Here is a 49,320-nt window from a genome sequence, read left to right on the forward strand (position 1 = left end):
GCAGGCCGGACTCCTTGGACAGGGCGTGATCGATCTCGGCCTGGGTCTTGCCGTGGGCGATGAGGTGACCCGCGATGCCGGGGTCGAGATCACCCGGGCGCGTCCCCATGACCAGCCCTTCGAGGGGCGTGAGCCCCATCGACGTGTCGACCGACCGGCCGCCGTCGACCGCGGTCGCGCTCGCGCCGTTGCCGAGGTGCAGCACCACGGTCTTGAGGTCGGCCTCCGGGCGCTCCATCAGCTCCGCGACCCGCCGGGCCACGTACGCGTGCGACGTGCCGTGGAACCCGTACCGCCGGACGCGACGCTCCTCGCGCCACTCCCGCGGCACGGCGTAGGTCGACGCGGCCTCGGGCATGCTCTGGTGGAAGGCCGTATCGAAGACCGCCACCAGGGGGATGTCGGGAAAGATCCTGGTCGTGGCCGCGATCCCCTGCAGGTTGCCGGGGTTGTGCAGCGGGGCCAGCGGCACGAGTCGCTCCACGGCCGTGATCACCGAGTCGTCGATGACGACCGGGTCGGCGAAGTCCTGGCCGCCGTGCACCACGCGGTGGCCGACGGCGATGAGGTCGACCTCGGCCAGGTCCGGGCCGTGCTCGGCGAACGCCTCCTCGAGGAGTTCGATGGCCCGCACGTGATCGGGCACCTCGAGCTCGCGGACGTGCTTGTGCCCGCCCACCTCGTGCTTGATCGAGCCCTGCGGCAGGCCGATGCGGTCGACCAGCCCCTTGGCGTGGGACTCACCCGTGTCGGGGTCGACGAGCTGGTACTTGAGCGAGGAGGAACCCGCGTTGACGACGAGAACTGCGCGCATGCCTTACCCCTTGGCCTGGATGCCGGTGATGGCGACGGTGTTGATGATGTCTCGCACGGTAGCGCCGCGCGAGAGGTCGTTGACGGGCGCGTTGAGACCCTGCAGGACGGGCCCGATCGCCACGGCGGACGCGCTGCGCTGGACGGCCTTGTACGTGTTGTTCCCGGTGTTGAGGTCGGGGAACACGAGCACGGTCGCGCGACCGGCCACCGGGGAGTCCTTGAGCTTGGTGGCCGCCACGTCGGGGTCGACCGCCGCGTCGTACTGGATCGGTCCCTCGACGAGGAGTTCGGGGGCGCGTTCGTGCACGAGGGCCGTGGCCTCACGGACCTTCTCGACGTCGGCGCCGGAGCCCGAGCCGCCCGTGGAGTAGGACAGCATCGCCACCCGTGGCTCGACGCCGAACTGCGCGGCGGTCTTGGCCGAGGAGATCGCGATGTCGGTGAGCTGCTCGACGTTCGGGTCGGGGTTGATGGCGCAGTCGCCGTAGGCGAGGACCTTGTCGGCCAGGCACATGAAGAACACGCTGCTGACCACGGAGACGCCGGGAGAGGTGCGGATGATCTCCAGCGCCGGGCGGATCGTGTGGGCCGTGGTGGTGATCGATCCGGACACCATGCCGTCGGCCTCGCCGGCCTTGACCATGAGTGTGCCGAAGTAGGCGGGGTCGACCACGACGTCGTGGGCCCGGTCGAGGGTGACTCCCTTGTGGGCGCGCATCTCGGCGTAGGTGTGGGCGAACTGTTCGCGCAGCTCGCTGGTGTAGGGGTCGATGACGCGGGCGTTGCTCAGGTCGAGGCCGAGCACGATCGCGCGGTCGCGGATCTGGGCCTCGTCGCCGAGCAGCGTGAGCCTCGCCACGCGCCGCGCGAGGAGGGTGTCGGCGGCGCGCAGGATGCGGTCCTCGCCCCCTTCGGGCAGGACGATGTGCGCGTCGGCGGCGCGGGCCCGGGCCGTGAGCTGGTGCTCGAACATCAACGGCGTGACGACCCGCGGTGCCGAGGAGGGCTCGTCCTCCGGCCCGGCCGCGGGCAGCAGCGCGTCGACGTCGACGTGATCGTGCACGAGCGCGCGGGCGTGCTCGATCTTGCGGGTCGTGTGCGGCGTGATCCGCCCGGCGACCTCGTGCATGGCCATCGCGGTCTGCATCGTGTCGTCCTCGCACGTGAGCACGGGCAGCTCGACCTCCAGGCCCTCGACCAGGCGCGAGACCTGGCGAGACAAGGGGAATCCGCCGTTGAGCACGACACCGGCGAGCGCGGGGAACGTGGAGGACTTGTGCGCGAGCAGCGCCGCGATGAGCACCTCTTCGCGGTCGCCGGGACAGATGAGGACCTTGCCCTCGGTCAACCGGTCGAGCACGTGCGGCATCGTCATGCCGGCGACGACGAGGCCGGCGGTCTCGCGGTCGAGCAGGCTGTCCTCACCGGCGAGCAGGGTCGCGTCGATGGCGGTCATGAGGTCGCGCAGGGTGGGCGCGCCGAGCAGTGTGTCGTCGGGCATGGCGAACACCCGCGGGGTGCAGGTGTCGAGGTCGAGCTCGGCGAGCCGGGACTCGATCGCCTCGCGCACGACGTCGACCTGGCCGTCGGGGACGCGGTTGGTGACCACGGCGGCGACGTCGGCGTGCCGGCTGCGGGCCTCCTGGACGCTCACGACGGCCGCGGTGGCGGTGGCGTCGGCGCCGCGGTCGATGGCGGGGACGACCAGCACCATCCGCGAACCCAGGTGGGCGGCGAGGGCGGCGTTGGTGGAGAACTCCGCGGGAGCGGGGACGCCGGTGAAGTCCGATCCGACGATGAGCACCATGTCGTGGATCGCGGCGAAGGCGTGGTAGCGCTCGACGGCCGTGCTGATGGCGGCCTCGGTGTCGCGGTGGATCTCCTCGTAGGTGACGCCGACGGCCTCCTCCAGGGGCGTCTGGGAGGTGGAGAACGGGTGGAGGAGCTCGAGGATGCGGTCGGAGGAGCGGTCCTGGACGACGGGGCGGAAGACGCCGACCCGGCCGCCGCGGGCGCAGAGTTCGGCAAGGAGCCCGACCGCCAACGCGGTCTTTCCTGATCGGGATTCGACGGACGCGAGGTACAGGCTGCGAGTCACGTTTTTCACGATAACCTCCCGAGAAATAGCCGGTGACACGCCCGGTGATTCGCGAGGTGCCTCCTGTCCCTTCGGCCGCCACGGCCGACTCAGAAGTCGGACATTTCGACCGATGGGTGCCCGACGACATCAACGAGCCGGGAGAATTCGTGCGACGCCCCTTCAGAAAAGACCCGGTCATCCAGACCGCGACGACCCCGATCGAGCACGACGAGGTCTTCATCCTTCGCAAGGTCGTCAAGACCCTGGCGGGGGCGGAGGGCTACCAGGCCGCCGCACACGCCGGCATCAACCGGGTGTGCGACACCGTCGGGTGGGACCTGTCCAGCGTGTGGCGGGTCGACGAGGAGGCCGGCGGGCTCGTCCTCGACGTGTCCTGCGGACGCAACCCCGAGCTGACCGCGAGGTCGGCCGGAGTCGTCATCCCCGCGGTGCGGGCGGGCTCGGCAAGGCCTGGCAGACCGGTGAGCTCGTCCTCGAGGAGGGCGAACTGCGCGATCTCCAGGCGATGCTCGGCCCGGATGCGCCGGTCCTGTCGACCACGCTGGCCATCCCGATCTTCTCGGGGCGTCGCGTCGAGGGGGTCCTGAGCTTCGCGTCCCTCGAGCCGTGGCCGCGCACCGAGCGCCGCATGGAACTCATGCGCTGCGTCGGCGACCTGGTGTCGCAGGCCCTGGACCGGATCCAGGCGGCCGAGTCCTCCGCCGAACGCGCTCGTGACGCGACCGCGATCAACGCGGTGCTGCGCGAGGTCACCGAGGCGGAGTCCGAAGAGGCCGCGGTGAAGATCGCGCTCGACACCATCCGGCGCGAATTCGGTTGGGCCTACGGCTCCTTCTGGGCCGTCGACCCGGAGGCGCAGGTCCTGCGCTTCTCCACCGAGTCCGGTGACGCCGGCTCGGAGTTCCGGGACGTGACGCGCGCGGCGACCTTCGCCGAGGGCGTGGGCCTGGCCGGGCGCACCTGGCAGAAGCGGGATCTCGTGTTCGAGGCCGATCTCGGCACGGTCACCGACTGCGTGCGCGCACCGGCCGCCCAGCGCGCCGGGGTGAAGTCGGGCGTGTGCGTGCCGATCACGATCGGCTCCCAGGTGGTCGGCACCATGGACTTCTTCGCCACCCGCGAGATCGTGCTGACCGACGCGCGCCGCGACGCCCTGCGCAACACGGCGTTCCTCGTCTCGCACAGTCTCGAGCGCAGCCGTGCCACCGCGCGGATCGCGCACGCCGGCCGCGAACTCATCACCTCGATCTCCGAGGTCGGCAAGAACGTCGATTCCGCGCGGGACGTCGCCGCCGAGGCGAATCGCATCACGGCCGAGGCGGGCCGGATCGTCGCCGGGCTGGACAACAGCTCCATCGAGATCGGCGCCGTCGTCAAGACCATCACGACCATCGCCGAGCAGACCAACCTCCTCGCCCTCAACGCCACGATCGAGGCGGCCTGTGCCGGCGACGCGGGCAAGGGCTTCGCCGTGGTCGCCGGAGAGGTCAAAGACCTGGCGCGCGAGACCGCGTCGGCCACGGAGGAGGTCGGCACGAAGGTCGCGAAGATCCAGTCGGATTCGACGGCGGTGCGCGGTGCGCTCGACGAGGTCTCACAGACGGTGCGCCAGATCAACGACGCTCAGGAAGTCATCGCGAGCGTCCTGCGAGAGCAGGTGGAGGTCACGCGCAGCGTCCTCGGCGGCTGAGTGTCGGGATGTCGGCGGCGACGCACACATCGCAGCGAGAGTGGCGACACCCGCCGAATCTCCTACGCCTCCTCCGGTCTCGTGCCGCCTCCGATCGGAGGCGGCCTCGAGCTCGCTGTCCTGGGCGGCTCCCGTCGAGCGATCTCCCAGGTGGGGTCGCTACCCTGCCGACTCGTGCCGGGGGCGCGCGTGAGTACCAGGGGGGACGATGAGACGGATGCCGGTGGCCGTGACGGCTGCCCTCGCGCTGAGCCTGCTGGGTGCGTGCGCCACCACGCCCCCGCTGACGCCGGAGGAACATCGGACCATGCACCCCACGCCGTCCACCCCACCCGCCACACCCGTGCCGGAGCAGCACGTGCGTGATCAGGCGTACGTCGCCGGCGGCGACGACGCACACACGCTGGACCTCACGGTGCCGGGCGGTCACCGCGGTCCGCGTCCGGTGGTCGTGTTCATCCACGGCGGCGGCTGGGAGGGCGGCTCCCGAGCGCTGTTCGAGAGCACCGAGGGGCAGAACGTCGCGGCCCTGCGCGACGCCCTGCACCGGCGCGGCTGGGCGACCGCGAGCATCGACTACCGCCTGTCCGGGGACGCGCGGATGCCCGCGCAACTGCACGACGTCAAAGCCGCTGTGCGGTGGGTGTACTCCCACGCCGGGCGCTACGGACTCGATCGGGAGCGCATCGCCGTGGCCGGGGAGTCCGCCGGCGGGCACCTGGCGCAACTGCTCGGGACGACCCGGGGGCGGGCCGCGCACGAGGGGCGCCTGGGGCCGCTGCAGGGTGCCTCCAGTCACGTCGTCGCCGTCGTGAGCTACTACGGCGTCTCCGATCTGGCGGCGGTCGTCCCCGATCGGGTCCGGGCCGGGTGTGGTCGTGGGTCCGCCGGGCGGAGTTCACCGGAGGGGAAGCTCATCGGCGCCGACCCCGGTGCCGAGGCGGGCGCGAAGGCCGCGGCGGCGGCGAGTCCGATCACGTACGTGTCGCCCGAGTCGGCGCCGACCCTGTTCATCCACGGGCGTCAGGACTGCGTCGTCCCGCACGCCCAGTCCGAGCGTGCGGCCGAGGCGCTGCGCCGAGCCGGTGTCGCGACCGACCTCGTCCTCACCGACGGCGGGCACGCCGAATCCCGGTACTACGCAACGGAGGACATGCAGCGCAAGGCCGTCGACTTCCTCGCGACCTACCTGGATCCGCCTGCCGACGGCGGATGAACGCAGCGGTGGATCCGGGACCCGACCGGGCGGGGGAGCCCTCGGGGAGGTCCTCCTGGAGGAGGACCCGAAACCCTCCTGCAGGGTGACGCGCCGAGGGGAGGCCGGCGGGCACCGTGGTCGGTGAGAGCGCGGACCCGCGCTCGACGCGACCGTCCGAGGAGTCGACATGTTGAGCCAGGCCGTCTGGTCCGTGATCGCCGGTCTCGCCCTGTCGGGTGTGGCCTTCGTGCCCGTGCTGGTGTGGCAGTACCGCCGCTACGGTGCGCCGTCGCCCATGCGCTTGTTCGGCCTGGTCATGGCCGCGGTGTACGGGTCGGCGATCATCGCCTACACGCTGTTCCCGCTGCCCGGGCCGGGGAGCTGACCCCGGGGTTCTGCACCGCTCGCGGTCGCCCTCTCGAACTCGATCCGACCGCCTACTTCCGCGCGATGCCGCGTGAGCTCGCCGGGCTGTCGCCGATCGCGATGGCGAAGAGCTGGGTGGTCATGCAGATGGTCCTCAACGTCGCGCTCTTCGTGCCGCTCGGGGTGCTCGGGCGGCGGCTGGGGCACTGGTCGGCCGGTCGGACCGTCCTCACCGGGGCCGGGGTGTCGCTGCTGGTGGAGGCCACGCAGTACACCGGCAACTGGGGGCTCATGGCGTGCTCCTACCGGTTCGCCGACGTCAACGACCTCATCACCAACACCACCGGCACCGCGATCGGCGTGGCCGTGGCCGGGTTCGTCCCGCGGTTGTTCGCCGACCCCGACGCCCTCGTGCGGCAGCGGGAGTCCGCCCGCCCCGTCACCCGGGTGCGCCGGTGGACCGCGATGCTGCTGGACGCCTGGATCCTCGCCTGCGCCGTCGCGCTCACCTGGGTGGGGGTGTTCATCGCGTTCGGGCTGGCCGTGGGGCCGCGCCTGGAGGAGCGGGGGATGAGCGACCTCGCGCTCGAGCTGATGCGGTGGGCGGCGGTGGCCGTCACGGTCGCCCTCGCCGTGCTGCCCACCCTGCGCGGATCGCGGGCCTCCCTCGGGCAGCGGATCGTCTACCTGCGACCCGTGCCGGTCCGGCGGGACCGCCCGTTCCCGCTGGTCACGCCCGGTCTGCTGCGCGGGGTCGCCGCGGTGGGCATCTTCGCCGGACCCTTCCCCGTGGCGGCACTCGCCGTGCTGTGGCTCGTCGCCGACGTGCTGTGGGTGCTGCGCGACCCGCGAGGTCTGAGCGGGGTGGTCTCCGGGCACGACGTCGCCGATGCGCGGGCCGTGGACCGGGCGGGTTCGCACGCGGGCTCGGGAGCGACGGTGCGCGAACCCGTCGGCTGAACCGCGCGGCCGACACGGGCGGTCGTGGACGGCGAGGGGTGAACCCCGCAGCCTCGGCGGCTGCGGGGTTCACCCTCATCGGGCCGTGCCCGGTCCGTTCTTCCGGTGCGGCGTCACTTCACCGGCGCGCGCTCGTCGACGACCGTGAAGCGGACCGTCTCGGTGTAGACCCGGCCGTGGCGGTCGGTGCCCTTCACGGTGGCGGTGTGGGTGCCGTTCGACAGGTTCTTCGGCAGCGTGGCGCGCCACACCGAAGAGCTGTTCTGGGGCACGTTGCCGCCGGCCGACAGCAGGTTGGCGTTGGCGACCTGGACGTCGGCGAACTCCCACCCGGTGTTGGTCTTCTCGCCCTTGCCCGGCTGCGCGAGCTCCGCCACCTGGTAGGCGCGGCCGTCGACGGACATCTCGACCGTGGCGTCGCGTGAGCCGAGCAGGAAGTTGGCCGAGATCCAGGTGCCGCCCTCGAGGTCCTCATCCGTGATGACGTTGAGGTTGCCCATGGTGGGGCGTGCACCCTTGTCGGCGGCCTTGTCCGCGCGCCACGCGAGAGCCTTGGGGGCCCAGTCACGCCACGTCGGGGAGTTCACGCCGAGGGAGAGCCGGTACTTCCAGGGCTCCTGGCGCACCTTGTAGCTCTCGACGAACCGGTTGCCCTTGAGCGACAGCGTCAGGGTGCCGGGACGGTTGCCACCGATGCCGACGGCGTAGGGCAGTCCGGACTCGTCGAGGTTGCCGGAGTACCAGTCGCCGGAGACGGCGCCCGCGACGATCTGGTGGAACGGCAGCTCGGCGATGCCCTTGGCCGCCCATTCCTCACGCTTGGTGCCCGGGAGCAGGTTCTCGATGGTGTGGGTGTGGCCACCGATCATGACGGTGTTCTCGGCGGTCCGACCGGTCGACTTCAGCACCGCGAACAGGTCGGCGGCGTTGTCGGTGCCCACGCCGCGGTAGTGCATGATCGGCGCGTGCGCGTTGATGACGACGAGCTTGTTCGCCGGCACGCTCGCGAGGTCCTTCTTCAGCCAGTCGAGCTGCTCCTGCGTGAGGGACTCCTTGTAGCCGCCGTTGTCCCACTTGCCGCCGGGCTTGGTGCCGTTGTAGCGGATGTTGTCGAGGGCGACCATGTGGGTGTTGCCGACGTCCCAGGAGAAGTAGGCCGGGCCGAACTGCGCGCGGTGGGTGTCGAGGCTGCCCTCGTCGTCCTTCGCGTCGAAGTCCATGTCGTGGTTGCCCGGCAGGGCGCGGACGGGACCCTGGAATTGGCGGTAGATGTCCTTCGTCGGGTCGTTCATGGCGAGGTCGTCGCCCACGTTGTCGCCGAGGAGCAGCACGCCGCAGCCGCCGAGGTCGGTGCGCTTGACGAGGTCGCGCACCGCACCCTGCTTGGCGTAGGCGACCTCCTTGAGGTTGTAGCCCTGTGTGTCGGAGGCGACCGCGCAGTTCTGCGAGGTCTTCGCGGTGGCCTTCGACTTCACCATCGGGAAGTTGACGGCCTTGGGCAGGGCGCCCGTGGCGGGTACGCCACCGAACCGGAGCTTGGGCGAGCCGGTCGGGAAGTGGTTGTAGGAGAACTGGGCGATGTTGTCCTCGTTCACCGGCACGGCGTAGCCCGAGGGCTGCGTGACGAAGACCGTCATGCGGTCGAACGCGGGGAGCGAGTACTCGCCGTCGGCGTTCGTGGTGACGACGTCGCGGCCGTTGGAGACGGTCACGCCGGCGATGCCCTTCTCGCCGCGGTCCTTGACGGAGTCCTTGTCCTTGTCGACGAACACCGATCCGGTGAGGACCTTCTCGTCCGCGGCCTTGCCGCGGACGACCTGCACGTGACCGGTGTAGTCGTCACGGACGACCTGGGCCTTGCGCTCGGGGTTGACGGGCGGGGTGGAAGCGGCCTGCGAGACGGTCACGGGCGCGAGGGCCAGACCGACGAGCGGGAGGATCGCCGTGGCGACGCGGCGGGATGCCTTGTTCATGAGGTGCTCCTGGGTGAGAGACGGAGGGCTGGACGGGCCCGCCGTCACGCTGTCGCGCCGGGGTGAACGCGACTCTGCCGTCGTCTGTTGGCCCGATGTACGCCACCTGACCGGACCCTGAGTAAATCCCTTGGTGCGCAACGAATTTCGGGTGACGTTCACCTGGTGTGCGCCGCCAGAGAACGTCGATCTGTTGTCGGGGTCGTCGGTCGCGCTGCGGGAGGGGTGAGGTGCGGGTGCAGGCATCGGGGTGCGGGCGGGCCGGACCCCGGCGTCCGGCGCGCCCAGCGTCGCGATCGTCGGCGTGGTCCAGGACGTAGCGCAGTTTCGACGTACTCGCGGAGGGGGTCGGGGGCAACAGTGCAGGTCAGCGGGGTGGGGTGTGGCGGGACCCCCTCCAGATGACGTCGAAACTGTGCTACGTCTCGGGTGGCATGGGCGGCGTGCCCGCTACCGAGATGGGCGCTTCGTCCTGCGTGACGCGCCGGGGTGGGGGCGGGAGGCGTCGGCCTGGTACGTCCTCGCGTTCCAGGTCGGGATTGCGGCGGGCGCGGGCCTCGGAGGTCTCGTCATCGCGCTCCGGGCGGCCCCGGGATGCTCCCACCCACGTCGTGCGTCGCGGTGGTCGCCGCGGCGGTCGTGGCGTGGGTGGCGGTGCGCGACCCTCATCGGACTGCTCGCCGGGCATGAGCGTCGTCAGGCCCGAGCCTCATCAGAAGGGTGGGGGTCCTGGGTCGGTGTCGGTCCAGGGGTCGCGTCGTGGTTCGGTGGTTCGACGCAGTCGTGTTCGTCGTGGTCGGTGGATGTGGATGGGGTCGTCGGTGAGGTCTCCGACCAGGACGGTGTCGATCGTGGTGGTGCGTCGGCAGTCGGGGCAGCGGGTGATGCGATGCACCACGCGCTCCGGCTGGGCGGGCCTCGATCCGAACGCAGTGAGCGCTCCTGGCGCGGGGTCGGCGGCGGGGTGGCCGGCAGTGCTGAGGGCCTCCAGGATCTGGTCGGGTGTGGGTGGGTCGGGGTCGCGGTAGTCCCAGGGTGTGGTGCGGTAGCGGCGTCCGGTGGGGGTGGTCCAGATGATCGTCCCGTCGGGTGCGGGTTCTCGATGGGAGTGCCAGGTGCGGTGGGTCTTGTGGTTGTGCCCGCCACGATGCTTGGCCGACACGTTCGACTCGCTGGTGGGGCCGCCGTCGGCGTAGTCGATGTCGTGGTCCATGTCGCACGCCCCGGCCGGACGGGTGCTGCCTGGCACTCGGGAGACCCGGTCGCGGGCCACGATCCGTTCGCGCAGGTCCCCGGTCACCGCGTATCCGGTGCTGGAGAGGTCGACCAGGTGCCCGCTCATCGGGTCGGTGACCAGTCGCCGCCAGGTCGATCCGGCCGCGAACGCCACATCGCGCACGATCTCCGCGCAGATCCACTCCTGTCGGCCCGCGATCGGCACCATTCCCGGATCTGCGCTCGCACCCATCAGGGAGGCCGCCGAGATCACCACATCGACCCGCGCCGCGGGCAACGCTCCGGCGAACCTCGAATACGCGGACAGGCCGGCGACGTCCAGGATGGCCGAGTCGGTGGGTAGTTCGCCCCACTGCAGCAGGTCCAGGGTGATGTCGGAGCGCAGTTGGGCCAGCGTGCGCGGATCCCCCTCGCCCCGCAGCCGGCGCGCGATCCGGTCGACGCGTTCATGGGCGCTGGCCACGCGCAGCACATGGCCTGACGCAGACAGGGTGGCCTCGCCCTCGGGCAGCACGTCGATGCGGGTGCACCGCTGCCGCATCCGCTGGGCGTGACGCTCGGAGGCGTCCACGTGCCTGGCCACGAACCGCCGCAACCGGGCGCCGAACACCTCGTGCGGCACCAAGAGTCCGCCCACTCCGTCGACCGACCGCGCCGGATAGGGCGCCACGACCCGCGTCACCAGGTCTTCGATGTGCTCGGCCGGGACTTGGGCAGCGGAGTCCATGACTCGTCGCGCGCGTTCCCAGGACAACTCGCCCCGGCCCAGCGCCGCCCTGATCGGTCCCGTCCGCGAGGCATCACCACAGGCCAGGTCCAGCCGGGCCCGGCATTCATGAACCCGCAACCCCGTCGCCAGTGCCACCTCATCGACCACACACGCATCGGCCTCGGCGACCTCCAGAGTGCGCCGCCCCGCCGGGACATCCGGTGCCAGCGCCGCGAGGGCCTCCCGCCGCCGGCCGCGCGCCATGACCTCCATGAGGACCACCGACCGCGCCACCAACGCCGCCCGCTCACGCTCGATCCGCTCCAACTCGGACAGCAACTCATCCCCGGACATGCCCGCGAACACCGCCGCCTCGACACGCTCGCCCTCGCCGTCTGAGCGCGTGAGGGGGCCGCCGGCCCGACATATTCGGTCGCTGTCGACACAACCCTCACCCCCCGATCACCCGTCTGATTCCGTCTCCTCACCCTATCGCGTTGACCGATGAAAAGGAATGCTCAAACGGGAAACAATCGAATAGGTGTACGAGTTATCCACAGCGCTGTGGATACTCCCGCGTTGTCCACATCGTCGCCAGAGCAAGCCGGGCCTACAGGAACGGGCACCGCCTGATGATCTCCGCCGCCGCATCCCCCGGGGTGGCCGTGTCGGTGTTCACCACCATGTCCCAGTCGCCGCCCTGGCCCAGGCGGTGATGCCCTCGCGCATTGCCCGACTTGCGGCCCGACATCCGCTCCCGCTCCCGTCGTTCCAGCACCTCCAACGGCGCCGTGACGTAGACCCAGCAGCTCGCCGATGCCCGGAGATCACGCCGCCAGGTAGGCATGGTGGAGGCCTCGATCGGCATTTCGTCGAGGATGACGTCGTTGCCCGTCGCGAGGAGCCCGTTGACGGCGGCCCGCATGCCGGCGAGCAGCCTCCCCCAGCGTCTCCATAGCGGATGCGGGCCAGCGGAGCGCCGTCGTCGTCGGCGGAGTCGTCGTACCAGAATCCCGGCCCCGGACCTCGCGGATGGTCCTTCCAGTGGTGGGGGAACATCGAGAAGAATGATCCACCCCGACATGCAGAAGGGGTTCGCCCAGCCGGGTCTGCAGCTCCTGCGCCACAGACGTCTTGCCTGCGCTGGAGTCTCCCGCCAACACCACTGCTCTCCCGATCACGCGCCGAGTGTCCCAGCTTCAGGAGTCCGGTCGCCGGTCGACGCGCGGTCCTCCGGTGACCTCCCTGGCCAGGGGAGCCGGTGACGCCCGTCCTCACCCACGGCCCGTTTCGATCATGCCCACGGCGTCGACGTGCTCGCCCCCCCCGCTGTCCCGGCGCGTGAGAGGGGTTGCCGGCGCCACACGTTCCGTCGCGGTGGACACCGCACGTCCCCCCGATCGCCCGCCGTCCACAGCACCCGGTCGAGCCGGCTCCAGGAGCAGACACCGTGCGTGGTCAGACACACGACTCAGCCCCTCCTACCCTGGGGGTCATGTCGCTGACCTCCCCGCCCAAAGCCGTGCCCGGAGACCGGGTGGCCGTGATCTCGCCGTCGTTCGCGGCGCCTGGATTCGCGCCGGAGGTGCACGAGCAGGCGATGCGTCGCCTCGCGGAGGTCACCGGTCTCGTCCCGGTCGAGTACCCCACGACCCGGCAGCTCGGGTCGTCGGCGCAGGCTCGGGCCGACGACATCATGGCCGCGTTCGCCGACCCCTCGATCCGGGCGGTGCTGGCGACCGTCGGCGGTGAGGACCAGATCACCGTCGTGGGCCGCCTCGACCCTGACGTCGTGCGCGCCGACCCCAAGCCCTTCTGCGGCTACAGCGACAACACCAACCTGCTGAATTGGCTCTGGGCGCACGGGATCCAGGGCTTCTACGGCGGGTCGACCCAGGTCCACCTCGGGCCGGGGCCGGAGGTCGACGCCGTCCATGCGGCCTCCCTGCGCGCCGCGTTACTCACCGGTGAGCGGCTGCGGATCACCGATCCGGGGGTCTCGGAGGACGTCGGCAAGGACTGGACCGACCCGGCGGCCCTCACGCAGTTCGGCGATCGCGAACCGACCGAGCCGTGGAGTTGGGCGGGGCCGGCGCGATCCGTGACCGGCCGCACCTGGGGCGGGTGCATCGAGGTCCTGCAGTGGATCCTCACGGCGGGGCGATTCCCTGACGACGCCGGCATCCTGGGCGGCGGGATTCTCTTGCTCGAGACGTCGGAGGAAGTCATCGACGCACGCGAGTTCTCGTGGATCCTGCGGTCGATGGGGGAGCGCGGCCTCCTCGCCGCGGTCGACGCGGTGCTCGTGGCGCGTCCGCCGGTCGCGACGATGGAGCACGCCCCGCCGGCGCGGGACCGAGCCGCCCATCGGGAACGGCAGCGCGACACCGCGATCGAGATGATCGCCCGCTACAACCCCGACGCCGTCGTGGTCGTGGGAGTTCCGTTCGGGCACACCAGGCCTCAATGGATCCTGCCCTACGGCGGAGTCATGACCGTGGACGGCGCCGCCCGGGAGGTCTGGGCGGAGTACGCCTGAGGCGCCCCTGATCCGGTCGTCAGCCGGCGGCACAGGCCTCCGCCGTCTCCTCCAACCCGGGCAGCCCGACGACGCCCGCATCCACCCACGTACCGTTTCGGTCATGCCGCCGACTCCCTCGTCGTCCACCTCGCCGCAGGCGCCCGAGGCGCCGCTCGACGTCAAGCTCGACCTGGCCCTGCAAGGTGGGGGTCGCACGGCGCGTTCACCTGGGGTGTTCTCGATCGTCTGCTCGACGACGACCACATCACGATCAGCGCCGTGAGCGGGACGAGCGCGGGTGCGCTCAACGCCGTCGCTCTCGCCTCCGGTCTCGCGGACGGCGGTCGGGTGGGTGCCCAGCAACGCCTCGCGCGGGTGTGGACGGAGGTCGGCCGGATCGGCACATGGATCTCCTCGCCGCTGGAGGCAGTTCTCGCCGACACGCCGCTGCAACCCTGGGTACAGATGTCCCAGGCCTGGGCCCGCATGTGGACCGGTCCCGTCGGCGGGGCCTGGCAGCAAGCCGTCCGGATGTGGGGCGCAGCGTGGTCGGCCGGGTTCTCCCCTACGACATCAACCCCTGGGGCGTCCATCCGCTGCGGCGGATCATCCAGCGCGAGATCGACTTCGACGCGATGCGCCGCGGTGAGGTGGAGGTGTACGTCTCTGCGACGGCCGTCCGCAGCGGGCGGCTGCGGGTGTTCGACGGGTCCCGGATCGACGTGGACGTCGTCCTCGCCTCCGCCTGCCTGCCCACGTTGTTCCAGGCCGTGACGATCGACGGCGAGGAGTACTGGGACGGCGGGTACGCCGGCAACCCCTCCCTCCTGCCGCTGGTCGACCACGCCGAGGCCCGCGACCTGCTCGTCGTCCAGATCAACCCGGTCGGCCGTGACGAGGCGCCCACCACGGCCCCCGACATCCTCGACCGGATGAACGAGATCACCTTCAACGCCTCGCTGGTCAAGGAGCTGCGCATCCTCGGTCTCCTGCAGATCGTCGCGCCGGAGGCCGACCGGGCCTGCGAACAGCACCCGTTCCTCGCGCGCGTCCGGGATCTGCGCGCGCACCGCATCGACGGTGGTGACGAGCTGGCCCGGTTCAGCGCGTCCTCCAAGACCGAGGCGCCGGCCGCGCTGATCAGGAGCTTGCACGACCTGGGATGGCAGCAGGCCGACGCCTGGTTGGTCGAGCACCGCGCCGACCTCGGCCGCCGTCAGACCCTCGACCTCGCTTCGCTGGCGATCGCGTGAGTCGCGCCCGCCGCGCTCAGGACTTTCGGTACAGCTTCTTGGTCTGGTAGGCGGGTTCGCTCGTGACCTGCACACCGAGGTTGCGGAAGATCCCCTCGTCGACGGGCCCGAGGATGACGGTCGAGTGCACGTCGCACCCGCGCAGCTTGGGGAGTTCGGCGAGCGCGCGACGTGCGTTGTCGTCGTGCTGGGCGCCGACGGCCAGGGCGATGAGCACCTCGTCGGTGTGCAGGCGCGGGTTGCGGCCCCCGAGGTGGCGGGTCTTGACCTCCTGGATCGGCACGACGGTCTCGCGCGCCAGCAGCTTGACGCCGTCGTCGATCCCGGCGAGGGCCTTGAGCGCGTCGAGCAGGATCGCCGAGCAGCAGCCCAGCAGCGAGGTGGTCTTGCCGGTGATGATGCGGCCGTCGGGCAGTTCGATGGCGGCGGCCGGCCCCTTGGTGCGCTTGGCGACCTTGAGCGCGGGCTCGACGACGGGGCGGTCGGTGGCCTGGATGCCCATCCGGCCCATGAGCAGGGCGATCTTCTCCGACTGCTCGGGCTCGATCTCCTCGCGCCGTTCGTGCGCCAGGGCCTTGTAGTAGCGGCGGAGGATCTCCTGCCGGCTCGCCGCCACGCACGCGTCGTCGTCGCTGATGCAGTGCCCCACCATGTTGACGCCCATGTCGGTGGGGGAGGCGTACGGCGAGGTCTCCATGATCTGCTCGAACAGCAGGTTGAGGACGGGAAAGACCTCGACGTCGCGGTTGTAGTTGACGCAGCTCTCGCCGTAGGTGCGCAGGTGGAACGGGTCGATGAGGTTGACGTCGTCGAGGTCGACCGTGGCGGCCTCGTAGGCGACGTTGACGGGGTGGTCCAGCGGCAGGTTCCAGATGGGGAAGGTCTCGAACTTGGCGTAACCGGAGGAGATCCCGCGCTGATGGTCGTGGTAGAGCTGCGACAGGCAGGTGGCCATCTTGCCGCTGCCCGGGCCGGGCGCGGTGACGACGACGAGGTCGCGGGAGGTCTCGATGTACTCGTTGCGGCCGTACCCCTCGGGGCTGACGATGTGCGCGACGTCGTTGGGGTAGCCCTTGATCGGAAAGTGCCGGTAGACCTTGACGCCCTGCCGCTCGAGCTTGCGCTTGAAGGCGCGTGCGGCCTTGTTGTCGTCGGTGACGTGCGAGATGACCACGCTGCCGACGAACAGTCCACGGCTACGGAACTCGTCGATGAGGCGTAGGACGTCGGCGTCGTAGCCGATGCCGAGGTCGCCGCGCATCTTGTTGTCGGCGAGGTCCTGGGCGCTGATGACGATGACCATCTCGACCTCGTCGGCGAGCCGGCGCAACATGACCAGCTTGTCGTCGGGCGCGAAACCCGGCAGGACGCGGGAGGCGTGCAGGTCGTCGAAGAGCTTGCCGCCGAACTCCAGATAGAGCTTGCCGCCGAACTGCTTGCGCCGGGCGTCGATGTGCTCCGCCTGCATCTGCAGGTACTTCTCGCGGTCGAACCCGATCTCCATCTCGCCCCTTTCGACCGTCGGAGCCTACCGGGCGCCTCCGAGCGCCCCGCGCACCGCTCCGGTCACGTGCGGACGAGGACGACGAGGGCGCCGATGCCGGCGACGACCGCGGCGATGACGCAGGCCGCGACCACCGACTGCTGGTAGATCGGCAACAAGGCCGGCGCGAAAGCGGATCCGAGGAACTGGGCGGACAGCGCGAGGGCGGTGGCGGTGTTGCGGTTGGCGGGTGCTGCGCAGCGCGAGCGTGTTGGTCATGACCCGGGCCCCGGTGCCGGCGATCCCGGCGGCGACGACGCACGCGACGAGGGCGGCGACCACGGGCGGCCAGGCGGCGGCGCCGACGGCGAGCGCGAGGGTGGCGGTCGCACCGAAGCCCATCCGGCGCATCCCGAGGCGATCGGCGAGGGCGCCCACCAGCCGCCCGGAGGCGAGCCCGGCGACACCGAACGTGGCGACGACCAGCCCGCGGGCCGCGGGGGACAGGCCGAATCGGTCGCTGGCCTCGAGCGCGGCCACCAACATGATGACGGTGGAGGCGAACTGCACGGTGAACCCGACCAGGCACGCCTGCCCGAGCCCGCGGTTGAGCAGGGGCCGCCACGGCGGGCGGGCGGCGTCGGTCCGGGTGTGGGCGGGTGCGCGGGGGGTGACGATCGCGAGAGCTCCGGCCGCCACGGCGACGACGACGAAGGCGAGCCGGTAGTCGACGGCGGCCGCCAGCCCACCGACGAAGGGCGCGAAAGCCATCCCCGCGGCCTGCATGCTCGCGTACGTCCCGAGACTGCGGCCGATCCGCGAGGCCGGCACGCGGTCGGCGATCATCGTGATGAGCAGCGGCGTCGTGAAGGCGTTGGCCATGCCCTGCAGCACGCGTCCGGCGAAGAACACTCCGAACACCGGAGCCACGACGCACACGAGCGCGGCCGCCGCGTAGACGACGTACGCGCGCCGCACCGTGCGCTCCGCACCCCACCGGGCGGCGAGCAACCCCGCCAGCGGCATGAGGGCGGCGAACGGGAACAGGTAGGCGCTCACCGCCGAACCCGCCGCCGTGACAGTCGTGTCCAGCCCACCGGCGAGCTCCGGCAGCATCGTGTTGAGGATCGCCCCACCGAACGGGCCGAGGAATCCGCCGGCGTACAACGGCCACAGCGAGCGCTCCTGGTCGCGGGGGACGTCGCCGGTTCGGTCGGACACCGGCACAGAGTACGCGTGCGCCGGTCGTGAGCATCGGCGATGATCGAGCGCGGATCGCGACACCGGGCCACGCGGATCACGGCCCCGACCCGAGGAGAGCCCACCGATGACCGAGTTGTCACTGCGAACCACGTTGGAGCCGTTCGGTCCTGCGTGCGCGATCATCCTCACCGACGACCAGGTGCGCGAGCTCGGCGGCGGCAAGCGGGCGGCGGTGCGCGTGAGCATCGACGGGCGCACGACGGCCCTGCGTCTCGCCGTGATGGGCGGCGTCAACTGCATCGGCCTCAGCAAGGCCGCACGTGCCGAGCTCGGGGTCGAGATCGGGCAGCAGGTCGACGCCGTGGTGGCGCGCGACGAGACGCCGCGAGAGGTCGAGATCCCCACCGAACTCGCCGACGCCCTGAGCCGGGACGCCGACGCCGGCCGGGGGTTCGAGGCGCTCGCCTACACCCACCGCAAGTCCTTCGCGACGTGGGTGGGCGAGGCCAAGAAGGCCGAGACGCGGCTGCGGCGGGCCGCCGAGGCGATCACGATGATCCACGAGGGCCGCATGCGCTGATCCCGGTGGTTTCACCGCTCGGGGGAGTTCCTGGGCGAGGGACTCGCTGCCGCGGCGCCGCTCAGCCCTTCTCGAGGGTGGCGACGACGGTGATCGTGCCGGGGTCGACCTCGGTGTACCCCGCGTCGCGGACGGCCAGGCGCCGATGCTCGGTCCAGGCCACCGCCGGGTCCTGCAGGCTCGCGAGGAGATCCCTCCAGCACCGCTCGTCCGCGACCTCGGCCACGGCGGGGCAGTCGGCCTCGAACCACCGGCGCAGCAGGTCGGGGTCGGTCTCGGCGGCCAACGCGGCGGCGATCATGCCCGCGTGTCCGGTCTGGGCCATGAGCTTGCCCGCCGTCATCTCGAGCGAGGCCGGGACGACGCAGCGCAGGTGAGGGCCCTCGTGCGGCGTGGTGGCCGGGTCGGCTGCCGGGGCGGGGGTGTCGTCGTCGGGGTCGACGGGCGGGATCTCCGTGCCGCCCACCTGCATCACCGACACCCGCTTGTCGAGGTCGCCGACTCGCCCTGGAACGAGGACGCGGATCTGCGTGTCGCCCTGCTCGAACGACAGTCCGGGCAGGTCGGCGCTCGCCTCCCATCGGGCTCCGCGGGCGCGGCGGGTGACCTTGCGGATGTGGCCTCGGCAGTACGCGTCGACCTCCGCATGCCAGGGCCCGCCAGGAGCGCTGCGCTCGTCGAGGCAGAGCAACGCGCACCCGGTGGCGGCCAGGGCCAGTGCCGTCGCCCGGTCGGGGGATCCGTCGCGTTCCAGGCGCAGGATGAGTTGCAGCGCGCGGACCTCCTCGGGGTCCTCGCGGCCGTCCCGTTCGACCTCGACTGCGTCCAAGCCCAGCCAGTGCGCGTATCGCTCGCGCACCGGGGTCAGCACCTCACCGATCGACATGACTCCCACGGTGCCATGGGGACGCGGATGCCCGTCGCCGCGGCCCGCCGGCGTCGGATCGGGTCGTCGTCGCCGCTCGCCGTATCTGTGGCGTGACCAGCGGTGTTCTGCGTTCCGGATGCGTTGTCGGTGGCGGCGGCTACGGTCGGCACCCACGGCGTCACGACAGAGGAGCACCGATGCCCGACACCCTCACCCCCACTCTCGATCGCCACATCGATGGCATCACGGTCCGCGACCTGCTGACCAACGGGTCGGGCTACGGCATGCAACCCGGTGGGTCGCCGTTGGCGGCGGCCTACCGCGACGCCGGCGTCGAGGCGGGGGCGGATCCGGTCGACTCGTGCGCCGACGACTGGCTGGTCGCGCTCGCCACACTGCCCCTGGCTCATCAACCGGGGGACGGGTTCCGGTACCACCACGGCTTCGGCATCCTCGGCGTGCTCCTGCAGCGGTTCGCCGGAATCCCGGTGGAGGAGTACCTGCGTCGAGTCGTGTTCGATCCACTCGGCATGCCGGACACCTCGCTGTTCGTCCCCGAGGATCAGGCCCACCGGCTCCCGGCCGCCTACCGCCACGGCGAGTCGGGCCTCGAGGAGGCCGAGCCGCTCGGCGGCGGGTTCTACGTGGGCGAGCCTCCGTTCGACACGGCGCACGGAGAACTGGTCTCGACCGCCGCCGACTATCACCGGCTGTGCCGCATGCTCGCCGACGGCGGCAGGCATGAGGGTGACCCCTTCCTCGACCCCGACCTGGTGCGCGAGATGACGCGGGATCAGGTGCCGGAGTCGGTCAAGACGCCGGACAGCTTCTTTCCCGGCTTCTGGGACGGCATCGGGTGGGGCTACGGCGGATCGGTCGCCACCGGTGGTGAGCACGAGGGGCGCTACGCCTGGTCGGGTGGCCAGGGGACCGACTTCTACATCGACCCCGACGGCACGATCTCGGTGTTCCTCACGCAGGTCGAACTCGGAGACGCGATGTGGCCGGTGCTCGGTGAGGTGCAGGCGAACGCGGCGTCGCTGCTCGAGGGGTGAGGCGCGCGCTCAGGCGAGGGAGAGGAAGAGCTTCTCCATCGCGGCGAGATCGGCCTCGCGGTCGGGGTTGTCCTCGGTCATGCACTGCTGCAGGCCGGTGGTGATGATCGAGAACCCTGCGCGATCGAGGGCGCTGCTGCAGGCGGAGAGCTGGGTGATGACGTCCTTGCAGTCGCGGCCCTCCTCGATCATGCGGATCACGGCACCCAGTTGACCGTGGGCGCGGCGCAGCCGCTTGAGGGCCGAGTCCAGGTCGGACGGGTCGAGTCGCATGGTGAGTACCTCCTGGTGACGACGAGCTACCGGACGTCGACGATGCCGGCACCGCACCCAGTGAGTCGGGGCGTGCGGTGATGTGCGGTCTCGGCGCAGGCCGAGCCCCGATCGTACATGTACCCCCAGGGGTATCGGTCGGCGCGTGCCGTGCAGCGACCTGGGAGCGCACCCCTCATCACTGTCGGCGGAGCTCGCCGGTCAGGTCGTGGGGGTCGGCGTAGGTCGGCGGGTGGCTCAGCGAAGGAAGTCGAGCAGCGTCGGTCGCAGGTCGTCGGCGAACTCGTCGAAGAAGCCGTGACGGCCGCCGTGGTGGTGGATGAGTCGGGCGTCGAGGATGGCCGAGGCGATGATCTCTGCGTTCTCGGGGGCACCATCGGGTCGTCGGTGCCGTGCAGGACGAGGGTGGGTGCGGTGATGTCGGGCAGCGCCGTCCAGGCGTCGTGGCCGGTGCTGGCGCGCAGGTGGGCGAGGGAGGCGGCGGGCGTCATCGTCGGGTCGCCGAGCAGCAGGCTGTCGGAGGGCCGGCCCGGCCAGTCGTCGGTGTAGAAGAAGCGCAGCACCCGCTGGATGCGGTTCCCGTCCTCCGGGGAGGCGAGGATGCGGCGCACCTCACGGCTGCGCTCGCGGGCCAACGGGCCGCCGGGGGAGGTGCACGCGAGGATCAACCGCTCCACCCGTGAGGCGTGCCGGGCGGCGAGGTGTTGCGCGACCCGGCCTCCCATCGACGTCCCGTAGACGCGGTAGCTCTCGAACCCGAATTCGGCCATGACGAGCGCGGCGTCCTCGGCGAAGGTCAGCGTCGTCCAGTCGCCGACGTCGGCGCAGGTGTTGCCCGTGCCGCGGTAGTCGATGGTGACGGTGCGGTAGGCCTGCTCGAAGCCGGTGCGGAGCTCCTCCCACCACCGCATCGAATTGGCCTGACCCTGCAGCAGCAACAACGGGGGCGCGGTCTTCGGCCCGGCCTGGCGGACGGCCAGCAGGGCGCCGTCGGGGGCGCGGACGTAGTCGTTCATGCCGCAGGCATGCCGAGAGCGCCGTTCATGGCCACACCCTGTCACGACGCGGGCCGATCGCCCGCGCGTCGGGCCCTCAGCGAGTCAGGCGAACGCGCGCATCACGATTCGGAAGAACGAAGCGCGAGACGCCGGCACGCGGGACGTGAAGCGCGAGACGCGACGCCGCGAGGCGCGGAACGGCGCCCCCACTCCCACCTCCGGTTCGAGGTGGTCGGCGGCGAGATGTGGGGCGGGTGCGGCTATCGACCCAGGAGCCTGCTGAGGAAGCCGGACTTCTGGCCCGCCGCCGCTCGCGGGTGGCCCTCGCACCACTGGTCGGCGGGGACGTTCTGGCGGACCGAGTCGATGTGCAGGCCACATCCGGCCCAGGTCGTCCGGCCACAGACCGTGCAAGGCACTGCTCGGCACATGGTGAAGCTCCTTCTGATGACGGGGGTCGACAACTTGACGACCATATACCCCCAGGGGTATGTATGTCCACATGAACATCGTGATCGTCGGTGGCGTCGCCGCCGGAATGTCGACCGCAGCCAGACTCCGCCGGTTGGATGAGACCGCCACCATCACCGTGGTCGAGAAGAGCGGCAACGTCTCGTTCGCCAACTGCGGTCTTCCCTACCACGTGGGCGGGGTCATCGAGGAGCGCTCGGCTCTCCTGCTGCAGACCCCCGACTCCCTGCGGGCGCGGTTCGACATCGACGTCCGCGTGCGCACCGAGGCCGTCGCCATCGCCCGCGACGCCCGAACCGTCCGGGTGCGCGATCTCGACTCGGGGCGGGAGGAGGACCTTCCGTACGACTCGCTCGTGCTCACTCCCGGCGCCGCGCCCGTGAGGCCGCCGATCCCCGGCATCGAGCGCGCTCTCGTGCTGCGCAACGTCGAGGACACCGACGCGCTGGTCGCCGCCGTCGACGGCGCGAGGTCCGCCGTCGTCATCGGTGGGGGATTCATCGGCGTCGAGATGACCGAGAACCTCCTGCACCGTGGCCTCGCGGTCACGGTGGTCGAGGCGATGCCGCAACTCATGGCGCCCATGGACCCCGAGATGATCGCCGGTGTCCACGACGCCCTGCGTGAGGCGGGGGTGGATCTGCGTCTGTCCTCCAGCGTCACCGCCATCGGTGAGGATCACGTCGAACTCGCCACGGGAGAACGGATTCCGGCAGACCTCGTCGTCGCGGCCGTCGGCGTCCGGCCGGAGTCGGCGCTCGCCGTGGACGCGGGTCTGGAGGTGGCGCCCCGCGGCGGCATCGTCGTCGACGAGCACTACCGCACCAGCGATCCGCACATCTACGCGGCCGGCGACGCCGTCGTCAAGAGGGACGCGCTCGACGGCGAGGGGGTCCTCGTCCCGCTGGCGAACACCGCGAACCTGCAGGGGCGTCGCATCGCCGACACCATCGCCGGACGCGCGGTCGAGGATCGCCCGGTGCTCGGAACGGCGATCGTCGGGGTGCTCGGCCACCAGGTCGCGGCAGTGGGTTGGAACGAGAAGCGCCTCGTCGCGGCAGGCCGCGCCCACCGCTTCATCCACACCCACGCGGCCTCGCACGCCGGCTACTACCCTGGCGCGGAGTCGATCTCGCTCAAGCTCCTCATCGACCCCCAGACCGACGCCATCCTCGGCGCCCAGGCCGTGGGGCGCGACGGCGCCGACAAGCGCATCGACGTCATCGCCACCGCCATGCGAGCCGGATTGCGGGCGAGCGACCTCGCCGAGCTCGAACTGGCCTACGCCCCGCAGTTCGGCTCCGCCAAGGACCCCGTGAACATGCTCGGGTTCGTCGCCGAGAACCGTGCCACCGGTCTGGAGGACAGCATCCAGTGGCACGAGGTCGCCGACGCGCAGGCCGCGGGCGAGACGGTGATCGATGTGCGCACGCCGGCGGAGTTCGCGGCCGGGGCCATCCCGGGGGCGGTCAACATCCCCGTCGACGAGCTGCGAGTTCGGGCCGATGAGGTACCCGCCGGTGACCTCGTCGTGCACTGCGCGGTCGGCATCCGTGGCCATGTCGCCGGCCGCATCTTGACTGCCTCCGGTCGTCGCGTCCGCAACCTCGACGGCGGGTATCGCACCTGGTCGGCAGGCATGTCGACCCGCGGCTGAGTCGTCGAGCCCTCCGTCCATGAGGGGAGAGGTCCGCGTGCGTCCTCGCCGGCGCGGGCGACCGCGTCTCGATCCGCCACCGCGCGCGTCCGGAGGGGAGGTGGCAGGCTCACCCATGTCGACAGGGGTGAGCCATGGTGGACTCCGGGCGGCTCGCGGAGTTCTGGGACTCCGAGGCCGCGACGTACGACCGCAAGACGTCGCTCCTCGAGCGTCGCCTCTTCGCGCCGCATCGCGCCTGGGTGGGTGAGCGGGCTCGTGGGCATGTCGTCGACGTCGCCTGCGGGACGGGCGCGAATCTCGACCACTTCCCGCCCGGGACGCGGGTGACCGGTGTCGACTTCAGTCCCGCGATGCTCACCGAGTTCGCCTCCCGCGCATCGGCGTTGCGCATCCCCGCGGAGACGAGGCAAGCCGACGCCGGCCGACTGCCGCTGGACGACGCCTCGGCCGACACGGTGCTCTGCACGCTCGGTCTGTGCTCGATCGACGGCGTCGAGGGCGCGCTGTCGGAGATGGTGCGCGTCCTGCGTCCGGGCGGTGCGCTGCTGCTGCTCGACCACGTCGTCTCGACGTCCGTCCTGGTCCGGGCAGGTCAGCGGATGCTGGAGACGGTCACGGTGAGCCGGTTCAACGAGCACTTCACCCGCCGCCCCCTCGACGTGGTCACCGCCCTCGCCGCCGAGGACGTGCTGGACGTCGTGGAGACCAGGCGGCGCCTCGCCGGCACCCTCGAGAGCGTCCACGCCACTCGTGCCGAGACCGAAGTCCTGCGCCGCGAGATGAGGGGAAGGCGATGACTGTGACGCACGACGACTCCACTGGACTGGACCGGCTCGCCTGGCACGAACACCGTGAGCGCACGAACACCTCTGAGCGACGACGCCGGCGGCATGACAGTGCGGGTCTGCGGGTCTCAGTGACGTCCGTAGGCATCGCGGCGGTGTTCGATGCGGAGGACGACGACCTCGCGGTCCTGTTCGTTGATCCGGTACAGAATCCGATAGGTGCCGCGCCGCGCAGAGTGGATATCCGCGAGTTCGCCTCTGAGAGGTTTTCCGACTCGTCGTGGGTTGTCGATCAGTGCTCCGGTGAGGAGCTCGACCACTGCTGCGGCCACGGCCTCTGGCAGACCATTCTGGATGGCTCGCGATGCCGGTGGGGTGAGGACCAGCTCGAAGGGCTCCGTCACGGGAGGAGAGCGCGGACCGCGTCGGCTCCCCGGATGACGTTGCCTTCCTGGTAAGCCACGTCGGCCTCGCGGATGTCGGCCAGCGCGGCGGGATCGCTGAGCACCGCCAAGGTCTCTTCGAGCTCGGCGAGGTCCTCGGGGCTGAGGATGACGGCGGCTGCCTTGCCGTTGCGGGTCACGGTCACTCGCTCGTGCTGGTGCTGCACTCGGTCGACCACGTCGCTGAAGTGATCGCGGACCTCACGCAAGGACTCGATGCTCATGACCACAATTGTGGCGCTTGGCAGTGCGGGGGTCAATCCTGGTCGCGAGCACCCAGCACGGCAGATGAGTGCGTTGCGATCGGCCCCGTCAGGGGAGGAGGTCGAGTACTGCCTACGCGCAGGCATGGCGTGGATGACCAGCTCATTGCCGCTCACGAAGACGAGGACGATCGTCTCGATGAGGCGGGTGTGGGTGTCGAACCCGAGTCTCATGCCGCACCCCATGCTTGAGGGCGTCATGTAGGCCGCGAGAATGTCGTTGGGCTGCCGGTCGGGGGTTCTTGCGGGCGCGGTGGTAGCGCGCCGTGGTTCGCGGGCCGGCGTGGCCGGCTGCGGGCTGGACGTCTCTGAGGTCGACGCCTGCGCGTTCAGATGTCCTGGCTGGTGCGTTGCCGCACGCGGGCGCGCAGGGTGAACAGGACGACGATGAGCAGGACGCCGTAGAGCAGCCAGGTGATGGGGCTCGCGACGAGTACCCCGTAGTCGCCCGCCGACGACAACAACGCGTCGCGAAGCGAGGTCTCCGCGAGCGGCCCGAGGACCATGCCGATCATCAGCGGCGCGAGCGGCATGTCGTGGCGGCGCATCGCGAAACCGATGAGGGCGATGAACAGCAACATGAGCAGGTCGAACGTCGAGTTCGACAGCGCGTACACGCCGAGGCCGCAGAACACCGCGATGCCGCCGTAGAGGTACGGGGCGGGGATGAGCAGCAGCTTGGCCCACAACTGCGCGAACGGCAGGTTGATGATCAACAGCACGATCATCGCGACGAAGAAGCTCGCCAGCAGCGACCACACGAGGTCGGGTGCACGGTCGAACAGCAGCGGCCCGGGCTGGAGTCCGTACTGCCGGAACGCGGCGAGCATGATCGCCGCCGTCGCCGACACGGGCAGGCCCAGGGCGAGCAGGGCGCCCATCGCGGTGCCGGTCGTGGCGTTGCCGGCGGCCTCCGGGGCGGCCAGGCCACGGATGGCGCCGCGGCCGAACCGGGGCTCCTTGCGCCGACGGTCGAGACGCCGCTCGAGGGAGTAGGCCATGAACGTCGGCACCTCCGACCCGCCGACGGGGATGACGCCGAACGGCAGACCGATCGCCGTCCCGCGGGCCCACGCGGGTGCGGCCTCCTTGAACTCGGCCGGGGACAGCCACGGCCGGCCCGTCGTCTTCATGGCCCGCACGGTGGGGTCGCGTCGGATGCGGGAGGCGACGTAGAAGACCTCCCCCAACGCGAGGATCGCGACCGTCACCGTGACGAGCGAGATCCCGTCGAACAGTTCCTGCACGCCGAGGGTGGCCCGCTCGACACCCGTGGTCGGGTCGATGCCGATGGTGGCGATGCCGAGCCCGAGATGGCGGGGCCGAGGAGACGCGGCCGCCCACTCCGCGAGCTGGGGGGCGAGGAACACCACGACCACCGACGCCGTCATACCGCCGATGAACGCGCCGATCGCCGCCGTGGCCAGGGCCTGGGTGGCTCTGCCGTCCTTGGCCATGCGATGGCCCTCGAAGGTCGACGCGATCGCCGAGGCCTGGCCGGGGGTGTTCATGAGGATGGCCATGGTGGAGTCGCCGAAGAGGCCACCGAAGTAGACGCCGGCGAACATGATGAACGCCGCCGTGGGGTCGAGCGCGAACGTCATCGGCAGCAGCAGCGCCACGGCCATCGACGACCCGAGTCCGGGCATGACACCCACCGCCGTGCCCAGGAGGCACCCGAGCACGACCCACATGAGGTTCATGGGGGTCAGCGCGCCGGCGAATCCCTGCATCAACAGATCGATCGACACCTCAGATCACCCCCAGCACGCCGGAGGGGAGGCGCAGACCCAGGCCGACCGAGAACGTCAGGTAGATGACGGAGGACAGCAGCAGCGCCGCCGAGATGTCGAACAGCGGCCGCCGCGACCCGATCCCGCGGGCCACGAACCAGAACAGGAGCGCGGCGGCGAGGATCCAGCCGAGCAGTTCGAGGGTGGCGGCGAACAGCGCGAATCCACCGATGCACCACGCCACGGCCGACCAGTCGGAGAACGTGCGGTACCGCCCGCGGTCGTCCGTGACGTGCTCGGGGAGCGCACGTACTGCAGCACGAGCAGCAGCGAGAAGACGTAGCCGAGGACCACGAGGATCGTCGGGAAGAAGCGGGGACCGGGAAAGTCGGTGCCCTCGGGGACGTCCGTCGTCAGCACGCCGAAGAGGAGATAGCTGCTGAAGGCGGCGAGGATCAGCGGCAGCACCAGCCCGGAACGGCCACCCCAGAACGACCCGCCGCGCGGCTCACCGGCAGCGTCGGCATCCTCGTCGACGACGTCGACGCGGGACACCTCCGTGCCGTTCGGCTCCCGCCCGGGATCGGTCGCGTTCACAGGCCCAACTCCTTGACGAGCGCCGTGATCTGCGCGGTGTCCTCCTCGATGAACGTGTCGAGTTCAGGGCCGGTGAGGAGGACGTCGGTCCACTTGTTGCGCGCCATGGCGTCCTTCCACTCCTGGGTCTGCGCGGTCTCGGTGATGATCTGTTGCAGCTCGGAGAACTGCTCGTCGCTGATACCGGGCGGCGCGACGAATCCGCGCCAGTTGGTCATGGCCACGTCGTAGCCCTGCTCGACGAGGGTGGGCAGCTCGATGCCGTCGGCCCGTTCGGGAGCGACGATGGCCAGCCCCCGCATGCGGCCGGCGTCGATCTGGTCGGCGAACTCGTTGTAGCCCGACACCGCCGCGTCCGCCGCGCCGGAGGACAACACCTGCACGGCCTCCCCGCCTCCGGACTTGGGGATGTAGGTGATCTGCTCGGCGTCGATGCCCGCCTTGAGCGCGAGGTCCGCGACGATCAGGTGGTCGAGCCCGCCGGCCGAACCACCGGTGAACACCATGCCCTTCGGGTCCTGCTTCCAGGCGGCGACGAGGTCGTCGATGCTCTGATGGGGCGAGTCCGCCGGGACGACGATGACGTCGTACTCCTCGCTGATGCGGGCGATCGGGCGCACGTCCTTGAGCGTGTTGGGGGAGTCGTTGGTCTCGATGGCGCCGATCATCACCGTGCCCGTGACCATGAGGTTGGTGGCCTCTCCCGTCATCGTGACGAACTTGCTGAGTCCGATCGTGCCGCCGGCGCCGGGGATGTTGACGACCTGGGCGTTGTTGACGACGTTCTCGGTGCGCATCGCGGCCTGCTGTTCACGCGCGAACGTGTCCCAGCCGCCGCCCGCGCCCGCCGGGGCGATGAGCGTGAGGTTGGCGCGCAGGTCCTCACCGCTGTGGGCCGCGCGCGCCGAGACGAGCACCGCCAACCCGACGACGACGACGCACACGACGGCGTAGATCGCCATGCCCAGCCGAGGGGTCCTCCGATCACGCTGGGGGACGGGTGTGCTCATACCGGCTCCTTCGGGCGACGACGGGTCGTGGCCGGGAGGCTATCCCACCGCGAGCCGCCTCAGAAGGGCTGAGACCGGGTCGTCCGCTCCGGAGCTACCTCGGCGCGGTGAACGGGCGAGCGTCGACGACGGCGGCGGTGGGGAGATCGCCGCCGTAGATGTGCGGGAAGAGCTCGGTGTCGACGTCGGAGGTGGCGGGATCGGCCGGCTCGTAACGCACCTCGAGGCCGAACCGGGTCAGCACGGCCTCGGAGATCACGAGCACGAGCATCGGGTCGGTGACGTCGCGGTAGAACCGGCGGGCCACCCGGCGCAGCTGGTCCTCGTCGGTGCTGGCGTGCAGGAATCCGACCTCGGCGATGGTGAGGCCGCGGGTGGACATGAGATACGCGGGAGCTGCCGGATTCCAGTCGCGGGAGAAGGCGAGGTGCAGCAGCGACATGCTCGTGCCTTTCATCGGTGGTGGTTCGATCATGCCTCGTCCACACCGTGGCAGACAGGGAGACCGGACGCTCGGGTCGCCCCCGATCCGACGCGGCCCGATCGGTCCCGGCGCGTTCGCCCGGGTTCGCCGGGTTCTCAGTGCGCGTCGCGGCGCAGGAGGACGAGCACCTCGGCGTGATCGCTCTGGGGGAACATGTCGAACAGCCGGGCCCGCACGGGCCGCAGCGACGGCATCCGGTCGAGATCGGCGGCCAGGGTGACCGGGTTGCAACTCGAGTACACGACCGCGCCCACGCCCGAGTCCTCCAGCCAGGAGGCGAGGCGGGCCCGGATGCCCCGGCGGGGTGGGTTGACGACGACGAGATCCGGTGGCGTCGGCAGCGATGCGGCCCACGCGGTGGCGTCGCCGACCTCGAACCGGGCGTCGAGCCCCATCTCCGCCGCGGATCGCCGGGCGCTCGCGACCGCCTCCGTGCTGACCTCCACGCCGTGCACGGCACGACCGGTGCGTGCCGCGTGGAGTGCGAATCCGCCCACCCCGCAGTAGAGGTCGAGGACGGAGCGAGGGTCGCATTCGTCGATCCACTCCGCCGCCTGGCGGTACAGGCCGGAGGCGACGACCGAGTTCGTCTGGACGAACGCGCCCGGCATGGGATGCAGGGTCACGTCGCCGATGGTCATGGGCAGCGTCGTCTCCTCGGTGAGGAGGATCTCCTCCTCACCCTCGGGCAGCGCGACGTGCCGTGGGAGGAGGTTGACCGAGACCACGCGCAGGCCCGGCAGCGCGTCGAACAGCGCCGGCAGCGAGCGTCGGAGGCGTCCGACCTGCCCCTCCGAGCGCAGCACGAAGCGCACCATCAGCTCACCCCCGCCGACTCCAGCACGTGGATGTTCTTGAGTTCGCCGGTGCGGGCGGGAACGTCATAGGGGCGCAGGCCGGTGTCGGTGATGAACCGCGCGAGGACGGGCATGCTCGCCGTCGTCGCCGGGCCGAGGAGGCCGCAGGCGCGCAGGTCGACGCCGTGGCCGTCGGCGTCGAGGATGCCGAGGGTCGGGGCGTTCGGGGTGCCGCCGACGACCATCTTGGCCTTGGCGCGAAAGTGTGACTCGGGCGAGCCGAAGGGCGCCGACCAGGCCAGGGCCGGCCGGTCGCCGACGATCTCGCGGACCCGCCGATCCTTGTCGGCCAGTTGCGCGTCGTAGGGCTCACCCATGCGGGTGCACGAGCGGCACACGCCGGCGTCGAAGTAGTCGCACTGCACAGGGGCGATTCTCCCCGATGCCCCGCGACGGACTCGCTCAGGCCGTCAGCGTCGAGCCGAGCCGCTCACGGGCGCTGCGCCCACGGCGCCCGACGGGGACGGTGCCTGTGGCGGCGCCGAGCCCGATCGTGGCGCCCTCGTTGTAGAACGTCTCGATGCCGTCCGCCGGCACGGCGAACGTCTCGTGCCAGATGCCGACCGCCCCGGGGTTGGCGCGGCTCGCGCGGTTGAAGGCGCGCCAGGCCGGGAGGTGTTCGAGGTCCGTGCGCTGGGCGTAGGCGTAGAGGTGCTCGATGCTGCGCCAGTACTGGACCACGAACGGGCCCTTGCCGCCGATGAGGGTCTCGGCGCCGAGAAAACCCAGGTCGGGAGCCTCGCCGCGGCGGGCCGCCTCCTTGTTGGCGTGGAGTTCGCGCAGCATCTTCGGCATCGCGACGAAGGCGGGCATCCACAGGTCGGGCCGGTGGGGCTTGCGGATCGTCATTCCGATCGTGAAGACGACGACCGGGCCGTCGTGGGCGTGGGTCGTGGCTGCTGCGGACATGGGAACCTCCAAGAACGGCGAGTGCGACTCTCTATTTATGGCGAGTGTTACTCTCCATGTCAAGAGGTGATGTGGAATGAGGATCTCCGGACTGTCCGAGCGGACCGGTCTGCCGGTCGCGACGCTGAAGTACTACCTGCGTGAAGGACTGGTCCCACCCGGGCGGGCCACCTCGCCCAACCAGGCCCGCTACGACGACACCCACGTCGAGCGGGTCCGCCTCATCCGTGCGCTCACCGAGGTCGGCGGGCTCGACCTCGCCACCGTCGACCGCGTGCTCTCCTCCATCGACGGACCGGACGTCGAGCGACTCGGCGTGCTCGGGTCGGCCCAGCGGGCTCTGCTCGGAGCGGAATTCGTCGAGTACGACCCCGCCACCGCCGACGAGCCGCCGACCTCCCGCGCCCGGGACTGGGTGACGCGGCGCGGCTGGCAGGTCGACCTGCACGACCCCGTGCTCGACGCGCTCGATCGGGCGTGGGACGCGTGCGAGGCCTCGCTCGTGGGCTTCGACGAGGGCAAGCTCGGCGTGTACGCCGACGCCGCCGAACGCATCGCGCAGATCGACGTGGAGTCGGTGCCGCCCGATCCCCACGCGGCCGTGCGCCAGGTTGTGCTCGGCACCGTGCTCGTGGACGCGCTGCTCGTCGCGCTCCGCCGCCTCGCGCAGCAACACGTGGCGGTCTCGCGACACGGCGACGGCTGAGGGCAGGCTCCTCCCACAGGAGGAGGCCGAGGCCAGGGTGACTTTCTACGATCGAGGCGTGCCACGACCACCGCTTCCAGACCTGATCCTGTCCGGGCTCGCCCTGGCGCTGACGGCGCTGCTCGGGCTGAATGAGGCGGAGCGCGGCCTCACCTGGGACGGCGTGCTCTACGTCCTCCTCCACCTGGGCCTGGCGGCCACGCTGGCGCTGCGGACCACCCGACGCCGGGGGTCCTTCGTCGCCACCTATGTGCTCCTCGCGGCGATGGCCCTGCTCGTGTGGTTCGCGCCCGTCAATCACGGCGTCAGCCCGGTCATCCTCTGCGCGCCGGCGGCCCTCTACAAGGTCGCCCGGCACGATCCACCCGCCTGGGGGTGACCGGACTGCTGCTCGGCGTCGCCGGGGCGTTCGTCAGCCCGGTCAACCGGCTCGCCGGGGGACCCACGACCGCGCTGGTCGCGGTGATGATCCTCGGCATGGTCGGCACCTACCTGTGGGCGAGCGGTCGGCGTCGCACCGAGGTGGCCTACCGCGAGCAACTCGAGCGAGAACGGGACGAGCACGAACGCGAGGCGGCCCGCCGGGTCCTCACCGCACAGACCGACGAACGCGCCCGCATCGCCCGCGAGATCCACGACATCGTGGCGCACAGCCTGGCCGTGGTGAACGTGCAGGCGAGCACCGCTCTGGCCGTCGGCGGTGAGGCCCAGATGCGCGAATCACTCACGGGGGTGCGCGACGCCAGCAAGAGTGCGCTCGGCGAACTCCGTTCTCTGGTCAGCGTGCTCCGCGACCAGGTCACCGACCACGAGGTCTCCGGCGACCTGCTGCGACTGCCCGCCCTCGCGACGGAGACCACCGCGGCGGGAGTCCGGCTCGAGACCGCGCTGCCCGAGGAGGAGACGCTGCGCCGGTGGCAGGAATCCTGGTCCGCCCCGGCGCGGTTGGCGGTCGTCCGCGTCGTCCAGGAGGCGCTGAGCAACGTCATCAAGCACGGCGGGGTCCGGCCGGTGGCGAACCTGTCCGTCACCGAACGCGACGGCGCCTGCCTCGTGTCGGTGACCAACGAGGGCCGTGGGCAGGGTGACTCGCTCGGGTACGGTCTGCTCGGCCTGCGGGAGCGGGTCACCCTGACCGGTGGGGACATCACCGCCGGCCCCGAGGGTGCGGGCTTCGCGGTCCACGCGCGCATCCCGACGAGGAACCCGACTGAAGGGGAGTGAGATGACGGGCGAACCGATCAAGGTCGTGGTCGTCGACGACCAGCCGCTGCTGGTGTCGGCGTTCTCCGCGCTCATCGGCAACCAGCCGGACATGACGGTCGTCGCGACCGCCGCCGACGGCGTCGAAGCCGTCGAGCGCACCCTGGCCCACGCCGTCGACGTCGTGCTCATGGACATCCGGATGCCGCGCCTCGACGGGGTCGAGGCGACGCGGCGGATCCTGGCGCGCGAGAAGGCTCCTCGAGTCCTCGTGCTCACCACGTTCAACGTCGACGAGCTCGTCCTCGCGGCGGTGGGCGCCGGGGCGCGCGGGTTCCTCCTCAAGGACGCCGAACCCACCGAGGTCATCGACGCCATCCGTGCCGTGCATCGGGGCGAGGCCGTCATCGCGAGCCAGGCGGCTCCGGCGCTGCTGGCCGCGGTGCGCAACCCGGCGGCCCTCGTCGAACCCACCGGTGACGAGGAGGACGGAGCAGCCGGGCCGAGTCCGCTCGTCGACCACCTCACCGCCCGCGAGGTGGAGGTACTGCGCCTCATCGCGCAGGGGCGCACCAACGCCGAGATCGCCGACGACCTGTTCATCGCGCAGACCACCGTCAAGACGCACGTCGGCAACCTGCTGCTCAAGCTCGACGCGCGTGATCGCGTGGCCCTCGTCGTGCTCGCCCACAGCGTCGGGCTGGCCGGACCGGCCGGCACCGTGCCCCTGTCGTGAGCCGTCTCCTCCCACGGGAGGAGACCGCGCCGCGAGAGCTCCGTGAAGATCGTCTCCCGGCAGGAGGTGCCCGACTTCCGCGGTGACCAGGCTGGATGTCATGACCACGACGATTCCCGCCTTCGGGTGCTCCGGGCTCACCAAGAGCTTCGGCGCCCACCGTGTCCTCGACGGCCTCGACCTCACCGCGACTCCCGGACGCGTCTATGCGCTGCTCGGACGCAACGGCGCCGGCAAGTCGACGAGTCTGAAGATCATGCTCGGCCTGTTGCGTGCCGACGCCGGGGAGTGCCACCTGCTGGGTGAGCCGTTCTCGCGCGCCGGGCTCGCGCGCGTCGGGGCCTCCATCGACGGCCCGGCCCTGTACGGGCACCTGTCCGCCCGTGACAACGTGCGCGTCCACGCCCTGCTCACCGGGGTCGACGCCGACCGCGTCACCGAGGTGCTGGAGGTCGTGGGGCTGGACGCGGGCCGGCGCGGAGCCGGACGCACCAAGGTCCGCTCGTTTTCCACCGGCATGAAGGCGCGGCTCGCGCTCGCGATCGCGCTGCTCACCGACCCCGACGTCCTCGTCCTCGACGAGCCGCAGAACGGCCTCGACCCCGAGGGCATCATCGAACTGCGCGGCCTCATCCGCGAGCTCGCCGCCCGCGGACGCACCGTCCTCATCAGTTCCCACCAGCTCGGGGAGGTCGTGCGCCTGGCCGACGACATCGGCGTCCTCGCCGGCGGGCGCCTGGTGTACGAGGGCCCGCTCGCGGACTTCGCCGAGGGTTCGGCCGGCGACCTCGAGGCGGCCTACCTCGCCGCGACCGGAGGCGGTGCCCGATGACGACGACCGACGTCCGTCCCTCCACCCGATCCAGGGTGTCCCTGTCCGGTGCGGTGCGTGCCGAGTTCGTGCGTGCGAAGGGGAGCGCCGCGGCGCGGTTCGCTGCCGCCGGCCTGGCCCTCGCGCTCCTGCAGGCGGCCGGGTGGCTGCTCGTCCCCTCGGGGCCGGTGCGGGACTGGTCGGCGCTCTTCGGGTGGCAATCCCTCTACGCCACGGGGCTCCTGGCGCCCGTCGTCGCTCTCCTCGCGGCGTCGGCGTCCTCGCGTGAGGCCCGGGCCCGCGAGGGCGGCACCTGGGCGCGCCCCCTCACGCCGGGGGTCGCCTGGACGGCGCGGAGCCTCGTCCTCGCCTGGCAGTCGCTGCTGCTGCACCTCGCCCTGACGATGCCGCTGATCGGGCTGGGGCTGCTCACGGGTTTGGGCGACCCGCCGGTGGCCCGGTTCGTCACCCTGTGGCTCGTGCTGTGGGGCACGTCGTTGCTGCCGCTCATCCTGTCGCTGGTCCTGGCGCGCCGGGTCGGCATGCTGCTCACGGTCGGGTTCGCCCTGATCTGGCAGGTCGCGGGAACGATCACGGCCGAGTCGTCGCTGTGGTGGGCGCAGCCGTGGAGCTGGGGAGTCCGGGCCGTGCTGCCGGTCCTCGAGATCCACGCGAACGCCGTCGGACTCGACCCGGATTCACCCATCCGACTCCAGAACCCGTGGTGGCCGACCCTCGCCTGTCTCGTCGCGGCCGGAGCTGTGCCGGCGGTCACCGCGTGGGCCTGTTCCGCCGGCGAACCACGGCGGGTCGGCCTGCGGGCATGGCTCGTCCGCCTGCGTGGGGGTGGTGGCCCGCGCGGTCATCTCTCCACGACCGAGGACGCTCCCGCCGCGGATCAGGGGAGCCCGCTCGTCCGACGCGACTTCTCCCCGCGCGGGCCCATCGTGCGGGGTCGCCCGCGGCCGGTGCGCGCCCAGCTCGCCCTGTTGCGCGGGACGGGTGTGTTTCCGCTGGTCCTCGTGACCCTTGGGGTCGTGGCCCTCGTCGGCGCGATCTGGGACGCGGAGTACGTCCGCGGTGTCGCGACGTGGCTGGTCGTGCCGCTCGGGTCCTGCGTCCTCGCCGCTCTGGCGTGGTCGGCGATGGCGCCAGGGTGGCGTGTCGCCGTCCTGAGAATGACCCCCGGCGGCTCGCGGCGTCGATGCTCGGCGTGTGTCTCGGGCTGCTCGCGGTGGTCGTCACGTGGGTCGCTCTCGTCGCCGCCCTCAGCGGCGGGGTCTCGATCGCCGTCCCGGTCCTGCTCTTCGCCGTAGGCGCGATGGTGCTGGTCACGAGCCTGTGGCTGGCGACGCGGTGCGGAGCCGGCGCAGCGCTGGGAGTGGTGCTCGTCGTGCTCGTGGTGAGTCTGGTCTTCGGCGCGACGACCATCGCGGACTCGACCCTGTGGATCGTCGGAGTCCTCGCGTGGCCCCTCACCGCGACGTCCGCACCGCGCATCGCCGGCGTGCTCACGGTGACGATGGTCGTGTGCGTCCTGGCCGGAGCGGCGTGGTCGGCAGCCCTGCGTCGCGCGGCCCGGAGCTGACGCTCCGGACGCGTGGGGGCGTCGCGGTCAGGGCCTCGGGAGAGTGGGGTCCGCGAGTTCGCGGTTGCGTGCGTCCTGGATGCCGTGGCTCACCCCGTGTCGGACGGCGGCGTAGAGGCCGAGGAGCACCAGCGCCACGGGGACCGCACCGCCCACCACGCCTACGACCAGCATCGTCAGAAGCTCAGTCCATCCGATCATCATGGCCGAAGCGTAGGCGCCCGTGACCTGTGGTCACGGGCGCCTCGCGGGGATGCGGTCGACATCGCTGTCGACATCCCTACCCGTTCTCGACGACCGGTTTCTGGTCGCGCAGGGTCGTGCCGTCCTCGAGAGTGACGTCGTAGGTCAGCTCCGGGGTGGTGTCGGAGTCGCCCGGCCACTCGGCGAGGAACGTGCCGTCGGTGACCTGCGCGGTCACGGCACGGTCGCCGTCGCGGACGGTGACGCTCGCCACGTCGGCGCCCGCCGACCCGGACACCGTCACCACGCTGCCGCCGCCCTCGGACACGCCGCCGCCCGAAGCGATGTCGCCGATCTCGCACGGGCCCAGCTCCGTCCTGGCGGTCAGGGGGTCGGGCACGTCGCGCTCGACCGTTCCGTCGCGGGAGGTGACGTCGTAGGTGACGACGGGTGACGGGGCGTTCGGCGCGGTCTCGGCGGAGGGCCACCACGCCACGAACCAGCCGTCGGCGACGGTCGCCCGCACCTCGCGTCCCTCCGACTTGACGGTGACGGCTGCCACCTCGGCACCGACACGTCCTTCGGCGAAGGAGTACGTGCCCTCCGGGCCGCTGGACATGCCGCCTCCGTTGCTCTCGATCTCGTTCGGGGCCAACGACGTCGGAGGCGGGGAGCCCTGCGTCGACAGACCCGCCGAGGAGCCGCGCACCTCAGAGGGCTTCGCGGCGTCGTAGAAGCACGTGGTCGTGCTGCCGTCGGACGAGGCCATCGCCAGGAAGAGGAAGTCACCGCGCCGCTCGGAGGCGACGGTGCGGAAGCTCTCCGGCGTCGCGGTCGGGCGGGTGGTGGGGTCCTCCCCGGTGCGACCGAGGGCCTCGGCGACGTTCTCCCGGCAGGCCGACTCGGCGGTGGCGAGGTCGGCACCGTCGACGGGCATCGGTCCGGCGGTCCAGGAGGCGTACGCCGGAGCATTGCCACCCGGCCCACCCCACACCGTCATCACACCGACGAGGGCAGCGGCGGCCGCGGCCGGGATCGCCCACCGCACGGTGCTGCGCCTGGCCCGGCGACGTCCGACGACGTGCGCCGCCTGGGAGCGGGTCAGCGTCGTCGGCACACTGTGCGGCACAGGGGTCGGGAGCGTCGTGCCGGTCGTGGCGGGCCGCCGGTCACGCTCGCCCGCGAGAAGTGAGGCGAGCAGTGCGTCCTTGCGGGAGGTCTGCTCGGCGGTGAGGTCGCGGTCGGCGGCGTCGAGGTCGCGCAGCGCCACGTCGAGGCGGTCGTCGTCCAGGTGGGTGGTCATGAGATCTCCTCGAGCGAGACCGGCCGGAGCCGGGAAGTCATGGGCTGGGGTCGCCGGTCGGGGCCGGCGCCGTGCGCCTCGACATCGGTGCTGGTCAGCCCCTGTCTCAACGCGGCGCGGGCGCGGGACAGCCGGACCCGATAGGCGGCAGCGCTCACGCCGAGGACCTGACCCGCCCGCCGGGAGTCGAGGCCCTCGAACACGGCGAGTGCGAGGACCTCCTGTTCGACGTCGGACAGGCGTGACCAGGCGCGGGCCAGATCGACACGGGAGATGGCCGCGTCGGCGCCGTCGGGTGTCACCGTGGCGGAGTCGACGTCGGCGAGCCGCACCCCGAGCGCGTCCCGCCGCCGGCGGGACCGGGCGTCGTTGAGCAGGCAGTTGCGGGCGATGCCGAACAACCACGCCCGGGCGTCGTCCAGGCCGGAGGGCAGGTCCTCCACCCGCCGCCAGGCGATGGTCATCGCCTCGGCGACGACGTCCTCCGCGCCGGCGCCGTCCGGATGGAGGCGCCGTTGCACGTACCTGAGGAGGTCGTCGTAGCCGGCCGCGTAGGCGCTGGTGTAGGCGGCGAGTCGATCCTGCGTCGTTCCGTTCACACCTACTCCTGTCCGGCACGGCCGGGGTGCAACAGGCCGGATCGAGGACCCGCCGTGATGGGTGGCGCCTCAGCCGGGGAAGGGAGGACATCATCCTCCCCCGAGGTCAGCGTGGAGGGGTGAGCTGGAGGAGTCGGCCCGACGGGCCGTCGGTGAGCAGCCAGATCGACCCGTCCGGGCCTTCTTCCACCTCACGCACCCGCGTGCCCATGTCCCACTCGTCCGCCTTCTCGGCGGTCGTGCCCTCGAGGTCGATCCGCGCGAGCGCCTGGCCCGACAGCCCGCCGACGAACGCGTCGCCCTGCCACTGCGGAAAGGCCTCGCCGGCGTAGATCATGAGGTTGGCCGGCGAGATCGACGGATCCCAGAACGCCGCGGGCGCCTCGACGTCGGGCCGTTCGGTGTGCGACCGGATCTTCCGACCGTCGTAGTGGTCGCCCTCGGAGGTCTCGGGCCAGCCGTAGTCGACACCCGGCTCGATGAGGTTGAGCTCGTCGCCACCCCGCGGGCCCATCTCCGAGGACCACAGGTTGCCCGCGCCGTCGAACGCGATCCCGAGCGGGTTGCGGTGGCCGTAACTCCACACCGTCGCGGCCGTGTTGTGCTGGTCGACGAACGGGTTGTCGTCGACGTGACCACCGTCGAGGGTGAGGCGCAGGATCTTGCCGAGGTTGGACTGGAGGTCCTGGGCCGGGGTCATCTCCTGCCGGTCCCCGGAGGCGACGAACAGGTTCTCGCCGTCCGGACTCACGGCCAGGCGCAGGGCGAAGTGCCCGCTGCCGCCCGCCGGGTCCTGCTCCCAGATGGTCTTCAGTCCCTCCAGGCGGGGCTTGTCCGCCAACGACAACGTGGCCCGGCCGACGACGCCACGGGACTGGCCCTCGTCCGCGGCCTGGACCCAACTGAGGAACACGGTCCCGTCCTCGGAGAACGTCGGGCCGAGGGCGATGTCGCTCAGGCCCCCTGACCGGCGTCGACGACCTCGATGCCGTCGAGCCCCTCGACGGCCTCCGTCGCCCCCGAGGTGGTGTCGACGACGAGCAGACGCCCGCCCTTCTCGGTGACCAGGCCCCGCCCGTCGGGCAGGAACGTCATCGCCCACGGACTGTCCAGGGTGGCGACCTCGCGCGTGGCGAACGGCTGCCCGTCCCGCACGGTGCCGGCCGGTACCTCGGCCGACCTGGTGGGTGGCGGTGCGGTGCCGCCGGTGCCGCCTGGGCCCCCGGGGGTGCTCGGCTGGGTCGTGGTGCAGGCGGCGAGCAGGACCGCGGCGGCTACGGGCAGGAGTCGTCGGGCGTCCATGAGTAGACCCTACGGGTGTCGGCCTCCGACGTCCGGCCGTGCGCGGCCCCGCGTGTCCTCGCCCGGCCGGTGAGTATCCCGACGAGACAGGCGAATCGGGCGGTGCGGGCGGCGACCGAGGCAGAGCGTGTGCATGCCGGGAGACCGTGGGCGACCGGCCTACGGTGGGGTCATGGCCGAGACGACCGAACCCTGCCTCAACTGCGGGACCCCGATGCGCTGGGAGACCTCCCACGAACGCTGCGACGGCTGCGGATGGATCATCCCGTGCTGTGAAGGTGCGCCGTGCCCGCCCGCCGCTACGCCGGCTCCCGCCTCGCCCGAGCGTGCGGACGTCGATACGGTCGAGGCATGACTTCGCTCGTTCTCGTCGCCAATGCCGGAGACGGCACCATCACCTCGCTGCGTCTGCACCCCGGCGACGACCCGCGTCTCGAGACGCTGACGACGACCCGGGTCGGCGACGGATGCGGCACGCTCGCCGTCGACCCCGAGAACGCCCTGGTCTACGCCGCGACCAAGGAGCCTTCCGTGGTCACGCTGCGCGTGGATCGCGAATCGGGGGCCCTCACCGAGATCGCCCGCACGCAGATCGAGGAGACCCTCGCCTACATCTCCCTCGGGCGCGGCGGCTCGATCGTGCTCGGCGCCTCCTACGACGGGGCGTGCGCGATGACGTGGCCCGTCGCGGACGGTGTTCTCGGCGAACGTGTCTCACGCGTGGAGCACGCGAACGCCCACTGCGTCCTGCCCGTGGGTGAGCACGTGTACGTCGTGGCCCTCGGTGACGACGAGATCGGCCAGTACCGCCTCGGAGCCGACGGCGAGCTCGTCGCCCTCGACCCCGCCACCGCCTCCGCGCCGCAGGGCTCCGGGCCGCGCCACCTCGTGGTCGACGGCACGAACGCCTACGCGGTGACCGAGTTCTCCGCGGAGGCGATCCGCTACGACGTCGCCGGCGACGGAACGCTCACCCGCGGTGAGGCCGTCCGCATCGACGACCCCGCAGCCGGCCTGGGGCACAGCGACATCGACGCCGACCCCGCCAAGGAGCACCTGCGCTGGGGCGCGGAGGTCCGGCGCGTCGGACCGTGGCTGCTCTGCTCGGAGCGCACCGCCTCGACGATCGCCACCGTGCGGGTCGGGGACGACGGCCACCTCGGGGAGGTCGTCGCCGTCACCCCCACCGAGAAGCAGCCGCGCGCCTTCGGCATCACCCCCGACGGCCGGCACGTCGTGGCCGTGGGCGAGAAGTCGCCCCACGCCGCGCTGTCGCGGATCGAGGACGACGGATCGCTGACCCTGCTCGGCCGCGCCGACGTCGGTCAGACCGCCCGCTGGGTGTCCTTCATCTGAGTCCGCGGGGTCTCCGCCGACGGAACCCGGCAGATTCGCCGACACCGGCAGGAACCACGTCCTGCCGGTGTCGGCGTTTCTCTGTCCTGCGGTGGGCGCGCTCAGGCGTCGGTGTCGGTGTCCCCACCGGTGAGTCCGCCGAGCACGTCGCCGGAATCGGTGCCGGTCACGTGGCCGCCGATGACGCCGTCGGCGCCCTCCTCGACGGTCGGGGCGTCGGACATGACGACGCCGGTGTCACCCGTGGAGCCGGTGCCGGTCTGGCTGGCGCCCTCCTCGGCCATCTGGGATTCGGGGTTGTTGCGCGGGTCGATCTCGGGGGTCTGGTCGCTCACGATCCACTCCCTTTCGTCGGTTCGGGGTGGCGCCCCGCCGGCGTCCGCGCGATGCGGGGCCCGGCGCGTGCGCCCGGTACGTCCTCACCCTGACACGACGACACCCCCTGGACCACACGGAGGGTCGACACGCCCGCTGTCGCCCCCAGGCCGGCCTTCGGGTGCCTCTTTCGCCGGGGTTGATCGAACCGAAGAACAACACCGACAACATAGACCCCGGCCGTCGCGCTTCCGTCGTGGCATTCCTGCAGGTCACGGGCCTGAGCCTCGACGAGGCGTGACGCCGATGTTGTCGATGTCGTTCTTCGGTCGGGTGAAGGCCGGGACCGTGTCTACATGTCGGCGAGCATGTCCTTCATCTGCGTGATCTCGGCCTCCTGGCTGTCGATGATCTGCTGCGCGAGGGCCTGCACGTCGGGGTTCTGCCCACCCCGCAGGACGTCCTGCGACATCGTGACCGCGCCCTCGTGGTGGGGGATCATGGCCTTGAGGAAGGCCCGGTCGAACTCTTTGCCCGACATCCCGCGCAGTTCGGCCATGACCTGTTGATGGGTCTTGCCGTTCATGAGCATGGATTCGTCGTGTTCGTGCCCGTGGTCGCTCGACTCCACGGGCTCCCCCAGGCCTGAAGCCACGTCGTCATCTGCTCGATCTCCGGGCCCTGCGCCTGCTCGATGGTGGCCGCGAGGTCCTTGACCTCCTGGCTCTCCGCGCGCTGCGGGGCCAACTGCGACATCTCGATCGCCCCCTGGTGATGGACGATCATCATCTGGGTGAACATCGTGTCGGCGTCGTTGTGGGGGACGGGGTCGGAGTGCACGATCGCCGTAGGGGTCTGCGCCGGCGGGTTCTGACCCGGGGTGGGTGAGCCGTCCTGCCCTCCGCAGGCGGTCAGGGCCAGGGCCGAGAGCGCTGCTGTGGCGAGAGTCAGGTTGCGGGACATGGAAACTCCTCGATCTCAGGGGTCTTCATTCTGACAGCGACGGGCAGTCGGGTGTGAGGGGAGGCTCGGGTGTGTCACTGCCCCCGGAGTCGGTCGAGCCGACGACGATCGCGCTTGGTCGGCCGCCCCGCCCCGCGCTCGCGCAACGCGACCGGTGCCGGACGCTCCTCCCGCGGCGGGGGAGGAGGTGACTCGTCGAGATAGGCCTCGGCGGCGATCGGAGCGCCGACGCGCTTGCTCAGCAGTTTCTGCACGACGAGGATCCGCGGTCTGGGTCCGCCGGTGACCGTCACCCGCATCCCGGGCCGGACGGGTGCGGAGGGCTTGACGCCCGCCCCGTCGACGCGCACGTGGCCGGCCTTGACGGCCGCCGTGGCGAGGGACCGGCTCTTGAACATGCGCACCGACCACAGCCAGACGTCGATGCGCACGCTCGCCGGATCGTTCATCCCGCCAGGGTAGGGCGTGGCCGCGCGGAACCGGTGCGTGACAGGGCTGGACGCACACGGCGGGTAAGGCTAGCCTTACTCACGTCGAAGCAAGGGTTCGCCACGACCGGGGCGCATCGACATCCGGCTTGAGTCACCGGGTGTCGAGGCGCCCCGGTTTTTTCGTCGTGCTCGAGGCTTGTCGGCTGCTGCCGTTGCATGTACCCCCAGGGGTATATACGGTAGGGGGTATCCAAGGACCACTCCTCCGGAAGGGATCTCCTCGCCATGCCCGTCATCCGCACCATCGAGACGCCCTCCCTCGGCGACCGCAGCTACCTCGTCCACGACGGAGAGGTGGCGTTCGTCGTGGACCCGCAGCGAGACTTCGACCGCGTGCTCGACCTCGTCGAGGCCGAGGGCGTCCGTGTCGAGGCGATCTTCGAGACCCACATCCACAACGACTACGTCACCGGCGGGTACGCCCTGGCCCAGCACCTCGGCGTCGACTACTACGTCAACGCCGAGGACGACGTGAGCTTCGAGCGGACCCCCATCCGCGACGACGAGACCGTGACGGTCGGATCGATGACGGTGCGAGCTCTGGCGACCCCCGGTCACACCTTCACGCACCTGTCCTACGCGCTCGAGGGCGACGAACCCGTCGTGTTCACCGGCGGCTCGCTGCTGTTCGGCGCCACCGGCCGCCCCGACCTGCTGGGCCCCGAGCACACCGACGCCCTCGCCCACCACCAGCACGCCTCGGCCCACCGGCTCGCCTCCGAGCTCCCCGACGAGGCGCAGGTCATGCCGACCCACGGCTTCGGCTCGTTCTGCGCGCCGTCCAGCGAAGGCGCCGCCGACGACTCCACCATCGGCAAGGAGAAGCGCGAGAACCCGGCGCTGACCAAGGACGAGGCCGCCTACGTCGAGGAGATCGTCTCCGGGCTCGAGGAGTTCCCCGCCTACTACGCCCACATGGGCCCGGCCAACGCCGACGGCCCCGGCGCCCCGGACCTGTCGCCCCCGGAGAAGGCCGACGCCGCCGAGCTGCGTCGCCGGCTCGAAGCGGGCGAATGGCTCGTGGACCTGCGCAACCGCACCGCGTTCGCCGCCGGGCACGCGCCCGGGTCGTTCAACTTCGGCATCGACGGGCAGTTCATCACCTACCTCGGCTGGCTCATCCCCTGGGGGACGCCGGTCACGCTGCTCGGCGACAGCCAGGAGCAGGTCGACGAGGCCCAGCGCGACATGGTGCGCATCGGCATCGAGCGTCCCGCGGCCATGGCGACCGGCAGCCCGCACGACTGGACCGACGGCGAGCTCGCGAGCTACCCGACGGCGACGTTCGGCGACCTCGCCCAGGTGCGCCACCACCGCCAGGTGACGGTGCTCGACGTGCGCCGCCCGGCCGAGTACGCCGTCGGGCACATCGAGGACGCCGTCAACATCCCCATCCACGACATCGTCACCCGCATCGACGAGGTGCCCTCCGGTGAGGTCTGGGTGCATTGCGCCGGCGGCTACCGGGCCTCGGTGGCGGCCTCGATCGTCGCCGCCTCGGGCACGAAGGTCGTCGCCGTCGACGACTCCTTCGACAACGCTCGCGAGGCCGGACTGCCCATCACCGACTGACCACCACCTCCCCTCTACCGCAGGAGATCCCCATCGTGAACCCCGACTCCACCATGCCGCGCCCGGACACGGCGACCGCCCCGTCCTCGGGCGGCAACGTCGAGGCCCGCCCAGGCGACCCGCAGGCGACCCGCGAGATGCCTGCGCGCATCGACGCCCCGATGCTGCGCGAATGGCTCGACCGAGCCGATCGTCCCCGCATCATCGATGTCCGTTCGGCCGCCGAGTTCCAGGCCGCGCACATCCCCGGGGCGTACAATGTGCCCCTGCCGCTGCTGAAGGAGCACCGCGACGAGCTCGCCGGCAAGCTCGACGAGCAAGTGGTCCTCGTGTGCCGCACCGACAACCGGTCCGGCCAGGCGGGAGAACTCCTCGAAGCCGCCGGGCTCGGCAATCTGCACGTGCTGTCGGGCGGGCTCACCGCGTGGCAGCAGAGCGGCGGCACCGTCAACCGGGGTGAGAGCCGGTGGGACCTGGAGCGTCAGGTCCGCCTCGTCGCCGGAAGCATCGTCCTGACGGGGATCCTCGCGAGTACCGTCGTGCCGAAGGCGAAGTTCGTCTCGGGGTTCGTCGGCGGGGGTTTGGTGTTCGCAGCGCTCACCGACTCCTGCGCCATGGGCAAGCTGCTGTCCACGCTGCCCTACAACCGTGACCGTGAGCCGTCGGTGCGTGAGGTCGTCGACTCGCTCAGCCGCTGATCGTTTCGGAGGCATCGTTCGTGGAGTCGTTGATGGACCTGGTGTGGATCGTCCCGCTCGGCCTGGTCGTCGGCGTCGTCGTCGGCTCCCTCGGTGGCGGCGGGGCGATCATCACCGTCCCGATCCTCGTGTACCTGTTGCACCAGGACCCCTCGGCGGCGACGACCGGGTCGCTGATCATCGTCGCGCTGACGTCGCTGGTCGGGATGATCCCGCACCGTCGGGCCGGGCGGGTGCGGATCAAGGACGGGCTGCTCCTCGGGGGTCTCGGTGTGGTCGGCTCGTTCGCCGGCTCGGCCCTCAACCACGCGGTGCCGGAGCCGGTGCTCATGACGGCATTCGCTGCTCTGCTGTTCGTGGTCGCGGCACTCATGACCCGCAAGCGTCGGCGTGCCGCCTCCGACGCCGCGTCGGGGATCACGCGTGAGGCGGGAGAGCGACGGGGCCTGCCCGCGCTGATCGCCGCGGCCACCGGCGTCGGCCTGCTGACCGGGTTCTTCGGTGTCGGCGGCGGTTTCGCCGTCGTGCCGGCGCTCGTGCTCGTGCTGGGCTTCACGATGCCGGTAGCGGTTGGCACGTCGCTGCTCGTCATCGTCGTCAACAGCATCACGGCGCTCGCGGCCCGCGCCGGCGTCGGCCTGGAGGTCGACTGGTCCGTCATCCTCCCGTTCAGCGTCTTCGGCGCCGCGGGAAGCCTGCTGGGCGCCAAGGTGGCGCAGAAGGTCGACGAACAGAAGCTCAACCTGGGCTTCACGATCCTGCTGGTCGCGGTCGCGTGCTTCGTCGCGTACGAGAACGTGCCGGACCTCCTCCACCTCCTCCGCTGAACCACCCGCACACCCGGCCCCAGACCACCTCGGACAGCAGGTGACGACGAAACCGTAGCGCCTGCCTTGCTGTTTCAGACATGCCCGGCTGTTCGAGGTGTGATCGCCGTGGCCGGGAGTCGCTCGACCTCGGTTGTGGGCGCTCGGTCGACGGTGGACGATGGGGACGGCGTCCATCGGGGCGCCGCGGAGCGGGGAGGCAGCGGATGAGCACCGGCGGAGGAGGGGAGACCCCCGGGCGCGACGGCGACGCGTGGCGGGACGGCCCCCAGGACGTCCGGCCCTCGGATGCCACGCCGGCACCCCACGAGCGGGTGAGCGGACGTAGCGCCCCACCGTCGTCGACCGGCAGCGACGACGACCGCCGCAAGTCGACCTTCGTCAAGCTCGGGATCACCGCGGCCGTCGCCGGGGCGGGAGTTCTCACCCTCGTCGCGCTCAGTGGCGGTGACGATGACGACGAGCCGACGCACGCCGCCGTCTGTGTCGATCGCGAGACCGGAGAGCGCCAGCCCGACGAGCAGTGCGGCGACAACTCCGGCAGCTATCACGGCGGATTCGGCTGGTACTTCATCCCCTACGGCCTGGTCTCGCCGCGCGTCGGCGCGCCGGTGAGCGGCGGGAGCTACAGCGCCCCGGCGAGCTCGAGCTACGTCACCGGCGGCGTCTCACCGAACGGTGGTGTCGTCAGCGCCGACACCGTCAAGGGCGGCACGAAGACAACGGTGCGCGGCGGTTTCGGTGGCAAGGCGAAGGGCAGCGGGGGCTGATGCGACGCATCGTGACCACGGCCAGGCCCGACTGGCGCGCCCGGGTCGAGTCTCAGGGACTCGTCTACCCGACAACGGAACTCGACACGGCCGTGAGGTGCCGTACTGGTTCGAGGACGCCTACTACGAGCTGACCATGGCGGAGGTCGAGGAGCTCGAGGAGACGACCGAGACCCTGCACGGCATGTGCCTGGCCGCGGCGAGACGCCTGGCCACCGGTGAGTTCGGCGACCTCGGACTGCCACCCGAGGCGCTCGAGATCGCCCGGCAGAGCCTGGCGGCCGACCCGCCGAGCATCATCGGCCGCTTCGACCTCGGCTGGGACGGGCGCAGCCCGGCCAAGCTGCTCGAGTACAACGCCGACACCCCCACCGGTCTGGTCGAGAGCTCCATCGCGCAGTGGTACTGGCTGCAGGACACCTACCCGGAGTTGGATCAGTGGAACTCCGTGCACGAACGTCTCGTGCTCGCCTGGAAGGGTCTACGCAGCCGGTTGCCCGACGCCCGGGTGTGGTTCGCCCACCACGAGGACGAGACGACCGGCGAGGAGTTCATGACCTGCACCTACCTGCGCGACACCTGCGACCAGGCGGGGTTGCCGACCGGCTCCATCACCATGGGTGACATCGGGTACGACCCCGCGCGGGGGTGTTTCGTCGGGCTCGGCGCCGAGCCGCTGCGGACGTGTTTCAAGCTCTACCCGTGGGAGGCGATGCTCGCCGAGGAGTTCGGGCGCTACGTCGAACCCGACCCTGTCGGGGTGCTGTCGACGACGTGGCTCGAACCGCCGTGGAAGGTGCTGCTGTCGAACAAGGCGCTGCTGGCTGCGCTGTGGGCCATGTACCCCGGCCACCCGAACCTCCTGCCCGCCTACCTCGACGGCCCGCGCGACATGGACGCCTGGGTCGCCAAACCGCTGCACGGCCGCGAGGGCGACAACATCCGCATCCACGCCCCCGGCATCGAGATCGCCCAGCCGGGGGAGTACGGCGAGGAGGGCTGGTGCTACCAGCAGTGGTGTCCGCTACCGGAGTTCGACGGCAACAAGGTCGTCCTCGGCTCGTGGGTGATCGACGGGATCTCGGCCGGCGTCGGCATCCGTGAGAGCGACGGCTGGGTCACCGACTACTACGCCCGGTTCCTTCCCCACGTCATCGCGGCGCCCGCACCCGCGGACTCCCAGCGCGAGAACTGGCTGGAGGACGCCCGCCACGGCGACGTCCAGGACGTCGTGCCGGGAGGCTCGGGACGGATGCGCGGTGGGCGGGAGCCGAACGACCTGCCCGTGATCGAACCGCTGGTCTCCCCGATCCCGGTGGTCGGCGATCGTCAGGACAGCGTGCTGCAGGACACCACCCGCCCCGACCCGACGGCCGACCCGGCCCCGGCACCGACGAACGAGAAGGACGACCGCCGATGATCACCGCCCTGGGCTTCGGAGCCGCCTACAGCCTGCTCGGCATCGCGTTGCTCGTCGCGGGCTACTACGTGCTCGACCTCCTCACGCCCGGCCACCTCGGCAAGCACCTGACCAAGGGCGACTCCTACAACGCAGGGCTCATGGTGGCCGCGGGATTCCTCGGGTTGGGAGCCGTGATCGCCACGGTGATCTGGCACAACGCCGACGCGGGCTTCGGGCCGGCGCTCGCGTGGACGGCCGCGTTCGGGGTGCTCGGGATCGTGCTGCAGGCCGTGAGCTTCCTCGTCCTCGAACTCGTGACCCCCTGCAGTCTGCGCGAGATCGTCGTCTCCCCGGGGCTGCACCCCGCCGGGATCGCTGCCGCCGCGGGGCAGATCGCGGTGAGTCTGATCATCTGTGCGTCGATCGCCTGAGGAGCGCGCCGCCACCTCATGCAGTGTCGCGGGCGCAGGGGAGGGCGTGGCGGGAATCCTGCTGCGGTTGGGCAGGGGCGTTCTCGTCCCACCAGCGCAGCACGCGCAGGGCGTGGAACGTCAGCCACCTCGAGGACTCTCCGGGTTCGGAGTCGACGTGGAACCACACCCGGCCCTCGTGCCGCACCTGCTGGTGCCAGGTGCCGTCCTCGTCACGGGCCGCGCGGATGAGCTCGATCGCCTCGCGCATGCGGGGTCCGGCGGCGTGCCGTCGTGCAGGGCGGCGGCGCGGAGGTGATCGGCGGCCTTGAGGGCGCTGTACGTCGCCCGATAGGGGTAGGCGAAGTGCGTCGCCCACGGCTCGTGGATCTCACCCGTGCTGAGACTGCGCAGGAGACGACGCTGCAGCAGGTACTCCTCGGCGGCATGACGGGCGGCGCGGAGGTCGTCGGTGCCGCCGGTCCGGATCTCGTGGTCGAGGATGCCGATGACCGCGTTGATCGTCGAGTGGAACGACGCGCGGGTCGACCCGTCCACCCACGCGCAGTTCCACCCGCCCTCGGTCATCTGGTGTGCGGGGAACCACGCGGCGATCGGTGAGACGTCGGCGCCGAGCCACGTGCCGTTGGCGAGGGTGAAGGCGTTGATGCAGGCGTCGACCTCGCCGCCCCAGTACGGCAGGTCGTCGTACTCCCAGCGGGCGTTGGCGCGCAGGAGTCCCGCGGTGTCGGGCTTCAACGCGTCGGGTTCGACTCCCCATTCGCGCAGGGAGTTGAGCGACCACGTCGTCGCCGTCCACGGCTGACCGGGCTCCTCGGGGGAGGCATCGGCCGGGAAGAATGCGCCGCCGGCCCACAGTCCGTCGTCGTCCTGCTTCTCGAGCAGTGCCTTGCCGAACCCCTCGTGCGGAACCCGCGCACGCGTCGCCTGCCAGACCTCCTCGGGCGCGTCGAGAAGATCACGCTCGACCTGCCAGCGCAGCGCGGGATCGGAGTCGAGCAGCCGGTCGACGACGTCTGTCATGGACCCAAGCTAGGTGCGTCCGACCGGCGGCGCCAGACCTCGGGCTCGGCACTGCCGAACGGCATCGCAGAAGACATCGAGGTGGTCGCCATCGCGACCACTTCGGTGCGTTCTGGGATGCCGGATGGGTCTGCTCAGTACCCGGTACGGCCGTCGATCGCCTCGCGGAGGAGGTCCATGTGGCCGAGGTGACGGGCGTACTCCTCGATGAGGTGCGTGAGGATCCATCGCAGGTTGACCTGGTTTCCCCGGCGCAGTCCCCGGCCCGGGACGTCGAGGTCGGTCCATTCCGCCGCGAGTGCCCGTGTGCGCTCGACCTCCTCGCGGTAGGCCGCGACGTCGTGCTCGACGGCGGCGATGGTGGTGTCGTCGAAGTCGCCGTCGGGGCTCTCGCGGGTGCAGTAGTAGTCGGGCACGTCGGGGTCACCGAGCAGCACCTCGCGCACCCAGTACGCCTCGACCTCGGTCAGGTGACGCACGATGCCGACGAGGCTCATCGTCGAGGGCGGCACGGCCCGGCGGCAGAGCTGCTCGGCGTCGAGCCCG

At 71.1% G+C, this 49,320-nt stretch carries 49 protein-coding genes and 6 pseudogenes; 26 read left to right on the forward strand and 29 right to left on the reverse strand.

Going from position 1 to position 49,320, the window contains the following annotated elements; genetic code table 11:
- Together QQK49_RS22155 and pta are read right to left on the reverse strand one after the other, a co-directional pair.
- On the reverse strand, window positions 1-814 hold an 814-nt coding region (locus QQK49_RS22155), incomplete at its 3' end, for an acetate/propionate family kinase (RefSeq protein ID WP_284306069.1).
- Window positions 815-817: 3 nt separating this feature from the next.
- Window positions 818-2,914, reverse strand: a complete 2,097-nt coding sequence (gene pta / locus QQK49_RS22160; protein WP_284305774.1) for a phosphate acetyltransferase — start codon at window positions 2,912-2,914, stop codon at window positions 818-820.
- A 112-nt stretch (window positions 2,915-3,026) separates the two neighbouring features.
- Between pta and QQK49_RS22170 the strand changes: the two genes are divergently transcribed.
- The 4 genes from QQK49_RS22170 to QQK49_RS22185 all read left to right on the forward strand — a co-directional run bounded on the left by QQK49_RS22170 (window position 3,027) and on the right by QQK49_RS22185 (window position 7,131).
- A complete protein-coding gene (locus QQK49_RS22170; RefSeq protein ID WP_348536279.1) occupies window positions 3,027-4,607 on the forward strand; it encodes a methyl-accepting chemotaxis protein in 1,581 nt (526 codons plus the stop codon).
- Window positions 4,608-4,815: 208 nt separating this feature from the next.
- The gene (locus QQK49_RS22175) at window positions 4,816-5,823 is read left to right on the forward strand and encodes an alpha/beta hydrolase (protein ID WP_284305776.1); all 1,008 of its coding nucleotides are present in this window, start codon (window positions 4,816-4,818) and stop codon (window positions 5,821-5,823) included.
- Between the two features lie 169 nt (window positions 5,824-5,992).
- Window positions 5,993-6,190: a hypothetical protein gene (locus QQK49_RS22180; RefSeq protein ID WP_284305777.1), complete on the forward strand. Its 198-nt coding sequence runs from the start codon at window positions 5,993-5,995 to the stop codon at window positions 6,188-6,190.
- Window positions 6,191-6,255: 65 nt separating this feature from the next.
- Window positions 6,256-7,131, forward strand: coding sequence for a VanZ family protein (locus tag QQK49_RS22185; RefSeq protein WP_284305778.1), 876 nt, complete (start codon window positions 6,256-6,258; stop codon window positions 7,129-7,131).
- A gap of 113 nt (window positions 7,132-7,244) precedes the next feature.
- On the opposite strand, the gene QQK49_RS22190 is transcribed toward QQK49_RS22185, so the two are convergent.
- From QQK49_RS22190 to QQK49_RS23510, 4 genes are all read right to left on the reverse strand, one after another.
- Entirely contained in the window at window positions 7,245-9,104 is a 1,860-nt protein-coding gene (locus QQK49_RS22190; RefSeq protein WP_284302012.1) for a calcineurin-like phosphoesterase family protein, read from the reverse strand.
- A gap of 712 nt (window positions 9,105-9,816) precedes the next feature.
- Window positions 9,817-11,403 (reverse strand): HNH endonuclease signature motif containing protein, encoded by a 1,587-nt coding sequence (locus QQK49_RS22195; RefSeq protein ID WP_284305779.1) that lies wholly within the window; start codon window positions 11,401-11,403, stop codon window positions 9,817-9,819.
- 256 nt (window positions 11,404-11,659) lie between these two features.
- A complete protein-coding gene (locus QQK49_RS22200; protein ID WP_431310563.1) occupies window positions 11,660-11,986 on the reverse strand; it encodes a phosphotransferase-like protein in 327 nt (108 codons plus the stop codon).
- Window positions 11,877-12,230, reverse strand: a complete 354-nt coding sequence (locus tag QQK49_RS23510; RefSeq protein ID WP_431310499.1) for a phosphotransferase-like protein — start codon at window positions 12,228-12,230, stop codon at window positions 11,877-11,879. The genes QQK49_RS22200 and QQK49_RS23510 overlap by 110 nt, the downstream gene beginning before the upstream one ends.
- A gap of 314 nt (window positions 12,231-12,544) precedes the next feature.
- On the opposite strand from QQK49_RS23510, the gene QQK49_RS22205 reads away from it, so the two are divergent.
- The 4 genes and pseudogenes from QQK49_RS22205 to QQK49_RS22215 all read left to right on the forward strand — a co-directional run bounded on the left by QQK49_RS22205 (window position 12,545) and on the right by QQK49_RS22215 (window position 14,823).
- Entirely contained in the window at window positions 12,545-13,588 is a 1,044-nt protein-coding gene (locus tag QQK49_RS22205) for a S66 family peptidase (protein WP_284302016.1), read from the forward strand.
- 103 nt (window positions 13,589-13,691) lie between these two features.
- Complete coding sequence (locus QQK49_RS22210; RefSeq protein WP_284302017.1) at window positions 13,692-13,853, forward strand: hypothetical protein; 162 nt, start codon at window positions 13,692-13,694, stop codon at window positions 13,851-13,853.
- Window positions 13,835-13,897, forward strand: a pseudogene (locus QQK49_RS23515) (hypothetical protein); the annotation flags it as partial. The gene QQK49_RS22210 and the pseudogene QQK49_RS23515, both read left to right, overlap by 19 nt.
- 218 nt (window positions 13,898-14,115) lie before the next feature.
- Window positions 14,116-14,823, forward strand: a complete 708-nt coding sequence (locus tag QQK49_RS22215; protein WP_284305780.1) for a patatin-like phospholipase family protein — start codon at window positions 14,116-14,118, stop codon at window positions 14,821-14,823.
- Window positions 14,824-14,839: 16 nt separating this feature from the next.
- Here QQK49_RS22215 and QQK49_RS22220 read toward each other — a convergent pair whose 3' ends face one another.
- The gene (locus tag QQK49_RS22220; RefSeq protein ID WP_284302018.1) at window positions 14,840-16,327 is read right to left on the reverse strand and encodes a DUF1846 domain-containing protein; all 1,488 of its coding nucleotides are present in this window, start codon (window positions 16,325-16,327) and stop codon (window positions 14,840-14,842) included.
- Between the two features lie 24 nt (window positions 16,328-16,351).
- Window positions 16,352-17,527 (reverse strand): MFS transporter, encoded by a 1,176-nt coding sequence (locus QQK49_RS22225; RefSeq protein WP_284306072.1) that lies wholly within the window; start codon window positions 17,525-17,527, stop codon window positions 16,352-16,354.
- A gap of 106 nt (window positions 17,528-17,633) precedes the next feature.
- Here QQK49_RS22225 and QQK49_RS22230 point away from each other — a divergent pair, with 106 nt between their 5' ends.
- Window positions 17,634-18,089, forward strand: a complete 456-nt coding sequence (locus QQK49_RS22230; protein WP_284302020.1) for a YdeI/OmpD-associated family protein — start codon at window positions 17,634-17,636, stop codon at window positions 18,087-18,089.
- A gap of 61 nt (window positions 18,090-18,150) precedes the next feature.
- Here the strand turns inward: QQK49_RS22230 and QQK49_RS22235 are convergent, their stop codons facing one another.
- Window positions 18,151-18,975: a peptidyl-tRNA hydrolase gene (locus QQK49_RS22235; RefSeq protein ID WP_284302021.1), complete on the reverse strand. Its 825-nt coding sequence runs from the start codon at window positions 18,973-18,975 to the stop codon at window positions 18,151-18,153.
- A 179-nt stretch (window positions 18,976-19,154) separates the two neighbouring features.
- On the opposite strand from QQK49_RS22235, the gene QQK49_RS22240 reads away from it, so the two are divergent.
- Window positions 19,155-20,012 (forward strand): serine hydrolase domain-containing protein, encoded by an 858-nt coding sequence (locus tag QQK49_RS22240; protein ID WP_284302024.1) that lies wholly within the window; start codon window positions 19,155-19,157, stop codon window positions 20,010-20,012.
- Window positions 20,013-20,021: 9 nt separating this feature from the next.
- On the opposite strand, the gene QQK49_RS22245 is transcribed toward QQK49_RS22240, so the two are convergent.
- The 3 genes from QQK49_RS22245 to QQK49_RS23590 form a co-directional block, all read right to left on the reverse strand.
- Window positions 20,022-20,285 (reverse strand): metal-sensitive transcriptional regulator, encoded by a 264-nt coding sequence (locus tag QQK49_RS22245; protein WP_284302025.1) that lies wholly within the window; start codon window positions 20,283-20,285, stop codon window positions 20,022-20,024.
- A 26-nt stretch (window positions 20,286-20,311) separates the two neighbouring features.
- Complete coding sequence (locus tag QQK49_RS22250; RefSeq protein ID WP_284305783.1) at window positions 20,312-21,301, reverse strand: alpha/beta fold hydrolase; 990 nt, start codon at window positions 21,299-21,301, stop codon at window positions 20,312-20,314.
- 242 nt (window positions 21,302-21,543) lie between these two features.
- Window positions 21,544-21,759: a hypothetical protein gene (locus QQK49_RS23590; protein WP_488803204.1), complete on the reverse strand. Its 216-nt coding sequence runs from the start codon at window positions 21,757-21,759 to the stop codon at window positions 21,544-21,546.
- Between the two features lie 26 nt (window positions 21,760-21,785).
- Here QQK49_RS23590 and QQK49_RS22255 point away from each other — a divergent pair, with 26 nt between their 5' ends.
- Both QQK49_RS22255 and QQK49_RS22260 read left to right on the forward strand, forming a co-directional pair.
- A complete protein-coding gene (locus QQK49_RS22255) occupies window positions 21,786-23,411 on the forward strand; it encodes an FAD-dependent oxidoreductase (RefSeq protein WP_284302031.1) in 1,626 nt (541 codons plus the stop codon).
- 134 nt (window positions 23,412-23,545) lie between these two features.
- Window positions 23,546-24,211, forward strand: coding sequence for a class I SAM-dependent methyltransferase (locus tag QQK49_RS22260; protein ID WP_284302034.1), 666 nt, complete (start codon window positions 23,546-23,548; stop codon window positions 24,209-24,211).
- 116 nt (window positions 24,212-24,327) lie between these two features.
- Here the strand turns inward: QQK49_RS22260 and QQK49_RS22265 are convergent, their stop codons facing one another.
- From QQK49_RS22265 to QQK49_RS22305, 8 genes and pseudogenes are all read right to left on the reverse strand, one after another.
- Window positions 24,328-24,603, reverse strand: a complete 276-nt coding sequence (locus QQK49_RS22265; RefSeq protein ID WP_284302036.1) for a type II toxin-antitoxin system RelE family toxin — start codon at window positions 24,601-24,603, stop codon at window positions 24,328-24,330.
- A complete protein-coding gene (locus tag QQK49_RS22270) occupies window positions 24,600-25,079 on the reverse strand; it encodes a type II toxin-antitoxin system Phd/YefM family antitoxin (protein WP_431310500.1) in 480 nt (159 codons plus the stop codon). Before QQK49_RS22270 ends, QQK49_RS22265 begins: the two co-directional genes overlap by 4 nt.
- A gap of 155 nt (window positions 25,080-25,234) precedes the next feature.
- Window positions 25,235-26,638, reverse strand: coding sequence for a tripartite tricarboxylate transporter permease (locus QQK49_RS22280; RefSeq protein WP_284306076.1), 1,404 nt, complete (start codon window positions 26,636-26,638; stop codon window positions 25,235-25,237).
- Window positions 26,639-26,657: 19 nt separating this feature from the next.
- A complete protein-coding gene (locus tag QQK49_RS23520) occupies window positions 26,658-26,882 on the reverse strand; it encodes a tripartite tricarboxylate transporter TctB family protein (RefSeq protein ID WP_284302038.1) in 225 nt (74 codons plus the stop codon).
- A 349-nt stretch (window positions 26,883-27,231) separates the two neighbouring features.
- A complete protein-coding gene (locus tag QQK49_RS22290) occupies window positions 27,232-28,245 on the reverse strand; it encodes a tripartite tricarboxylate transporter substrate binding protein (protein ID WP_284302040.1) in 1,014 nt (337 codons plus the stop codon).
- A 94-nt stretch (window positions 28,246-28,339) separates the two neighbouring features.
- Complete coding sequence (locus QQK49_RS22295; protein ID WP_284302044.1) at window positions 28,340-28,702, reverse strand: DUF952 domain-containing protein; 363 nt, start codon at window positions 28,700-28,702, stop codon at window positions 28,340-28,342.
- Window positions 28,703-28,824: 122 nt separating this feature from the next.
- Window positions 28,825-29,951: pseudogene (locus QQK49_RS22300) on the reverse strand (methyltransferase domain-containing protein).
- A gap of 37 nt (window positions 29,952-29,988) precedes the next feature.
- Window positions 29,989-30,495: a DUF4188 domain-containing protein gene (locus tag QQK49_RS22305; protein ID WP_284302050.1), complete on the reverse strand. Its 507-nt coding sequence runs from the start codon at window positions 30,493-30,495 to the stop codon at window positions 29,989-29,991.
- 76 nt (window positions 30,496-30,571) lie between these two features.
- Here QQK49_RS22305 and QQK49_RS22310 point away from each other — a divergent pair, with 76 nt between their 5' ends.
- From QQK49_RS22310 to QQK49_RS22340, 7 genes are all read left to right on the forward strand, one after another.
- A complete protein-coding gene (locus QQK49_RS22310; RefSeq protein WP_284302053.1) occupies window positions 30,572-31,201 on the forward strand; it encodes a MerR family transcriptional regulator in 630 nt (209 codons plus the stop codon).
- 58 nt (window positions 31,202-31,259) lie between these two features.
- Window positions 31,260-31,580: a hypothetical protein gene (locus QQK49_RS22315; RefSeq protein WP_284302056.1), complete on the forward strand. Its 321-nt coding sequence runs from the start codon at window positions 31,260-31,262 to the stop codon at window positions 31,578-31,580.
- Window positions 31,577-32,425, forward strand: coding sequence for a sensor histidine kinase (locus tag QQK49_RS22320; RefSeq protein ID WP_284302059.1), 849 nt, complete (start codon window positions 31,577-31,579; stop codon window positions 32,423-32,425). Before QQK49_RS22315 ends, QQK49_RS22320 begins: the two co-directional genes overlap by 4 nt.
- Before the next feature lies 1 nt (window position 32,426).
- Window positions 32,427-33,140: a response regulator gene (locus QQK49_RS22325; RefSeq protein ID WP_284302062.1), complete on the forward strand. Its 714-nt coding sequence runs from the start codon at window positions 32,427-32,429 to the stop codon at window positions 33,138-33,140.
- 100 nt (window positions 33,141-33,240) lie between these two features.
- Window positions 33,241-33,972: an ATP-binding cassette domain-containing protein gene (locus QQK49_RS22330; protein WP_284302063.1), complete on the forward strand. Its 732-nt coding sequence runs from the start codon at window positions 33,241-33,243 to the stop codon at window positions 33,970-33,972.
- Complete coding sequence (locus QQK49_RS22335; protein ID WP_284302066.1) at window positions 33,969-35,267, forward strand: ABC-2 family transporter permease; 1,299 nt, start codon at window positions 33,969-33,971, stop codon at window positions 35,265-35,267. Before QQK49_RS22330 ends, QQK49_RS22335 begins: the two co-directional genes overlap by 4 nt.
- Window positions 35,268-35,272: 5 nt before the next feature.
- Window positions 35,273-35,539, forward strand: a complete 267-nt coding sequence (locus QQK49_RS22340; RefSeq protein ID WP_284302069.1) for a hypothetical protein — start codon at window positions 35,273-35,275, stop codon at window positions 35,537-35,539.
- A gap of 27 nt (window positions 35,540-35,566) precedes the next feature.
- Here the strand turns inward: QQK49_RS22340 and QQK49_RS22345 are convergent, their stop codons facing one another.
- From QQK49_RS22345 to QQK49_RS22360, 4 genes and pseudogenes are all read right to left on the reverse strand, one after another.
- The gene (locus tag QQK49_RS22345) at window positions 35,567-35,743 is read right to left on the reverse strand and encodes a hypothetical protein (RefSeq protein WP_284302072.1); all 177 of its coding nucleotides are present in this window, start codon (window positions 35,741-35,743) and stop codon (window positions 35,567-35,569) included.
- Between the two features lie 76 nt (window positions 35,744-35,819).
- Window positions 35,820-37,025 (reverse strand): hypothetical protein, encoded by a 1,206-nt coding sequence (locus QQK49_RS22350; RefSeq protein ID WP_284302074.1) that lies wholly within the window; start codon window positions 37,023-37,025, stop codon window positions 35,820-35,822.
- Entirely contained in the window at window positions 37,022-37,624 is a 603-nt protein-coding gene (locus QQK49_RS22355; protein ID WP_284302076.1) for an RNA polymerase sigma factor, read from the reverse strand. Before QQK49_RS22355 ends, QQK49_RS22350 begins: the two co-directional genes overlap by 4 nt.
- 106 nt (window positions 37,625-37,730) lie before the next feature.
- Window positions 37,731-38,926 (reverse strand): annotated as a pseudogene (locus QQK49_RS22360) (PQQ-dependent sugar dehydrogenase).
- Between the two features lie 351 nt (window positions 38,927-39,277).
- Between QQK49_RS22360 and QQK49_RS22370 the strand changes: the two are divergent.
- On the forward strand, window positions 39,278-40,282 hold the full coding sequence (locus QQK49_RS22370) for a lactonase family protein (protein WP_284302084.1): 1,005 nt from the start codon (window positions 39,278-39,280) through the stop codon (window positions 40,280-40,282).
- Window positions 40,283-40,383: 101 nt separating this feature from the next.
- Here the strand turns inward: QQK49_RS22370 and QQK49_RS22375 are convergent, their stop codons facing one another.
- From QQK49_RS22375 to QQK49_RS22390, 3 genes and pseudogenes are all read right to left on the reverse strand, one after another.
- Entirely contained in the window at window positions 40,384-40,617 is a 234-nt protein-coding gene (locus QQK49_RS22375; RefSeq protein WP_284302085.1) for a hypothetical protein, read from the reverse strand.
- A 332-nt stretch (window positions 40,618-40,949) separates the two neighbouring features.
- A pseudogene (locus tag QQK49_RS23525) lies at window positions 40,950-41,560 on the reverse strand (DUF305 domain-containing protein).
- 74 nt (window positions 41,561-41,634) lie between these two features.
- On the reverse strand, window positions 41,635-42,009 hold the full coding sequence (locus QQK49_RS22390) for an RNA-binding S4 domain-containing protein (RefSeq protein WP_284302090.1): 375 nt from the start codon (window positions 42,007-42,009) through the stop codon (window positions 41,635-41,637).
- Window positions 42,010-42,276: 267 nt separating this feature from the next.
- Between QQK49_RS22390 and QQK49_RS22395 the strand changes: the two genes are divergently transcribed.
- From QQK49_RS22395 to QQK49_RS22420, 6 genes and pseudogenes are all read left to right on the forward strand, one after another.
- Complete coding sequence (locus QQK49_RS22395) at window positions 42,277-43,623, forward strand: MBL fold metallo-hydrolase (RefSeq protein WP_284302091.1); 1,347 nt, start codon at window positions 42,277-42,279, stop codon at window positions 43,621-43,623.
- Window positions 43,624-43,658: 35 nt separating this feature from the next.
- Window positions 43,659-44,321, forward strand: a complete 663-nt coding sequence (locus QQK49_RS22400) for a rhodanese-like domain-containing protein (RefSeq protein ID WP_284302093.1) — start codon at window positions 43,659-43,661, stop codon at window positions 44,319-44,321.
- Between the two features lie 32 nt (window positions 44,322-44,353).
- Window positions 44,354-45,148, forward strand: coding sequence for a sulfite exporter TauE/SafE family protein (locus QQK49_RS22405; protein ID WP_284302095.1), 795 nt, complete (start codon window positions 44,354-44,356; stop codon window positions 45,146-45,148).
- A gap of 206 nt (window positions 45,149-45,354) precedes the next feature.
- Complete coding sequence (locus QQK49_RS22410; RefSeq protein ID WP_284302097.1) at window positions 45,355-45,918, forward strand: hypothetical protein; 564 nt, start codon at window positions 45,355-45,357, stop codon at window positions 45,916-45,918.
- Window positions 45,918-47,338, forward strand: a pseudogene (locus QQK49_RS22415) (glutathionylspermidine synthase family protein). Before QQK49_RS22410 ends, QQK49_RS22415 begins: the two are co-directional and overlap by 1 nt.
- Window positions 47,335-47,751 carry a DUF350 domain-containing protein gene (locus tag QQK49_RS22420; RefSeq protein WP_284302098.1) on the forward strand — a complete coding sequence of 139 codons (417 nt, stop codon included), beginning with the start codon at window positions 47,335-47,337 and terminating at the stop codon, window positions 47,749-47,751. Before QQK49_RS22415 ends, QQK49_RS22420 begins: the two are co-directional and overlap by 4 nt.
- A 16-nt stretch (window positions 47,752-47,767) precedes the next feature.
- Here QQK49_RS22420 and QQK49_RS22425 read toward each other — a convergent pair.
- Together QQK49_RS22425 and QQK49_RS22430 are read right to left on the reverse strand one after the other, a co-directional pair.
- Window positions 47,768-48,774, reverse strand: a pseudogene (locus tag QQK49_RS22425) (squalene cyclase).
- 134 nt (window positions 48,775-48,908) lie between these two features.
- A partial coding sequence (locus tag QQK49_RS22430) for a DinB family protein (protein WP_284306075.1) occupies window positions 48,909-49,320 on the reverse strand: 412 nt, incomplete at its 5' end.

It is taken from the genome of Mobilicoccus caccae (assembly GCF_030161635.1).
In the GTDB taxonomy this organism is placed as follows: domain Bacteria; phylum Actinomycetota; class Actinomycetes; order Actinomycetales; family Dermatophilaceae; genus Mobilicoccus; species Mobilicoccus caccae.

Coding starts and splice junctions, on each gene's coding strand:
- QQK49_RS22260 (WP_284302034.1), top strand. CDS start 23,546: ATGGTGGACTCCGGGCGGCTCGCGGAGTTCTGGGACTCCGAGGCCGCG.
- QQK49_RS22250 (WP_284305783.1), bottom strand. CDS start 21,301: ATGAACGACTACGTCCGCGCCCCCGACGGCGCCCTGCTGGCCGTCCGC.
- QQK49_RS22235 (WP_284302021.1), bottom strand. CDS start 18,975: ATGTCGATCGGTGAGGTGCTGACCCCGGTGCGCGAGCGATACGCGCAC.
- QQK49_RS22335 (WP_284302066.1), top strand. CDS start 33,969: ATGACGACGACCGACGTCCGTCCCTCCACCCGATCCAGGGTGTCCCTG.
- QQK49_RS22290 (WP_284302040.1), bottom strand. CDS start 28,245: ATGAGCACACCCGTCCCCCAGCGTGATCGGAGGACCCCTCGGCTGGGC.
- QQK49_RS22395 (WP_284302091.1), top strand. CDS start 42,277: ATGCCCGTCATCCGCACCATCGAGACGCCCTCCCTCGGCGACCGCAGC.
- QQK49_RS22230 (WP_284302020.1), top strand. CDS start 17,634: ATGACCGAGTTGTCACTGCGAACCACGTTGGAGCCGTTCGGTCCTGCG.
- QQK49_RS22180 (WP_284305777.1), top strand. CDS start 5,993: ATGTTGAGCCAGGCCGTCTGGTCCGTGATCGCCGGTCTCGCCCTGTCG.
- QQK49_RS22270 (WP_431310500.1), bottom strand. CDS start 25,079: ATGAGACTCGGGTTCGACACCCACACCCGCCTCATCGAGACGATCGTC.
- QQK49_RS22295 (WP_284302044.1), bottom strand. CDS start 28,702: ATGAAAGGCACGAGCATGTCGCTGCTGCACCTCGCCTTCTCCCGCGAC.
- QQK49_RS22210 (WP_284302017.1), top strand. CDS start 13,692: ATGCCGCCGACTCCCTCGTCGTCCACCTCGCCGCAGGCGCCCGAGGCG.
- QQK49_RS22195 (WP_284305779.1), bottom strand. CDS start 11,403: ATGTCCGGGGATGAGTTGCTGTCCGAGTTGGAGCGGATCGAGCGTGAG.
- QQK49_RS23590 (WP_488803204.1), bottom strand. CDS start 21,759: ATGGTCGTCAAGTTGTCGACCCCCGTCATCAGAAGGAGCTTCACCATG.
- QQK49_RS22305 (WP_284302050.1), bottom strand. CDS start 30,495: ATGTCCGCAGCAGCCACGACCCACGCCCACGACGGCCCGGTCGTCGTC.
- QQK49_RS22280 (WP_284306076.1), bottom strand. CDS start 26,638: ATGCAGGGATTCGCCGGCGCGCTGACCCCCATGAACCTCATGTGGGTC.
- QQK49_RS22245 (WP_284302025.1), bottom strand. CDS start 20,285: ATGCGACTCGACCCGTCCGACCTGGACTCGGCCCTCAAGCGGCTGCGC.
- QQK49_RS22175 (WP_284305776.1), top strand. CDS start 4,816: ATGAGACGGATGCCGGTGGCCGTGACGGCTGCCCTCGCGCTGAGCCTG.
- QQK49_RS22420 (WP_284302098.1), top strand. CDS start 47,335: ATGATCACCGCCCTGGGCTTCGGAGCCGCCTACAGCCTGCTCGGCATC.
- QQK49_RS22220 (WP_284302018.1), bottom strand. CDS start 16,327: ATGGAGATCGGGTTCGACCGCGAGAAGTACCTGCAGATGCAGGCGGAG.
- QQK49_RS22350 (WP_284302074.1), bottom strand. CDS start 37,025: ATGACCACCCACCTGGACGACGACCGCCTCGACGTGGCGCTGCGCGAC.
- QQK49_RS22240 (WP_284302024.1), top strand. CDS start 19,155: ATGCCCGACACCCTCACCCCCACTCTCGATCGCCACATCGATGGCATC.
- QQK49_RS22390 (WP_284302090.1), bottom strand. CDS start 42,009: ATGAACGATCCGGCGAGCGTGCGCATCGACGTCTGGCTGTGGTCGGTG.
- QQK49_RS22370 (WP_284302084.1), top strand. CDS start 39,278: ATGACTTCGCTCGTTCTCGTCGCCAATGCCGGAGACGGCACCATCACC.
- QQK49_RS22330 (WP_284302063.1), top strand. CDS start 33,241: ATGACCACGACGATTCCCGCCTTCGGGTGCTCCGGGCTCACCAAGAGC.
- QQK49_RS22410 (WP_284302097.1), top strand. CDS start 45,355: ATGAGCACCGGCGGAGGAGGGGAGACCCCCGGGCGCGACGGCGACGCG.
- QQK49_RS22190 (WP_284302012.1), bottom strand. CDS start 9,104: ATGAACAAGGCATCCCGCCGCGTCGCCACGGCGATCCTCCCGCTCGTC.
- QQK49_RS22310 (WP_284302053.1), top strand. CDS start 30,572: ATGAGGATCTCCGGACTGTCCGAGCGGACCGGTCTGCCGGTCGCGACG.
- QQK49_RS22170 (WP_348536279.1), top strand. CDS start 3,027: ATGGGTGCCCGACGACATCAACGAGCCGGGAGAATTCGTGCGACGCCC.
- QQK49_RS22345 (WP_284302072.1), bottom strand. CDS start 35,743: ATGATGATCGGATGGACTGAGCTTCTGACGATGCTGGTCGTAGGCGTG.
- QQK49_RS22340 (WP_284302069.1), top strand. CDS start 35,273: ATGGTGCTGGTCACGAGCCTGTGGCTGGCGACGCGGTGCGGAGCCGGC.
- QQK49_RS22325 (WP_284302062.1), top strand. CDS start 32,427: ATGACGGGCGAACCGATCAAGGTCGTGGTCGTCGACGACCAGCCGCTG.
- QQK49_RS22205 (WP_284302016.1), top strand. CDS start 12,545: ATGTCGCTGACCTCCCCGCCCAAAGCCGTGCCCGGAGACCGGGTGGCC.
- QQK49_RS22405 (WP_284302095.1), top strand. CDS start 44,354: ATGGACCTGGTGTGGATCGTCCCGCTCGGCCTGGTCGTCGGCGTCGTC.
- QQK49_RS22255 (WP_284302031.1), top strand. CDS start 21,786: ATGAACATCGTGATCGTCGGTGGCGTCGCCGCCGGAATGTCGACCGCA.
- QQK49_RS22185 (WP_284305778.1), top strand. CDS start 6,256: ATGCCGCGTGAGCTCGCCGGGCTGTCGCCGATCGCGATGGCGAAGAGC.